Below are 56446 nucleotides of genomic sequence, written 5' to 3'. Positions count from 1 at the left end.
CGTGCTGCGCGACTGGCGGCTGTCCAATGTCTACACCATCTATCCGGTCTGGCGCCACCGCTATGCGCCGGGCGTGACGGAAAACACCGAGCACGTCTTCAGCGTCGAAGTCCCGCGCGACATCGCCATCAAGCTGGCGCCGCGCGAACACCTGAACCACGTCTGGCTGCCTTACCTGGAGGCGGCCGACCGTTGTTTCTCTTCGTCCAACGCCGAGGCTGTATTACAATTACGGAAACATTGCCCAAAATCATGATCCTCCAGGCCGCGTGTTTCCTGTGCTTTCCGGTTTTTTTGCATAAAATTGGAAGACAGGCCGCGCTTGGTGGCTTCCCAGGAGAACCACTATGAGCACCCCGACCTCGTCCAGCCCTACCACCTCGGTCAAAGATTCCGGCAACCTGATCATTGACGCCCTGCTGGGCGGCGTCAAATGGGGTGGGGCGGTCGGCAGCGGCGTCACCGTCACCTACAGCTTCCCGTTCACCACCAACAGCTCGGCGGTGTTCAGCGGCCCCGGCGGCGGCAGCTATTCCGACCTGGACGAGCCGCACGCCAGCCAGCACTACGGCTTCGATGCGACCCAGCAGGCCGCGGCGCAGACCGCGCTGCAAGCCTGGGCCAACGTCGCCAACATCAAGCCGCTGCAGACCACCGACAGCACCCTGCTGGTCGGCGACATCCGCTTTGCGTGGACCTCGGCCACGCAGGACGCCAGCGGCGGCGGCGGCGCCTGGGGCTGGGCCAACTATCCGAACAGCACCTATCCGTCCGGCGGCGACGTCTGGGTCAGCACCGACGCGGACGGCGCGCTCAGCAACAGCGACTGGTCGGTGGGTTCGTACAACTACATGTCCCTGGTCCACGAGCTGGGCCACGCGCTGGGCTTGAAGCACCCGTTTGAAGATACGCCGGTCGACCTGGCGCGCGCCAACCGCCAGTATTCGCTGATGGCCTACACCGACGCGCCCAACAGCAAGTTCGTCGACGTCACCGAGACCGCCAACTCGGCCTCGTGGAAATCCTACAACGTGGTGCCGAACTCGCCGATGCTGGACGATATCGCGGCGATGCAATACCTGTATGGCGCCAACACCACCTACCACACCGGCAACGATGTCTACACCTTCGACCCGTCCACGCCGTTCCTGAGCACCATCTGGGATGCGGGCGGCAACGACACCATTTCGGTCTCCAACTTCAGCAACGGTTCGGTGATCGATCTGCAGCAGGGCCATTACTCGTCGATCCGTATTCCATCCGACACCGGCGCCGGCATCAATTGGCAGACGCCGCCGCCGATCGGCACCTACAACGGCACCAACAACCTGGCCATCGCCTACGGTACGGTGATAGAAAACGCCACCGGCGGCAGCGGCGACGATACGCTGATCGGCAACAGCAGCGCCAACCGCCTGCAGGGCAACGGCGGCCACAACACCATCGACGGCGGCACCGGCATCGACACCGCCGTCTACACGGGCAACTTCAGCAACTACACGGTGACGGCCGGCGGCAGCGGCTACACGGTGGCGTCGCGCACCGACGCCGGCCAGAGCGACAGCCTGAGCAACATCGAACGCCTGGCCTTTGCCGACGGCACCATGTCGCTCAACCTGGCCAGCGTGGACAACGATCCGGTCCAGGCCCAGTATGTCGCGCTGGCGCAGAAGTTTTACGTGGCCTATTTCGGCCGTCCGGCCGACGCCGCCGGCCTGGGCGCGATGGTCAACCAGCTCAAGACCGCCCAGGCGCCCACCGCCACGCTGGCCTTCGTCAGCGCCTACGCCACCAACGCCACCATCAAGGCGCTGGTGGACAGCTTCGGCAACAGCACCGAATCGGCCGCGCTGTACCACGGCACCAACCACGATTTCGTCGCCGCCATCTATGCCCACCTGCTGGGCCGCACGCCGGACGGGGAAGGCTGGACCTACTGGACCAACGCGCTCGACGCCGGCCTGTCGCACGGCGTGGCGGCGCTCAACATCATGGCCGGCGCGGAAGGCAATACCACGCCGCAGGGCTTGCTGGACGGCGCGCTGGTCAACAACCGCCTGGTGATCGCCTCCAACTTCACGGCGCTGCTGGACACCCCGACCGAGCAGGCAAGCTATGCCGGTAACGCGGCCGCCGCCACCGCGCGCACGCTGCTCGACGGCGTCAACCAGAGCACCAGCATCATCGGCTACGAATCCACGGTGATCCAGACGGTGGCCTCGATGTCAGGCGGCGTCCAGGCCGGCGCCGGCGCGCAGGATGTGGTGCTGGTCGGTGTCAACGCCGACCACCACGTGGTGGCCGTGCTCTGACCGGCGCTGTGTGCGGCGGCGTACGCCGCAACCGCGGACTCAGGGTTAGAATAGCTGCATGAAAATCCGAGTCGCGACCTACAACATCCACAAGGGCGTGTCCGCCATCCGCAGCGAGCCGCGGGTGCTGGCGCTGAAGCAGGCGATCGGCCTGTTCGACGCCGATGTGGTTTTTTTGCAAGAGGTCCAGGGCAAGCATGACTTGAACGCCGCCAAGTACGGCGCCGAGCATCTGGGCCACAAGCATTGGCCGGCCGCCGCGCAGCACGAGTACTTTGCCGGCGAGTCGCGCCACGCCCACGCCGCCTATGGCATGAACGCGATCTACGACCACGGCCACCACGGCAACGCGCTGCTGAGCGCCTTCCCGATCGCCAACCAGGCCAACCACGACGTTTCCGACCATGCCTACGAACAGCGCGGCATCCTGCACTGCGTGCTGGAGACGCCGCGCGGCACCGTGCACTGCTATGTGGTGCACCTGGGCCTGTTCGAAGCGGGGCGCCGGCGCCAGACCCAGGCGCTGATCGCGGCCGTGCGCCAGTCCGCGCCGAACGGCGAGCCGGTCATCATCGCCGGCGATTTCAACGACTGGCGCAACACTCTCAGCGGCGAGCTGCGCAACGCGCTCGGCGTGGTCGAGGCCTTCGACCAGATCGGCTCGACCTCGGCGCTGGACGAGATCGTGCGCACCTTGCGCCGCAAGTCCAGCGTCAACCCGGCCCGCACCTTTCCGGCCGCGCTGCCGTTTTTCCGGCTGGACCGCATCTACGTGCGCGGCTTCAAGGTCGACGCGGCGGAGGTGATGCACGGCAGCCTGTGGGCCAAGCTGTCCGACCACGCGCCCATCGTCGCCAATCTGGAACTGGCCTGAGCGACCCATGCGTACTGTGAACTTCCTCGCCGATAACGAAGTCAGGCTGCTGCATACCGGCACCGACTTCTTTCCGGCGCTGATAGCCGCCATCGACGCGGCGCAGTACGAGGTGTATTTCGAAACCTATATCTTTGCCGCCGACGACACCGGCCAGCGGGTGCTGGCGGCGCTGAAGGGCGCGGCGCAGCGCGGCGTGCAGGTGCGGATGATTACCGACTGGTGGGGCACAGGCCGCCGGCAGATCAACGCCATGCATGCGGACCTGGCGGCCGCCGGCGTCGAGCACCGCATGTTCAATCCGTGGTTCAAGCGCGGCGTCACGCGCACCCACCGCAAGATCTGCGTGACCGACCGCGAGATCGCCTTTGTCGGCGGCATCAACATCAACGACGACATGTTCTGCGACTACGACCACAGCCGCCAGCTGTCGGCGCCGCGCTGGGATTTCGCGGTGCAGGTGCGCGGCCCGCTGGTGGCGGCGATTCAGCTGGAAGCGCAGACCCAGTGGCGCCGGCTGGGCAAGCTGGGTCTGATCAAACGCATCGGCCTGTTCCGCGACATGCGCAAGGTGAACAAGATCGCCCGCGAAAACATGGTGCAGGCCGGCTTCGTGGTGCGCGACAACTTTCGCAACCGCAGAACGATACAGCGCGCCTACATGCATGCGCTGGGCCGCGCCCGCAAGAGCGTGCTGCTGGCCAATCCGTATTTCGCGCCGGGCGCCAGGTTCCGCCACGCGCTGGCCGCCGCCGCCGAGCGCGGCGTCGAGGTGACGCTGCTGATCGGCGTCGGCGAAATCTGGCTGCAGGACGCGGTCGCGCATTCCTTCTACCCGAAGCTGCTTGCGGCCGGCGTCAAAGTGGTGGAATATCACAAGACCCAGTTGCACGCCAAGGTGGCGGTGATCGACGACGACTGGGCGACCGTGGGCTCCAGCAATGTGGACGGCTTGAGCCTGTTTTTGAACCAGGAAGCGAATGTGGTGATCAAGGATGCGGCCTTCGCGCTCAGCCTGCGCCAGCATATCGAGGCCGCCATCGCCGACGGCGTGGTGGTCGACTACGCTGATTTCGAGCACGTCGGCCGCTTCCGCCGCATCGGCTACGAGATCGCGTTCTTCGCGTACAAGATGGCGATGCGGGTTTTCGCAGTGGGGAAATACGCTTGAGCGAAAGTGTCAGACTGGATAAATGGCTGTGGGCCGCGCGCTTCTTCAAGACCCGCTCGCTGGCCACCGAGGCGGTCGATAACGGCAAGGTCAAGCTGGGCGGCGACAAGGTCAAACCGGCGCGCGCCGTGCGCATCGGCGACACGCTGGACATCGACAATGGCTCCGACCGCTGGGAGGTCGATGTGATGAATTTGTCCGACGTGCGGGCCGCCGCGCCCATCGCCCGCAACCTCTACGAAGAGACCGACGCCAGCGTCGAGCGCCGCGCCACCGTGGCCGAACAACGCAAGATGTTCCGCGAACCGAGCGCGGATTTCAAAGGGCGGCCGACCAAGCGCGACCGCCGTCTGCTGGGCAAACTCTAAGCAAGTTGCCGCCCCGTATTGCTGCGACGCAGCAATAGAACGCCACCTCTAACGGTACTGTTTGACATTTACCACCCAGTGGATAATAGTACGAGCGTTCGCAATTCTTTTCACACGGAGTAAATTTAACTGGAGCAAAATGCTCTTTTCTCCATGATTAAATTTTACTTTGGGATGCAATCTTATTAATACCTCAACTAAATTTATGCGCAAAGGTGAACTCACCCGTGCCGCAATCCTCGACGTGGCGCTGGACCTGGCCAGCCGGGATGGTCTGGAAGGCCTGACCATAGGATTGCTCGCGGATAAGATGAACATGAGTAAATCCGGCGTGTTTGCGCACTTCGGATCGCGCGAAGATTTGCAGTTGGAAGTACTCAAGCTGTACCACCATCGTTTCGAGCAGGAAGTGTTTTTCCCTAGCGTCAAAGAGCCGCGCGGCATCCAGCGGCTCAAGTCGATGTTCGCGCGCTGGGTCAAGCGGGTCAGTGTGGAAGTGGCCTCGGGCTGCATCTACATCAGCGGCGCGGTCGAGTATGACGACCGTCCGGGGCCGATCCGTGAAGAGCTGATGGCCATGGTTGGCGCCTGGCAGGGCGCGCTGCTGCGCTGCGTGCAGCAGTGCATCGAGTCCGGCGACCTGAAGGCAGATACCGACCCGCAGCAGCTGGTGTACGAGATGTATGGCCTGATCCTGGCATTGCACCACGATGCGCGCTTCCTGCGCATTCCGGGCAGCCTGGGCCGGGCGGGCATCGGCTTCGAGCGCTTGATCGAAACCTATCGCAATCCGCAATCGCCGTCCGCGGTGGTGGCGCAGCAATAAAGCCGCAGCACTAATTTAATCAATTTCGTAGTCACTACAAAAGTCATCAGGAGAAAATCATGGGTCAATACGTCGCGCCAATCCGGGATATGCAATTCGTTCTGCACGAGTTCCTGAAAGTGGAAGAAGAACTGAAATCGCTGCCGGATTATGCCGAAGTCGATGCCGACATCATCAATCAGGTGTTGGAAGAAGGCGGCAAGTTCACCGCTGAAGTGCTGTTCCCGCTGAACCACTCGGGCGACCGCGAAGGCTGCAAGCACGACGCGACCAACCACACCGTGACCACTCCAAAAGGCTTCAAGGAAGCGTACAAGCAGTACGTTGACGGCGGCTGGGCTGCGCTGGCCTGCGATCCGCAATTCGGCGGCCAGGGCCTGCCGGTCGTGCTGAACAACTCGTTCTACGAAATGCTGAACTCGGCCAACCAGGCCTGGACCATGTACCCGGGCCTGTCGCACGGCGCCTATGAGTGCCTGAAAGAACACGGCACCGACCACCAGAAGGAAGTCTACCTGCCTAAGCTGGTTTCCGGCGAGTGGACCGGCACCATGTGCCTGACCGAACCGCACTGCGGCACCGACCTGGGCATGCTGCGCTCGAAAGCGCTGCCACAGGAAGACGGCTCGTGGCTCATCACCGGCAACAAGATCTTCATCTCGGCCGGTGAACACGACATGGCTGAAAACATCCTGCACCTGGTGCTGGCCCGCGTGCCGGACGCACCGGAAGGCTCGAAAGGCATTTCGCTGTTCCTGGTGCCTAAGTTCCTGCCGAAGGCGGACGGCACCATCGGCGAACGCAACCCGATCACCTGCGGCGCCATCGAAGAAAAAATGGGCATCCACGGCAACTCGACCTGCCAGATGAATCTGGACGGCGCCCGTGGCTGGATCATCGGCCAGCCGAACAAAGGCTTGAACGCCATGTTCGTGTTCATGAACGCGGCCCGTCTGGGCGTGGGCATGCAGTCGCTGGGCCTGACCGAGATCGCTTACCAGAACGCGCTGATCTACGCCAAGGACCGCATCCAGATGCGTTCGCTGTCGGGCGTGAAAAATCCGGAAATGCCGGCCGACCCGATCATCGTCCACCCTGACGTGCGCCGCATGCTGTTGACCGGCAAGGCCTACGCCGAAGGCGCGCGCGCTTTCACTTCGTACGTGGCGCTGCAGATCGACCGCGAACTGCACCACCCAGACGAAGAAGTACGCAAGGAAGCCGCCGACGAAGTCGCGCTGCTGACCCCTATCGTCAAGGCCTTCATCACCGACAACGCCTGGATCGCCACTTCGGAAGCGATGCAAGTGTTCGGCGGCCACGGCTACATCTCCGAGTGGGGCATGGAGCAGTACGTGCGCGACGCCCGCATCAACCTGATCTACGAAGGCACCAACACCATCCAGTCGCTGGACCTGCTGGGCCGTAAGATCCTGGGCGACAACGGCGCCAAGCTGCGCAAGTTCGGCGAGAAGATCAAAGCCTTCGTGGAAGACAACGGCACCGACGAAGCGATGAGCGAATTCGTCACCCCGCTGGGCGACCTGGGCGACAAAGTCACCAAGCTGACGATGGAAATCGGCATGAAAGCCTTCCAGAACCCGGACGAAGTCGGCGCGGCATGCGTACCTTACCTGCGCGTGGTCGGCCACATGGTGTACAGCTACTTCTTCGCACAGATGGCGAAAATCGCCCTGGCCAAAGAAGACAGCGGCGACAATTTCTACAAAGCCAAGCTGGCCACGGCGCGCTTCTACTTCGCTCGCCTGCAGCCAGAAACTGCAACCTTGATTCGCCAGGCACGTTCGGGCTCCGCCAACCTGATGGCACTCGACGCCGACCTGTTCTAAGAACCTAGAGGAAACGACATGACCAATTTCATCGTTAAAAAAGTAGCCGTGCTGGGCGCCGGCGTGATGGGCGCGCAAATCGCCGCTCATTGCGTCAACGCCAAAGTGCCTGTGGTGCTGTTCGACCTGCCTGCGAAGGAAGGCCCGAAGAACGGCATCGTGCTGCGCGCCATCGAGAACCTGAAAAAACTGTCGCCTGCACCACTGGGCAATAAGGACCACGCCGCGCTGATCGAAGTAGCCAACTACGAAGACGACCTGGCCAAGCTGGCCGAGTGCGATCTGATCATCGAAGCCATCGCCGAGCGCATGGACTGGAAGCACGACCTGTACAAGAAGGTCGCTCCGCACATCGCCGCCAACGCGATCTTCGCCTCGAACACCTCGGGCCTGTCGATCACCAAGCTGTCCGAAGGCTTCGACGCCGACCTGAAATCGCGCTACTGCGGCGTGCACTTCTTCAACCCGCCGCGCTATATGCACCTGGTCGAAATCATCCCGACCGAGTTCACCAAGCCGGAAATTTCCGACCAGCTGGAAGGCTTCCTGACCACCACCCTGGGCAAGGGCGTGGTACGCGCCAAAGATACGCCTAACTTCATCGCCAACCGCGTCGGCGTGTTCGGCATCCTGGCGATCGTGCACGAAGCCGAGAAATTCGGCCTGTCCGTGGACGTGGTCGACGATCTGACCGGCGCCAAGCTGGGCCGCGCCAAGTCGGGCACCTTCCGCACCGCGGACGTGGTCGGCCTGGACACCATGGGTCATGTCATCAAGACCATGCAAGACTACCTCCCGAACGATCCGTTCGCCGCTGTCTACAAGACTCCAGCCGTGCTGGCGGGCCTGGTAGAAAAAGGCGCGCTGGGCCAAAAGTCCGGCGCGGGCTTCTACAAAAAAGTTGGTAAAGAGATCCAACGCCTGGACTTCGCCACCGGCGAATACGTCACCGGCGGCGGCAAGGCTGCCGACATCGTTGCCCGCATCTTGAAGGAAAAAGATCCGGTCAAGAAGATGAAGGCCCTGCGCGAATCGACCAACCCACAAGGCCAGTTCCTGTGGGCGATCTTCCGCGACGCTTTCCACTACATCGCGATCCACCTGGACACCGTGGCCGACAACGCGCGCGACATCGACTTCGCCATGCGCTGGGGCTTCGGCTGGAACGTCGGCCCGTTCGAAACGTGGCAAGCCGCGGGCTGGTCGCAAGTGGCCCAGTGGGTCAAGGAAGACATCGAAGCCGGCCACGCACTGTGCAACGCACCGCTGCCAGCCTGGGTATTCGAAGGTCCGGTCGCTGAAAAAGGCGGCGTCCATACTGCCGAAGGTTCGTGGTCCGCAGTCTCGAAATCGTTCGTGCCGCGCTCGTCGCTGGCCGTCTACGACCGTCAGGCATTCCGCGCACCGGTGCTGGGTTCGGGCGCCATCGATGGCCGCACCGCCGGCACCACCGTGCACGAAGACGACGACGTCCGCCTGTGGCACTCGGGCGACGACGTCCTGGTGATCTCGCTGAAAACCAAGATGCATGTTATCAGCCCGGGCGTGATCGCCGGCTTCCGCAAAGCACTGGCCGAAGCCGAGAAGAACTTCAAGGGCCTGGTGATCTGGAGCGCGGACGCAGCCGACGGCGGCGCGTTCTCGGCCGGCGCCGACCTGCAATCGGCACTGCCTGCGTTCATGCAGGGCGGCGCGAAAGCGGTCGACCCTATCATCCGCGAACTGCAAGACACCTTCATGGCGATGAAATATTCGAACGTGCCGGTGGTGGCTGCTGTTGCTGGCCTTGCGCTGGGCGGCGGTTGCGAAATGGCGCTGCACGCTTCCAAGCGCGTGGCCTCGATCGAATCGTACATCGGCCTGGTGGAAGTGGGCGTCGGCCTGATCCCTGCGGGCGGCGGCTTGAAAGAAGCGGCAGTGCGCGCGTTCAAGGAAGCCAAGGGCAACGACATCCTGCAATTCCTGAAAACCGGTTTCACCAATGCCGCTACCGCCAACGTGTCGAAGTCGGCACTGGAAGCGCAAGCCATGGGCTACCTGAAGGAAGACGACGTGATCGTGTTCAACCCTTACGAACTGCTGCACGTCGCCAAGGTTGAAGCGCGCGCCATGTTCGACAAGGGCTATCGTCCACCGCTGAAGACGCCTGTGCAAGTGACCGGCCGTTACGGCTACGGCACCATCAAGGCACAGCTGGTCAATATGCGCGACGGCGGCTTCATCTCCGCGCACGACTTCAAGCTGGGCGAGATGATCGCCGAGATCGTGTCGGGCGGCGATATCGACCAGGGTTCGTTCGTGAACGAGCAGTGGTTCCTGGACATGGAGCGCAAAGCTTTCCTGGAACTGCTGAACCATCCGAAGACCCAGGAACGCATCATGGGCATGATGCAGACCGGTAAGCCAGTCCGCAACTAATCCATAGTCGGGGAACTGCGTGTCGATCCTGAAGTTCGTATTTAGAGTTTTACTGCGCGTGAGGCCTAGCATGGTGTATGACCGTATCAAGCAACAGATGATGGATACCTTGCCCTTCGTGCGCTTGCTGGGGATCAGGATCGACGAGATCGGCAGAGGCACTTCGAAAGTGTCGATGCCGGAAGACCCGAAGCTCAATAACCACCTGGGCACGCAGCACGCCGGGGCCTTGTTCACGCTGGCCGAAACGGCCTCCGGCGCGGCCATGGCTGGCGGCTTCGCGGAGCTGATCCTGGGCTTGCGCCCGGTCGCCAAGGAATCGCGCATCCAGTACCAGAAAGTAGCCAAGGGCGCCACGCGCGCCGAAGGCCGCGTCCCTGGCGATCTGGCCGCGCTGAAGGCCGAGCTGAAAGAGCAGGGCAAGGTGGCGTTCCCGGTGGAAGTCGACATCTTCGACGCCGCCGGCACGCTGGCCGCACAGGTTCAAGTGGATTGGTATTTATCCGAGAAGCGGGCTTCCTAGTTCCGCATAGTCTTCGATCAAAAATTTTCGAAAGAACAAAATGAGCAAACAAATTCAAGACGCATACATCGTCTCTGCCACCCGCACCCCGATCGGCAAGGCGCCGCGCGGCATGTTCAACAAGACCCGCCCGGACGACCTGCTGGTGCGCGTGCTGCAATCGGCCCTGGCGCAAGCGCCTGGCCTGGACCCGGCGCTGATTACCGACGCCATCATCGGCTGCTCGTTCCCGGAAGCGGAACAGGGCTTCAACATCGCCCGTCAATCGGTGCTGCTGGCCGGCCTGCCTAAGACCATCGGCGGCGTCACCATCAACCGCTACTGCGCATCGGGCATCACCGCGCTGGCCATGGCTGCCGACCGCATCCGCGTTGGCGAAGCCGATGCGATGATCGCCGGCGGTGTTGAATCGATGTCGATGGTGCCGATGATGGGCCACCACCCATCGATGAACCTGAACATGTTCACCGACGAAAACGTCGGCATGGCCTACGGCATGGGCCTGACCGCTGAAAAAGTGGCGACCCAATGGAAAATCTCGCGCGAAGCGCAGGACGCGTTCGCTGTTGAATCGCACCGCCGCGCCATCGCCGCGCAGCAGGCCGGTTTCTTCAAGGACGAGACCACTCCGGTCGAGATCATCACCCGCACGCCTGACCTGGCTTCGGGCGAAATCAAGATCAAGACCCGCACCGTCGATACCGACGAAGGCGCACGTGCCGATTCGACCGTGGAATCGCTGTCCAAGCTGAAGCCGGTGTTTGCCGCCAAGGGTTCGGTCACTGCCGCCAACTCGTCGCAGATGTCCGACGGCGCTGGCGCGCTGCTGGTCGTGTCGGAGAAATTCCTGCGCGAGCACAACCTGACCCCGCTGGCCAAGTTCTCGTCGTTCGCCGTCAAAGGCGTGCCACCGGAAATCATGGGCATCGGTCCTAAGTTCGCGATTCCTGATGCGTGCAAAGCTGCCGGCATCACCCAGGACCAACTGGACTGGATCGAACTGAACGAAGCGTTCGCGGCACAGGCACTGGCCGTGATCGGCGATCTGGGTCTGGATCCAGCCAAGGTCAACCCAATGGGCGGCGCGATCGCTCTGGGCCACCCGCTGGGCGCGACCGGCGCGATCCGCGCTGCGACCGTGGTGCACGCACTGCGCCGCAACAACCTGAAATACGGCATGGTCACCATGTGCGTAGGCGCAGGCATGGGCGCTGCGGGCATTATCGAACGCGTGTAAGCTAAGCACGGAATCATAAGAAGGGCGCTGCGGTTCAACCACGGCGCCCTTTAATCATTTGGAGATCACATGGATATTTTGAGCAGCAAGACCAACGGCGTGCTGACGCTGGAATTCAACCGCCCTGAGCGCAAGAACGCGATTACTTCGGCGATGTACCAGAGCATGGCCGACGCCATCAACGAAGCGGAGCAGGACGCCGCCGTGCGCGCCATCCTGATCGTCGGCAAGCCGGAGATCTTCACCGCCGGTAACGACCTGGAAGACTTCATGAAGACTGCGCGTCCGGCCGACGGCTCGGGCATCGAAGAGCGTTCGGTGTACAAGTTCATGATGGCGCTGAGCGGCTCGACCAAGCCGGTGGTCGCTGCGGTGGCTGGCGCGGCGGTGGGCATCGGCACCACGCTGCTGATGCATTGCGACCTGGTCTACGCGGCCGACAACGCCAAGTTCTCGATGCCGTTCGTGCAGCTGGGTCTGTGCCCGGAGTTCGCGTCCAGCCTGCTGCTGACGCAGATCGCCGGCTACCCGCGCGCAGCCGAGAAGCTGATGCTGGGCGAAGCCTTCCTGGCGCAGGAAGCGTTGGAGATGGGCCTGGTATCGAAGATCGTGCCGGTGACCGAACTGCGCACGTTTGCAGAAGGCCAGGCCGCCAAGCTGGTCGCCTTGCCGGCCAGCTCGATCCGCGCCACCAAGCAGCTGATGAAGGCCGCCCGCAAAGGCCCGGTGACGGAAGCCATCGCCGCCGAAAACACCTTCTTCGGCGCCATGCTGGCCGCCCCGGAAGCCAAGGAAGCGTTCACCGCCTTCTTCGAAAAACGCAAGCCGGACTTCAGCAAGTTCTCATAACGCCAGCGCAACCATGCACTGACGGCCAGTTGGTATTGTGCAATGCAGGCTGTTTTTCATTTATAGCACGTGATCTCGGTAGAAAGCGGACGATGCTGCTGCGCGTATGACTGACCTTGATAGGGCTCCGTAAGATGATCGTAAGGTAACAATGTCAGGTTTTTAATAGAGTGACTTCAAGCACGGGGAAGCCCATTTGTGGCAGTACCCGCACAATGGAGACACGCATGAAGACCATCATTGATAACGCAGAGAAACAGGACGCGGCGAGCGCTGCCGAGGAAATGCAACGTGCGCTGGCGCTGGCGTTGTGTACAGACGCCTTTGCCAAGGCACCACGCATGAGCCAGCTGTTATCGTTTTTGGTGGCGGCCAAATTGTCCGGAAGCCAGGACCAGTTCAGTGAATATGCCATCGGTCTGGCGGTGTTCCGGCGCGATCCGCAGGTCTATCACCCCGCCCTGGACCCCGTGGTGCGGGTCCAGATGGGGCGGTTGCGGGAACGTCTGGCTGCAAGTTACCGCGCTCTCGGGGCGGCGGCGCGTCGCCAGATCACGATCCCGCCGGGAAGCTATGTACCCGTGCTGACCGCAGCGGTCGAAGCGCCGCCGTCTTGGCGCTGTCAGCAGCTGCAACTGGCGGCGCTGCGCAATTTGAGCGGCAGTCAGGGTAACGATACCTTTGTCTGTGGGCTGAATGAGGAACTGGGCGCGGTGCTGTTTCACATGTTCGGCGATGCAGTGCAACTGCACGGCAGCGCCCCGACTCGGCCCGGCGGCAACAATCTTGCCCAACCGGATTACTGCCTGGAAGGCAGCATCCGCATGGACCCCGAGCATGTGCGGGCCTCTGTCCGGCTGCTGGACGCGGCAGCCGGACGCATCGCCTGGCTGGGGCAATTTGACTGTCGCGGTGAGTTAGGCATACCGTTGCAGGAAGCGCTGGCCGGGGTGATCAGCCGCGGCCTGCAACGCTACCTGGTTCGAGCTTAGGGGGCACGTTGGTTTCTTGCGGATCAATCGGCACCGTGATGTCACCGTTGCGGTAATTGATGGTGAGGTCGTACTGGTGAAGGACCTGATCAGGGTCGATCGTCATGTACGACAAGTTCAATGGTCCCGCAAGCGTGCTCAAAGACGAGTTGTCGGCGCTCGTGGTAATGCTATGGATAGACCAGCCCGCCAGTGTGGTTTTATAGTCCAGCACAAACAGGCAATTAGTGGACCTGAATACCACCAAATCGCACTTGGAAATATTTTGGAAGGTTATCCAGCCGCCGTCATCCTGGGGCACAGTATAGCTATAGCTCGCGCGGGTGGACTGGCCTAAGCCGGTGAGCGAGACGGTAACGACAAATTGTGGAACGGCGGGGCTGCTTTGTTGGTTCGTCATGTTGTTCCTTATATATTCAAGATGAATTGCAGGTATGCGTAGTCCCGGTAACCTATTTCATTCAGACGCCTTGTGGCAACCTGAACGGCATCACGATTTCCGAGGCAGGTATTGGCCCGCACCCAGAGATCGAGAATTTGATAGTTCATGGTTGCCATATGTCCCGCGTCGAGCATGACATAAATTTTTTGACAAGTCTGTATTGCGGCCGCGGTATCGCCTTGTTTATTTTTTAATGTTGCGTAAACCAATAAAGCTTCGGCCAAGGTTAGCCGGCTGCTCAGGTTGGAGGGATTGTGTTCATACATCGGTGCCAGCGTGACAAGCGCGGTGTCGATTTGCCGTTCGGCGTCGCCAGTCATGCCAGCGGCCAGCAAGACGGCGGAAAAATGCGCGCGCGCGATGGCGTCACGCCGCGCCCATAGCACATTTTTCGGATCCAGCGCGGCCATCGACTGCAGGGTTTGCTGCGTCTTGGCCAGCTGCGGCAGGATGACGGTAGCCGGCGCGCGGCGGGAAATCAGCCACAGTCGTTCTTGATTCAAATTGGCCAGCTCGACCTGCCAGCCACGGTTATCGCGGTCCTGTTTCACGATGGCGGCGTACAGCTCGATGGCGAGCTCGTAGTCGAGCAGGGTGTCCGCATCCCTGCCCTTAGCCAGGTTGATCAGCCCTCGATGCTGAAATGCGAGTGCAAGGCGCCGTTTCCACATCGACTCGTCCGGATACCGTTCGGATAGCTGGCGTGCCAGCATCATCTCGTCAGCATACAACTGTTGCGCCGCCTCCAGCTGGCCCAGCGACTGTTTGGCCGATGCCAGCCAGGAGTAGCTGTCGGCCAGTTCCACGGTGACGGTGCGCGATGCCGGCATCTGCGCCAGCGCTCGTCGTTTCAACGCAATCGACGCTTCAAATTCGGGCACCGCCAGCGCAGGCATTCCGCGTGTCAGTGCCAGGCTTCCCAGACTGTTGTGCGCGTAAGACTGTTCCACCCACCATTCGGTATTGGAAGGTTCCAGCGCGTGCAGCAGGTCTGAGAAGCGCAGATAGGCGCGCCAGTCCTGTTCCGCGGCTTGCCAGTCGTTCCGGTCCCTGTGCATTTGGCCCAGCCAGTAAGCGTTGACGCCCAGGTTTTTGAGCACCTTGATGTCATTGGGCGTCGCCTGTTGTTGCCGCAGCAGGATGGCATTGGCCTGATTCAGGGCGTCGATGGCGCCAGCGGAATCGCCGCGTGAGCGGCTCACTTCGCCAAGCACTTGCAAGCCTTTGGCGCGTAGCATCAGCTCGGCCAGGCTGCGCTCCTCGGTTTGCGCACCACGCAGGTACTGCAAGGCCCGCTGGCTGACGCTTTCAAGAAAATCCAGTCGCCCTAGCGGTCTGAGTTTGTCGGTGAAGTCGCCCAGCATGAAGTCGACCAGGCTTTCGGCCTCCCTGCGGCGCAGCTCTGCCGCGCGTTTGGCCGCCATCTCGCTCAGTCCCAAGCCCGATGCAAGCATCGCCAGCGCGACGATCAGCGTCAGGACCAGGACACGCAGCCGTTCATGCCGGCGGGCTCGCCGCGCGGACAGGCGGATGCAGTCCCGTTCGTTGTCTGTCAGTGGCACGCCATTGCTGAGCTGAAGCAGTCTGGCTTCGTCCAGCAGTTTACCGCTCGGCAGCAGCAGATCGCCGGGCCGCCCCTCGTCTTGCCAGCGCCGCGCGTGCAGGGCCAGCCGGGCGCGGGCGCGCAAGGCGCCGCGGTGGGTGTCGATCCACTCGCTCATGCGTTCCCAGCGCCGCAAGATTGCCTCGTGGGGGATGCCAAATACGGGTACGCCTGCCACCAGATCGCTGACAAACAGCCGCGCGTCAATCAGCGCCGTCACCGTTTGCCGGGCCGCTTCGCTGGGCAGTGCACTCCAGGGCGCGCGCTGGCTGCTGACGTTTTCCTCATCGGTCGACAGCACAATCACCTGGGCCATGATGTGTGGCAGGCTGTCGCGCTGCGCGGCGGTCAGCGCGAGCACCAACTGTTCCGCGCGTTGACCGATGGCGCCTTCGAGCCCGCCTAACTGCTGGTAGGCGTCGAAGGTCAGTTCGCCCTGCGCGGTACGCAATTGATACAGTTGCTGCAGGCAGTATTGCAGCAGCGGCAGGGCGTCGGGACTGGCGGCCGCGTGCTGGCACAGGACGTCGTCCAGCCGGGCTTGGGTCTGCGCATCGACACCAAAGCTGAGTTTGGACGCGGCGGCCGGCCCGCGGATGATCTGGACGATGTCGCGGAAGCTGGGCGGGTCGAGGTCGAAATGGCCGCCGCGCCGTTTGGCTTCGATCAGCAGCGGATCGCGGGCGATGCTGGGATAGAAATCGTTGCGGCACGCCAGGATCAGGATGAGCGCCGGGCTGCGGGCCAGTTGCGCGAGTGTGTGCATAAAGGCGTTGCGTTCGGCCTCGCTAATTTTGGCCATGTTGAACATGGCCTCGAAACGATCGATAAACACGGCAAAGCGCAGGCCGGAGCGCTGTCCCGCCAGCGCTGCAACCAGGTCGGCGCTGACGGTTTCGCCGCCGGCGGCCAGGCGCTGCCCCAACGACATGGCGTTCTCACCGGGCAAGGCCAGCTGTCCATCCCATTCCAGATCCAGCAGCGCGCCGGCCAAGGCCGTGAACAGGTTTTGCTGGCCCTGATCGATCAGATCAAAGGTGGTGGAGGCGAGCACTGCCGCCGCACCGTCGGTGCGCGCCGCCGACAGCGCCGGCAGCAGACCTGCCTGCACCAACGAGGTTTTACCGGAGCCGCTGGGACCGAGCAGCAGCGTTAGCGCCAGGCCGTTGTCGACCTGGCTGCGGACCACGGCCGCCAGGTTGCGGGTGATCTCGGCGCGGCCGAAAAAGACCTGCGCATGGGTTTCATCAAAAGCCAGCAGGCCGCGAAATGGCGAGCCGTCACGCCAGTTGTCGGGCGTCGTGCTGGCCGTGAAGTAATCCAACGGCGCCACCGCGCGGTAGCCGCGCTTGCGGATGGTCTCGATGTAGAGCGGCGCGCCGGCGTTATCGCCCAGTATGCGGCGCAGCTGGGCGATGTTCTTGTGCACCGGACTATCGCTGTAGCTGGTGCTACCCCAGCACTGCGCCAACAATTGCTCGCTGCTGACAATCTCGCCGGCCGCCTCGCACAAGGCCAGCAACACCTCCATCGTGCGCGGCTCCATTTGACGCTTCTCGTCTCCGTGTTCGATAGCGTTCCGGGCATGCACCACCCGCCATTGGCCGAAACGAAACGGCGGTCTTATTTCAACAAACGCCAGCGACGAGGGGAAGTCAAGGTCGCGCGGTTTAGGCATCAGGTACTCGCAAGAAAATGCTTCATTTTAAACAGCCGTGCCGCGCCGTAACTTGCCGGCGTGATACCTCGCCGTTACTTGTGTTACGTCGAGACCGACTCCTACCATGGCTTCGGATCACTGCGATTGCAAACGGCCGCGAGGTCCAGTCGACGGCGCCGTGGCATGAGTTTTAACCTGCGCTGGCTGATGGACAGCGCTCATCTTGCATAAGGAAACCACCATGCTTATCGTTACTCAACAGGGTATTCTCGACGCAGCCACCAGTCCGGTCGAAGATGCCGACGTCATTATGACCGCGGCCATCGTTGGCCATGCCTATATCCGCCTCGATGCCAAAAAGAACTGCCTTTTCGATATTGAAATCGATCCCGAGACGCTGTCGACCTCGCCCAATCCCGTTCCCCGAAGCGCAGACGAAGCCGCGGCCGCCGCCAAAATGGCCTTTAACTGGGCGCAGCACGTGCGCTGCGTCGCCAAGATCAACGTAGCGCTGGCTAGCATGGGCGACAACTTCGGCCAGCCCGAAAGAGGCAAGGAAGCGATGGTGGGCGTGACTCCCGTATGCGACAAGGATGCGGGGATCGTCCGCGTGATCGGCGGGACCGGCGACTTGTCGCCCATGTCCAAGGACCGGTATACCGTCGTGTCGCCGAAGGCAACACTGCCGGGCGCTTTGCTGCTGTGGATTGCACAGCAGCCCGACGTCGGCTACCAGGGCCGCGGCGCCTATACCGGTTTCGTCCAGGTCGACGATGGCAGCAGTCAGCCTGGCCTGTTCTGCACTTGCCGCCAGCGCGCGGCGTCGCCCAGCATGCCCGTCGACAAAACGAATCCGCGCCGCTGGATGCCCAGCATGGTGAAGAGTCCCCCGGTCGACCCCAAAGCCCCCAATGGATCGCTCAAACCCAAGTGGGATCTGGGTGCCAGGATCGGCATCGGCGGTGACGAGCGCTACTGGGGCATGATCCAGGACAATGCGCTGCAATGTACGCTAAAAAAGTTGGACATGTATTTCCGGGACGAGGACAAGAGCCGTGCGCAACAGCCGCTGGCGCTCACCGACATCGTCGGCTATACGCACGGGATGATCCAGGCAATCTACAACGTACGCTGGCTCAAGAAGGGAACGCCCTATGAAATTGCGGTCGGCAAAAAGACCACCAAGCTGGCGTCCTGCTTTACCTGCGCCATTTTTATGGAGGCGAATGGTTTCCCGGCATCGGCAACCCACCTTGGGCGGGGGGAATCCTGGTGTCCACTGTATGCCGCATCCATCGAATCGAACACAACGCAGGATGTGTCGCTCAGGGAATGCAATGCCAAATGGGCCAACTATTGCAAGAGCATTATCGACGCGGGCATCGAATGCATCGCCTCGCGTCTGACCGATGCCGGACACCGGGTCAGCTACCAGAGGCTGATCGACTACGTGGCCGCGCACCAGGATGCCTTTGACTACGCCAACCTGATCCTCGACGCGGTGACGGTGCATGACAGCGAGGTCAACCGAATCGACCGCACCCTGAGCGCGTAGCAAGGCCAGCGCGCCGGGTGCGGACGGGGCAAGCATCGCCTCTGCCGCGCCGGCGGTCGCTTTCGCGGCAGCACAGCGACCAGTCCCGACACCATGAAATGGAGCATGAGATGACCTCACCATCGACGCCGGTCTTGTTTGTTGCCTTTGCTTTGTGTGCACAAATTGCCGCTGCACTGTTGGGAAGGCCTCTCAAGCCACAGCGCAACGGGGACCGCCGAGGCGCTTGCGTCAAGGTTGCACCGGCCCGTTCCTGATTCGCGCCGCGCAAACCGTCCGTGATTTCCATGGGAGCGCAGCACGGACATCACGATGCGCTTTCCGTGGGCGGCTTGGGCAGCCCCCAACAGCTGTCGACGCCCGCTTACATGTATGAGCTCGATGAAATTCGCCTGTGCCTGGAGCGCAGCGTTTGCCGCACCTGGTGGTTGACGGCCACGCTCGAATTGACCGGCCGGCCGGCGTTGCTGGTGCAGGGGGGCGCGCCCGGTCCGGCCGACGCCGGACCGCGCTCCGCGTCGGCGCGGTCCGCCAAGGACACTGCCATCTTTGCGGTGAACTTCCTGCAGCGAAAACTCGGCATCCTGACCCTGCAGCTGCTACCTCATTTCATCTTGGAACCGCAGCATCGCCATACCCTGTCAGAGCTGGCTTCACAATGCGCGCGCATAGCCCAGCGCCTGGCAAGCCAGCGTTGGATGGTCCAACGTCAACTCGGCGCCCCGTGCCTGATCGGCTCCAGCAAGGCCATGCTGACACTGGACAGGTCGATCGAGGCCAGCTGCAGCGACAACCGCCCGATATTGTTGCTTGGGACGACAGGCAACGAGGCGCTGCAAACAGCGCTGGCCATACATCTCGGCAGCAAAGCCGCCGACCATGCGTTTGTCAAAGTGGACTGTGAGAAGACGCTGGAATCGCCCAAACGCTGGCTCGCCCGCGCGCGCGGCGGAACGCTGTTCCTGTGCGGCGTCGATGGCGGTACCGAGGCCGATCAGGAACACCTGTGGCGGCAACTGAAACAGGCGCTCGGCCAGGCCGTACCTGCAGTCGAGCCGGCGGCGGGCGTCCCAGCCATCGAGCAGGACAGGGGCGGTTGCCGATTGATGATTGCGCAGAAATCGCGCAAGCGGCCGGCAGGCGAGGGCATGTGCGACTGGCTATACATCAACTTGCCGAGCCTGTCGCAGCGGCCCGACGACCTGCCCCTGCTCACCCGCGCCGTCCTCGATTACCATGGCCATGACGCGGACGATCGCGCGACCGATGCCTTGCATCACTGGTGCGCCAACTACCACTGGCCGGGCAATGCTTCGCAACTGGAATGGGCCGTGGCGCGCCTGGCGGTGCTCACGCCGAATATGCGGATCGGCGCGAGCGACATCAACCAGCATGCTCCCCGCATGTTGCGCGAAGGTCCGCTCCGGCCAGCGGACGACGACGATGCGACCGACGCCTTGGCCGACACCCCGGCGGCGGACGTGCCGGCGCCGGTCGGCGCTGCGTTTCTGCCCGGCTCGGCGCACTGGGTCCGCTGCGTGCTCGAGCAGGATGCCTCCGTGCTGGCGCGCCTTCCGGCCGGGCTGAATAGGGCGCTTCAGTACGTCGGCAGGCGTTACCATGAGCCGATGACAGCCGAACAGCTGGCGCAACAGTGCCATGTCAGCGCCTCTCACCTGCGCTTCCTGTTTCGCGACCACCTGGGCATCTCATTCAAACTCCTGCTGCAGCAGCTACGCATCGCGCACGCGAAGCGCCTTTTGCTTGAGCTTCCACCACGGCGCGTCGCCGACGTCGCGCTCAGTGTGGGCTTCAACGATTTCAGTTACTTCCATAAATGCTTTCGTGAAATAACGGGGCAAACCCCGGGGGATTGCCGCCGCAAACACAGCCTCGCGATCGGCACCCATTTTCACGACGCCTAGGTCGCTCACGCCGCTCCGCCGCAGCGCACTGCCATTCCCCATTCCGCATCCTGGACCGTGCGCGGCTGGGTTGCCGCCTCGGCGATTGCAAACAGACGAACATCATCGTCCAGCCCACTATTCCGATCGTCTGGCCCACTCGCGATTGCGCCCGCGCCGCTACCATTTGTCTGCGGGTCAACGAAAAAAACATCGATGACGCGCACTTTTGTTAACCGTCAACCGGACCAGAAAATGGTTCCACTCAGGAGGAACGAAGCATGGCTTTTCCGACCGCTGTCAATGATCAAATCACAGATTCCGTCACGCAGGCCAACACCAAGGTGTTGGGTGACGCACCTGCCATCGCGATGGGCAATTTGTACCAGGCCACTGCGCAAGCATTGGCGAACGCGGCGCACAACGCGACCAACGCGCAGCAACAAAGCTACGTGACCTCGCAGTCCGCCACCACCATGGGTGTAGCGACCCTGTATTCCCTGGACACGGCCGCCACCGGCGTGGCCACCAAGACCATCCTGACCCCGAGCGGGGGCGTACGGGGCTTGGGTACTCCTTAAGGCGTGGCTTTACGTCGGCGTCACGCCTCCTGGGGCACTTTGTTTGGCATCTTCTTTTCATTCACTTACTTAATCGGAGAATCTCATGGCATTCCCTACCGCAGTCAACGACCAAATCACGGATTCCGTCACCCAAGCCAACACCAAGGTGCTGGGCGACGCACCGGCCATCGCAATGGGCAATCTGTTCCAGGCAACCGCCCAGGCCCTGGCCAATGCCGCCCACAACGCGACCAACGCCCAGCAGCAAAGTTATGTGACCTCGCAGGCGGCCACCACCATGGGGGTGGCGACGCTGTACTCGGTCGATACCGCCACCACCGGCGTGGCCACCAAGACCATCCTGGGTTAATCCGTATTGCGCTCGCACAATCCGTGCGCACGCTCCCCGCGCCCTGGCCGTGATTGCCAGTGTGCCTTAGCCAAGAGGAATACAGAAAATGGCCTTTCCAACAGCTGTCAACAGTCAAATCACCGACTCAGTGACCCAAAGCAATCTACAAGTTCTTGGCAGCGCGCCAGCGATCGCGATGGGCAATCTGTACCAAGCCACGGCGCAGGCACTGGCCAACGCCGCGCACAACGCCACCAGCGCGCAGCAGCAAATGTACGTGGCGGCGCAGGCGGCCACGACCATGGGAGTGGCAATGCTCTATTCGCTCGACACGGCTTCCGATGCTAAAGCCGTCAAGGCGATCTTCGGGTCTTGAACGCGCTTCAACGCCGGACCCTTTATTTTGCACCTATCCACCTAAGGAGTAATCAACATGGCTTTCCCTACCTCAGTCAATAGTCAAATCACCGATTCCGTTTCACAAGTGAACACCTCGGTGCTGGGCGATTCCCCGGCAGTCGCACTGGGAAATTTGTTCGTGGCCACGGGCCAGGCGCTGTCGAACGCCGCACATAACGCCACCAACGCACAGCAGCAATCGTACGTCACCATGCAAGCGACCACCACGCAAAGCGTAGCGACCATGCTGTCGATCGACACGGCCTCCGACGGGGTGGCGACCGCCAGGGTGCTGGGTCTGCACTAAGGCGGGAGCGCTGCCGTGACGCTGCACCGTGTTGAGCGACATGACTTCATTGCGGTGCGGCGATGGCAGCGCCGTTAAGCCTGGCGCATGCGCCCGCCATGGCCATGGGTATGACCTACCTGGCCATGGCGGACAGCATGAGCTTATCGATGCAAAACGCCGTGGCGAACCAGCAACGCGGACAGGCGACCGCCGCAGCGGCCGTGTGCCAGACGCTGGTCTTAATCATCAAGTTGGGAGGAAGTTCGAAATGAATGATATCGGTACAGTGAACGACCAGGTCGTGGACAGTGTCAACAGCGTCAACACGCTGCTTGCCGGGCAGTCGCCGGCGCACGCGTTTGCCATGCTCGATACGGTCATGGCTGAAACGCTGGGCATGGCCATGTATAACGCCGTCAATCGCCAGCAAAACGCCGGCATGGTGAATTCCGCAGCCGTGACCGCGGCTTGTGCACGCATGCTTAACGCGTACCCGCCGGCGCCGGCGCCCGACCCAGCGCCGCCACCGCCGCCGCCGCCGACCGTCCATGCCTTGCCGCCCCCGACGCCCGCGCCCTCGGGTGATGCGATGGTCAAGACCGCCTTCAGCCAGGGAGGCAACGCCATCACCGTCCTGCAAGGGGCTGCCGCCTCTGCCGGCGCGGTGGCGCAAGAGGCCAATGACGACTTGCAAAGCCTGGCAAAACTGGCGGCGATGCCTCCGGCCGGCGCAAGCACGGCCACCGCCAAGGCAGCCACCGCGGCACCGGCCGCTGCAGGAACCCCTGCCGGCACGGCAGCGTCAGGCACGGTGGCGTCAGGTGCGCCGGCTCCGGTCGTCACCGCCACGCCGCAGGCCAACGCGGCGAACCCGGCGAATAACCCGACGACTCACAGTTGAATTCGGCAAGGACAGCCGATCATCCAAGCAAAGCTTAAGGAACAGTCATGGACAACATCAACGCCCAGGTCATTGACAGCATTAACCAGGTACAGCTCGCCACGATGGCGCCGCAAGTTGTCACGACCAGCGGCGCCGGCAAGGCCTATCAGTCGGTGGCGCAATCGACGGCCATCGCAGTGCAGGATTCCGCCGACGCTTTGCGCAATCTCTCGACCATCGCCACCACCGCCATCGGCGTGGCGATGTCCCAGTTGCTCGCGACTAAGGACGCCAAGTACGTCGATGTCATCGCAGCCGCGCAGCAGGTGATGACCCAGGCAAACGTGGAGTTTGGCCAGGTCGGCGCCACCGCCGCCTCAGTCATCAAGGGCTATCCCCCGGGCTGATTCCGACCACCACCAGAGTACTTCTAACCGCTCTTTGAAAGAACCTACGCCATGACTGTCATCGTTGCCGGCAAACTGATTCAAAAGAGCTCTGGCCTGTCAGAGCTCGCGCGCCAGACGCTGGCCTATATCGACGGCGGTCCGCAGTGGCTGGCCTGGGCCATGCCCAACCCCATGGTCTGCTACGACGTCGCCGATGAAACAACCCTGCTGGCCGAGGTGCAGCAGGGTCTGCATTCCTCGCCGATGGCCCTGCTGCCGGAATTGGGTTTATGGGTCAGTCCGGTAAAACTGATGACGCTCGGCAGCGCAAACTTGCGCACCCTGGGCCAGGTCGAAACGGGCGATACCAGCACCACCGTGGTACAGCAGACGCAGCGGATCCTGACGGACAACCATCTGCTCACCGCGCAGAACTTGAGCGGGGCCGGCAGCTTTTTGCAGGATCTGGGTGTCGAATCGGCCCCCGTGTTTCAGGCCCTCGATTTCAAGGACCGCATCGCCCTGTGCGCACTGGCCGCCCTGCCACTGGGCCAGGACGGCGGGAAGCCCGAACAGCTGCGCTTCGAGGCCGCCGCATTTTCCCTGGAACAGGCCCGGTCCGTACCGCAGTTTTGCGACTACTACCATATCTACCTGGCCCACTCCAAGAAGATGGACGCGCTCAACAGTGATGCGGCTACACGCGCGCAATTGGCCAGCCAGGCGGTGCAGACCTTGTTGCCGCTGGCCTTTGGTGCGATGGATTGTCCGCAGCTGCCAGATCGCCTGCCGTCGCCGGCGGAAGTGGAGACTTGTTTGCGCAACTGGCTGGCCAAGGGATACCGGATCGGTTTTTCCAGCCTGTCGCAAGCGGTCCTGCAAATGGTGACCCAGACCACCTTCAAGACGGAAACCGGCGCCGACGCGCGCCGCTTGTTTGACCTTTACCTCAGCACGGCCCAGTCGTTCATGAGTGGCAATCGCATCAAGGAAAGCCGGTTGGAACAGGACGGCGCCAGCCTGACTTTCACCCTGCAGGACGCGACGCAACAGGCACAGCTGTATGTGAATGCGGATCGCCTGCTTTCATTGCGCAAATTCGGCAGCTGGACCCCGCCTGACGCCTTGGCCGCGCTGCCCAATTCCCCATCAAGCACATCCAAACCGGAGTAAGCACCATGGACCAGTTCCCGCCCCCATCTACCGAGAGCAATCCCGCCGTCGCCGCGTCTGCGGCGCCCGGTGCCGACAGCGCCCAGGCGCCCAGCGCGACGGGCGCCATCGACTGGGCCGCAGATGCCCTGCAGGCGGCCCAGACGCAAGTGAACGCGGCAGTCGCCGCCGCAGCGGCCGCCGCCCAGGGGGCGGTAGCCGCGTCGGAACTGTCGGGCGAACACGCGGTCGCGCAAGCGCTGGCCCAGACGCAAAGCGCGCTGCAGGCGGACCTGGCGGAGCGCCAGCAGGCCATGCAGCAAGCGCTGCAGGCGCAGACCCAGGCCGTTGAGCAGGCACATACGCAGGCCGAGGCGGCCATGGCCGCAGCCAGCGCAGCGCTGGCAGGCAAGGCGGTTGCCGCCCCGTCCGCCGAATAATTCCATCCACACACGCGGCATCTGCCGCACCTTCGAAGGACGAGCGATGCCCTGGCTAACTGACCTCTTTCACGATCCGGTACTGGACCAGTCTCCGCGGGGGCCGTTCCGGGACCGGATGCTGAGCCAGATTTCGCTGCCTGGCACCCACGATTCGGGATGCTACCGCGACCAGCGGCTCTCGAACGTCTACTCCGCCACGCAGACCCAGGATATTTTTCAGCAGCTCGCCGGCGGCGTGCGCTATTTCGACCTGCGCCCATGCAAATCCGGCGACGAGTTCTGGACCTACCACGGTCCGCTGTATTGGGGCGGGCGGCTGACCGGCGCCGACGGCATCTTGCAGCAGATCAGGGCTTACCTCGACAGCCTGGCCCCCACCGATCGTGAAATTATCATTCTCAACGTATCCCACTTCAGCAAGTTTTCGGATGCCATGCATGACGAGCTCATCGACGCCATCAGGAATACTCTGGGCGACTATCTGGTGCCTTACACGCAGCAGGACATCAACATCTTCAGCTGTCCCTACTGGCAGTTGCTGTGCGACCCGGTGGCACGCGGTTTTCCACCGCCTGTTGCGAACCCTCTGGCCATGCGTTCGCGCGTCTTGGTTCTATACGATGGGGCGCTCGACACGCCACCAACGAGCTACCTCGAGCTCTGGCCTGCGGTTCCTTATCAAGGCTTTTTCCTGCTGTCGCCGAAATACCCGAACGTGCTCGTGAACCAAATCGCGCTGTTTGACCAGTATTCAAAAAGCGCGATGCTTGAAGATGGATTCGTGTACAGCGGCATGCGCGCGAACCAGCTGCACAAATTGCGCAATCGGGTCCGGTACCGGTATGCGGAGCAAACCTGGCGTGATCTTGATGATCCGAATTTCGACCCCGGGTACTGGACGGCCAATGCCGTCGGCGGCGTACCCGGAACACTGCACTTGCTGTCCTGGACGCTGACACCGCAATTTGCGGCGACAGTGACGGGCACTTGGGATCCATTGGTGGCGGCGCGGGACCAGGCCAACCCGATGCTGCTTGACGTGTTTTGCGGACCCGGCCGGGATTGGGCCGGCACTTGTTACGACGCGCTGCATGACGCGCAAATCAACATCATTTACGTCGACCACTATGCCTCGGTCCGGCATCAGAATGCCGGCTCGCCCTGGGATGGCATGGCCATGCCGGTGGCCATCGCCGCGCGCATGAATGTGGGCCCGGTCGGAGAAGGAAACACGTGGTAGCGGACCACGGGCCGGACGGGCGCGGCTACCGCAGCTGCCTTGGTTGGCGAACGATGGAACCCCGGCCCTGATTCCGATTTCTATTTATTCAACAACGCTACTGGAAAACCATGTTCAATCTTGCCTCCTTCTTCATCGGATTCAAATACAAGCTGCTTGCGATCGGCATTGCAGCGGGCCTGGCGCTGGCCTTTTACTGGTCATGGGCCAGCCGCGGAGCCGACCTCAAACAACTCCAAGGCGAAAACGCCGTCGCGCGCACATCGATTGCCGGCCTCGAAAAAACCGTAAAAGAAGAACAGGGTTCCGCCGACATCAAGGAACAGATCAACACGGAGGAAGTGGCCGAAGCACAGCAGATTGCGACGCGTCAGGACGATCTGGCAAGCCGGCGCCGGACTGCCGTGGCAAACATCGACCGGACTTTCGATGCCATGACGGCGACGCCATTGCATGCCAGCGAACGCGACAACGCAACCAGCGCCGCGATGATCGACGGCCTGTGGAGTAGCTATTGCGCCGGGCAGCCCGCAGCACCGCAATGCGTGAAAACACCATGAAGCCAGATTGCCCTATTTCGTCGGAAGGTACCGCCATGTCAACGATTAATTCGCCTGTGCTGATATTTGCCGTGTCGGCGCTATTGCTCAGCGGCTGCGCCAGCGCGCCCCCCGCTGCGCCGATCTATAAAACCGTGCTCATTGCCCCCGATGACAATCTGCTCGGCGATTGTACGGTCGGCGCACCGCCAGGCCAGGAGGCGTACAAAGCCGCGTCGATGAAGCAAAGGGAAGAGATGCTGGTTGACGTGATCGATAAAGGCTACCGCAACGCGTTTTTGTGCAATGAGCGATGGCAAAAAGTTCGCCAATGGAAGCTGCTCGAAATGAAGAATTATCAGCAAGGCGGTTAAGCCCGGCGCCGGTGGCCCATCCACGAATGACCAAGCAAACCTATCCAAAGCAAAGGAGAAAAAATGAACACACCCGCCTCTCGCCCGCTGTTTGCCTTCATGCTGCTGGGCTCTGTCCACTGCCTGGCCCAGTCGCAGGAACCGGCTCCTGTCGTTTCAGGCATCGACATCTCGCACCACCAGGGCACTTTCGATTTCAGCGACATCGCCGGAACCGGCCATCGTTTCGTCTTCGTTAAGGCCAGTGAAGGCATGTCCATGCATGACTCGCACTACCTCAAAAATATCGCCAACGCGCGCAAAGCCGGCCTGGCGGTCGGCTCCTATCACTACTACGACACCGACGCTGCCGCAGCCGACCAATTGGAGAATTTTGAAAAGATCGTTGTGGTTCGTCCCGGCGATCTGCCTCCGATCGTCGATATCGAAAAAATGAGCCAAGAATCATTGCCGCACATGAGGGCGGAGTTGCAGGTATTCCTTAATGCGCTGGAAGCGAAGTATGGTGCGCGGCCCATCATTTACTCCGGGAGGAGTTTCGCCGGTGACCATCTGAGAGAGTTCGGCCGATATAACCTGTGGCTGGCCGAATATGGCGTGTCCAAGCCAACGCTGCCGGCGGGATGGAGTGAATGGAGGTTCTGGCAATACTCGCAGGATTGTCGCGTCGGTACATTCCCCCGCGCGCTGGACTGCAACGTCTTCAACGGCACGCTGGAGCAGTTCAAGGGTTTGCTGGTGAGGCGGCCACGGCTTCACATTGCCAACCCGGCGTCAAAATGCCCATGACATAGTTCGGCACGTACTCCTTGGCGGTTCTGACAGTCAGAGCGCCACTCACCGTGAAGTTTTTACTTAAGGGATAGCACCATGGCACGCAGCGCAGATCTGATCAAAGCACTCCGGGACGTCGTCGAGCGCGACAAGAAGTCGTCCAACTCGATTATTGGGAACTTTCTCACGAAGGCGGCGCTGACCGGCGGCTGGGAATCGTGGCTGCAGGTAGAGTTCGCCGCGCAGGTTCTCGAAACAATTAAGTTTACAGCCTTCAGTCGCGAGCAAGCCTATCCGGTTGAAGCGAAGGGGGCCGGTAAGAAGTACGACTTGTGCTTCATCGGTGCCTCCGGCGGCGTGCCCATCTACGCCGAATTGAAAACTCAACGCACCAGCGCCTACCTGGCGACGCTAGACGATTTCGATGGGGACATTCTAAAGATCCAATCGTTTGACGCCGATTGGAAAAGCAACAATATGTTGTTCGCGGCCGCGATTTTGACGGCGAGAGCCGATGACGTGGTGCAGCTCGATAAATTGCGCAAGAAGGACATGACCCGTTACAGGTTTGCCCATTACGATAACGACGGCTGGACCGTTGATGACAGTAATAACTCTATTCCGCCTGCCGTAAAGGGGAAGCTGGTCATGGTTGTCTGGTGCAATACGTAAGGTTTCCAAGATCGGGCAGCGTCGGACATGCCGATGGCAAGTTTTTAGTCCGGCAGCGTGGTCACTGGCATACACAAAGACCTGGGGGAAGCGCTGGCGCGCAACTTGGGCCGGACAACGCGGAGCAGCTGACGGCGTTCATACGCCAGAAAATGGGCTGGTGAACGGATGGCGCCGGATTGTGCCGATTTCGTCATCCTTTTAGCGGCGCCACCACAAGACGGCCGCCGTTCATGCACAGGCCTACCTGCTGCGCCTGAGCGCGGACCGTTTCCTGCACAATTACCACCGCTTCGCCGGCCTGCCGACCAAGGGCGCCATCTACGGCGGCTGGGAGTCCGACACCATCGCGGGCGAGGGACTGGGCCATTACTTGTCCGCGCTGTCGCTGATGTATGCGCAGAACCTGGCTGGCGCTGGCGCGGCGGCTGTACCACACCAAGGTGCTGCTCCCCTTGACGCAAGGCCGCGACGAACTGGCCAATCTGCACGCCAACACGCAGATCCCCAAACTGATCGGCCTTGCGCGCCTGCACGAACTGACTGGCCGCCGCGGCGACGCCGACGCGGTCGACTTTTTCTGGAAGCGCGTCACGCAGCACCACAGCTATGTCATCGGCGGCAACGGCGACCGCGAATATTTCTCCGCGCCGGACAGCATCGCCGCCCACATCACCGAGCAGACCTGCGAAGCCTGCGCCAGCTACAACATGCTGAAGATGACGCGGCATCTCTACAGCTGGGCGCCCGATGCAGCTTACTTCGATCACTACGAGCGTACGCATTTGAACCACATCCTCGCGCACCAGAATCCGCGCACCGGCATGTTCACATACATGACGCCGTTGATGTCCGGTGTAGCGCGCGAATATTCCAGCGAGGACAATGACTTCTGGTGCTGCGTCTTGTCCGGCATGGAAAGCCACGCCAAGCACGGCGATTCGATTTACTGGGAGAATGGCGATACCTTGTTCGTCAATCTCTACATCCCGTCGACGCTGGAATGGAAGGCGGCTGCGGCAAGGCTGGAGCTGAACACGCGCTATCCGTACGAAGGCGACATCGAACTCAAAGTGCGCCGCCTGGCTACAGCGGTGTACTTCCATGTCTATACCGATTCGGCGTCAGACTGTACGCGCCGCCCTGACACTGTCGCGCACGCGAGACGCTCGTCCTTGCGCTCAAGCGAACTGATGCTATTCTGGATCCTTATCTTATCAATTTTATATTGCTTAAGGAGAAGACATGAAAGCTCTCGCGATTGCGCTGGCCTGTCTGGCCTGCACCGGCGCCGCTACGGCCGATACCAACGTGGCTCTGGGCGGCGGTGTGTCGCTCACCGGTTCGGGCTTCTGGGATGGCGGTAGTTGGGGACCGGGCACACCGGCGGATCCATCAACGATCACCGACGGCGCCTACCTGCCGATCAGCACCCAGTGGAACATTGGCACGGTGTTCTGGACCGGCGCCGTCGGCGCCGATTCCATCACCATCACCCTCAACCAGGCCGCCTCGGTCAACCAGCTCGCCATCCAGGCCGACAACGACAACGATTACCGCATCCAGTACCGCGACACCGCCAACGTCTGGCACGACCTGGCGGTGATGTCGCCGAACCGCTCGTGGGGCCTGGACAACGGCAGCACGATACTCGGCGCGCCGGTGGTGGCCACCGCGTTCATGATTTCCGGCGCAGCCGGCACCGGCGACGACCACTTCGCCGTGTCGGAATTCCAGGCCATGGGCAGCCTGGTGCCCGAGCCTGCCAGCTATGCCATGCTGGGCGCGGGCCTGGCCCTGGTTGGCCTGGTGGCGCGCCGCCGCCAGCGCCGCTCCTGACCGTCTACCTTCCGGCACATGTGCGTCCATGAGGGTTTCTCCAGAATGCAGGCTGGTTCAACAACGAACCGCCTCATTCAGGAGACTACATGGACAAGACCATCAGCACGCTGTGCCTCGCCTCACTGTTTGCCGCGCTGAGCGGCTGCGGCGGCGGTAGCGGCAGCAGCGCCGTTGCCGTGACACCGCCGCCGACGCCGCCGGTGGCGCCCACCGCGCCCGTCGGCGAGGCCGACACTTCCGGCGCGCGCGGCGCTTTGCTGTTCAACCCGCCGCCGCTGGCGCGCTCGCTCGATCCCGCCGGACTGGTGCAGGCATTGGGCCGCCTCGGCGAGTTCGGCACCCAGGTCTTGGCGGTGGCCGGCCAGCCCAAGTGCGGCGTCGATTTCCACCAGTTCGAATACAGCACCGTCGGCGCGGCCGGCGAGACCACCACCGCGTCCGGTTCGCTGATGGTGCCGAGCGGCAGCGACCCGGCCTGCAGCGGCAAGCGCCCGCTGCTGATGTACGGCCACGGCAGCTCGACGCAGCGCAATGTGCGCCTGGGCGACCTGACGCCGGGCGCGCCGTTTGCCGGCACCAGCGCCACCGTGGCGGCGCTGTACGCGGCGCAGGGCTACATCGTGGTCGCGCCCAACTACGCCGGCTACGACACTTCCAAGCTGAGCTACCATCCGCACCACATCGCCGACCAGCACGCCAAGGACATGATCGATGCGCTGACCGCCGCCCGCAAGGCCTTCGCCAGGCTGCCGCATCCGGTTGTCGAGAATGGCAAGCTGTTCCTCACCGGTTATTCCGAAGGCGGCTATGTGACGATGGCCACCCACCGCGCCATGCAGGCGGCCGGCATCAGCGTGACGGCTGCCGCTCCGCTGAGCGGCAACTACGCCGAGAGCGTCAGCTATGAAACCACGCTGGGCTCGCCCGAAGTGTTGCGCGGCCTGGGCCAGGTCGGCACCGAATCCATGCTCGACCTGGTGCTGCAGTTCACCGCCTGGCAAAAGGCCTACGGTAATCTGTATGCCGCGCCCACCGAGCTGTACCAGCCCGGCTATGCGGCATCGATGGAGACGCTGGCGCCGACCTTGCTGCCGGTCGGCTCGCTGGTCGGCAGCGGCAAGCTGCCGCCGCATCTGCTGGCGCGCGACATGCCGGGCTACGCCAGCCTGTCGGCGGCCGAGCAGATCAACTTCGGCACGCCGGAACAGAGCCTGCTGAAGTCGGCCTACATCTCGGCGCTGTTCAACGACATCATCAACCATCCCTGCCCGGTGACGGCGTCCACGGCGCCGCTCGATTGCAAGCCCGCGCATCCGATGCGCGCCGCCTGGTTCAAGAACGATTTGCGCACCTGGGTGCCGACCGTGCCGGTGCTGATGTGCGGCGGCCATGGCGATGACGAGGTGCCGTTCAACAACGCCACGCTGACCCAGGCCTACTTCAACGCCCACGGCGTCGCGCCCAAGCTGGTGACGGTGCTCGATGTCGATACGCCGGCGCTGGCCAACGATCCCTACGCCAGCGCCAAGTCGGTGTTTGCCGAAGCCCGGCGGCGGGTGGTCGCGTCCAACGGCGACCCGACCAGCCAGGAGAACTATCATGGCTACATGGCTTTCGCCGGCTGCAACGTGGCGGCGCGCGATTTCTTCAAGACCTTCGAGTAAGAGTTAGTCGTACAGCGTGCCGATGGCCAGCGGCGCGCTGACGGTCTGGATCTTGCCCTGCTGCGGCCAGTCGGCGAAGCGGTACAGCGCCACCTTGTAGATGCCCATCGAGCTGCCTTCGAACGGATGGGCGTCGACCAGCGGCAGCACGCCGCTGGGGCCGCCGGTCTGGGCGCGCACCTCCGGCGTGGCGCCGGCCGGATAGACGAATTTGATGCCCTGGCACTGCTTGCCGATCAGGCGCATGCGGTAGCCCGATTCGCGCTGCGCGCTGATCAGCTGTTCGCAGGCGGCGCGCAGTTCGGCCATGTCGTACACGCCGTCGGCGTGCTCGCGGATCGAATAGCGGCCGCTGAAGTAGTAGTTGCCCTTCTGCCGGTTCAGGCGCAGCACGGCGTCGTCCTGATACGCCTGCTTGAGCATGGGCAGCTCGGCGCGGCCGATGCCGTCGACCGGGATCGTGATGTCGGTCTTCTCGCCGACCAGATGCAGGCTCAGGCCGTTGAGCGGGGCGCTGGCTTCAAGCGGACGGATCTGCATGTGCGCCTGGATCAGCGGCCGGCTGCGCGTGTAGTGGGCGAAGAAGGCGGCGGCCTTGTAGGCGTGGCGGTAGCTGTTCCATTCGGAGTCGCGCTCGGCGCTGACGATCACCTTGGGGTCTTCGCCGACATCGCCGGCGGCGGCCGTCAGCGGCAGCAGCGGCAGGACTGCAATCCAGAGCGGCAATGTTTTCATCGGCGGAATCGGCGAGTTCAGGGACTGCCGATTCTAGGTCAAAGCGCGGCCTTGCGCTCATCTGCGCAGCATGGGCGTGGGGGAAATGCCACATGACTTCCGGCACTGTCGCTGGCCTTGGGGCTCGCGTATCATGGCCCGACTCATGCTCCCGCCAGGAACCTCATGCTGCACCGTTTGAAGCAAAATCTTATCGGCGTTATCGGTCTGCTGGGCTGCCTGGTCGGTGGCGCGCTGGACGGCAGCCACTTCATGATGAAGGGCATCAACGAGGACATGCCGCTGGGCCGCGCGGCCTTGTGGTGCGCCAGCTGGTTCACGCCGGCGCCGTCGGCGATCCGCGCCGGCACCGACCGCGACGACCTCACCGTTCAACTGTTCCTGATCGCCTACGCGGCGTTGATGCTGCTGTTCGCGCTGCTGTTCTGGCTGCGCACCAGCGGCGCGATGCGGCGGCTGGGCTGGCGCGGCGATGCGATGCTGCTGGTGCAGCTGCTGATCGCGCTCAGCTATCCGCATGGGCTGCTGTACCTGCTGGCCGCCGAGCTGGGCCTGGTGCTGGCGCTGCACAGCGGCTTGCGCTGGCTGGGCTTGCAGGTGCTGCTGTTGGCGCTGCTGACCTTGCTGCCCCTGCCGGGCAACGAGTCGACCCGCAGCGACGGCTGGGTCAAGACGGTGCTGCTGGACCTGGGCACGATCTCGATGTGGCAGTGCATCGCCTACGGCATCGGCTACATGGCGGCGGTGGAGCGGCGCGGCCGCATCGAACTGGCCGCCGCCAATGGCGAGCTGCGCGCCACCCAGCTGCTGCTGACTGACACCGTGCGTTCGGCCGAACGGCTGCGCATCGCGCGCGACTTGCACGATATCGTCGGCCACCACCTGACCGCGCTCAATCTGCACCTGGACCTGTCGCTGCGCCAGTCCGGCGCCGACGCGCCGCCGGCGCTGGCCACGGCGCGCTCGCTGGCGCAGGGCTTGCTGGCCGAGGTGCGCGTGGTGGTCGGCAGCGAGCGGCGCGACCAGCACATTGATCTGCGCGAGGCGCTGGCCGCGCTGTGCGCCGGCATACCGCAGCCGCGCATCGCGCTCAGCTTCGAGCCGGGGCTGGAGATCGCTTCGCCGGCCGTGGCGCATACGCTGTTCTGCTGCGCGCAGGAAGCGATCAGCAACGCGGTGCGGCACGCGGCGGCCGGCCAGCTGCACATCGCGCTGGCGCGCGCGGCCGATGGCGCGTCGGTGGTGTTGCGCATCGAGGACGACGGCTGCGGCAGCAGCGCCGAGCAGGAGGGCAATGGCTTGCGCGGCATGCGCGAACGGCTGGCGCTGCTCGGCGGCGAGCTGACGGCGGGCAACCGGCCGCAGCGCGGCTTCGGCATGGAGATCGTGCTGCCGGCTGGCGCGGGCGCGGCATGACGGCGCACGTCCCAGTGCCTATTCGTGTAGTGCTGGTCGACGACCAGATGCTGGTGCGCAGCGGCATCAGCGGCCTGCTGGCGCTGACGCCCGACATCCGCGTGGTGGCCGAGGCGGCCGACGGCGCCGCTGCGCTGGCGGTGGTGGCGGCGGCCAGGCCGGACGTGCTGCTGCTCGATATCCGCATGCCGCAGCTGTCGGGCATCGCGCTGTTGCAGCAGTCGGCCGCGCTGCTGCCGCCGACCATCCTGCTGACCACTTTCGACGACGACGAGGCGCTGCTCGACGGCATGCGCGCCGGCGCCAAAGGCTTCCTGCTCAAGGACATTTCGCTGGAACGGCTGGCCGACGGCATCCGCGCCGTGGCGGCCGGCGCCACCGTGTTCCGGCCGGCGCTGACCGAGCGCACCCGCAGCGCCTACGAGAGCAGCGCGGGCGCGCCGTCGCCGCTGCGCGACGATGGCGAGCGCCTGACCGCGCGCGAAACCGAAGTGCTGGCGCTGATGGCCGCCGGCTTCAACAACGGCGAAATCGCCACCGCGCTGGGACCGAGCGAGGGCACGATCAAGAACCACGTGTCGAGCATCCTGGCCAAGCTGGGCGTGCGCGACCGGGTGCGCGCGGTGTTGCGCGGACTGGAACTGGGACATATCTGATGAAGAAAATCTGGGCGCCGCTGGCGCTGTTGATGTGCGGCGCCGTGCAGGCCGGACCTACCCGCATGATGATGCCGGAAGATACCGAGGACATGTACTTCGGCCTGGCGGCGCTCGACCTGGTCCACGCCAGGGACAGCGGCCGCGACATGACGCTGTTGCCGACGCTGTCGGTGCAGTGGAGCAGCGGCGCCTTCCTCGACCTGAACAGCGAGGACGGGCTGGGGCTGGGCTGGCATCTGTCGGACGATCCTTCGCTGGCCTATGGCCCGCTGCTGCGCTTCAGCTCGCGGGAAGTGCGCAGCGATACGCCGGGCCAGCGCGGCGGCCTGGCCACCGAGGCCGGCCTGTTCACCTACTACCGCTACGCGCACAACATCCAGCTGGGCGCGCAGGGCATGGCCAGCAGCAACGACGGCGGCCTGGGCCTGCGCGCCCACCTGTGGGCCGAGGCGTCGACGCCGGTGGCGGCGCACCATACGCTGGCGCTGGGCGCCGGCATGGTGCTGGCCAACCAGCGCTATCTGCAAGCGTATTTCGGCGTCACGCGGGAGCAGGCCGAGGTCGAATCGCACCGTTTGTACGCGCCGCGGCCGGGCCTGTTGAGCGTGTATCTGCAACCGTCGTGGGAGTGGCAGGTGGCGAACAAGTACTACCTGAACACCTGGCTGCGCGTGAGCCGGCTGGGCGGGCAGGCCGCCGCCAGTCCGCTGGTGGGGCAGCGCAACCGCGCCATCCTCAGCACCATGCTGACCTACCACTACTGAGCTTCACTGCCGGGCTTCACATCTGGCGGAAGTGATGCAGGTAGCTGCGGCTGACCGGCAGCACTTCGTCGCCATCGCGCAGGTGCAGCTCGGCCGTTTCATTGACGCCGCGCACCACCATGCTGACGCAGCTCAGGTTGACGATGACCGAACGGTGCGTCTGCACGAAGCGCTCGGGGTCCAGCTGCTCGGCCAGTTCGCGGATGGTCTTGCGTATCAGCGCTTCACCTTCCTCCCATGCGACCTGCGTGTATTTTTCCTCGGCGCGCAGGTAGCGCACCTGTTCGACCGGGATCAGGCGCACGCTGTTGCCGACCGACGCCCGTATCCATTGCAGCCACTGGCGCGGTTGCGCGCGCTGCTGCATGCGGCCGGCCAGCTGGTCGAGCACCGCGTCCAGCGCATGGTTGGCTTGCAGCGGCAAGGCCACCTGGCGTTGCAGGCGCTGCACCGTGTCGGCCAGCCGCCCGGCGTCGATAGGCTTGACCAGATAGTCGAGCGCGCCTTGTCCGAACGCTTCCACCGCATAGTGTTCATACGCGGTGACGAACACCAGTTGCGCGCGGCGCGCCAGGGCGCGCGCGACGTCGATGCCGTTCAGGCCGGGCATGTGGATGTCGAGGAAGACGATGTCGGGGCGGCATTGCTCGAACAGCTCCAGCGCTTCCTGGCCGTTGCGCGCATCGTCGGTCAGCGCCAGGTCCGGCCACAAGGCGGCCAGGTGGCTGCGCAGGCGTTCGCGCAGCAGCGGTTCGTCGTCGGCGATCAGCGCCGTCACTGGTTTCATGGTTTTGTTCCCGGATCAAAGTGTAGTTCGACGCGCACGCCGCGCGGCGTGGCTTCGTGCAGGTCGAGCCGCGCGCTGGCGCCGTAGAAGCCTTGCAGGCGCGTGCGCAGATTGGCCAGCCCGGTGCCAGGCTGCGCCGTTTCCGACATGCCGACGCCGGTGTCGCTGACCCACAGCGTGATGCGGCCGCTGCCCGGGTCGCGTCTGCCGCCGACCTCGATGCTGCCGCCGTCCATGCTGGGATCGATGCCGTGGCGGACCGCGTTCTCGACCAGGGTCAGCAGCGCCATGGCGGGAAAGCGCAGCGTCTCTGCCTCAGCCACATCGCTGACCGAGAATTGCATCCGGTCGGGCATGCGCAGATGCATCAGCTGCAAATAGGTACGGACCAGTTGCAGCTCCGTGGCCAGCGTGGCGTCGGCGTCGCCCAGCCGTGGCATCGCCGCGCGCAGATAGGCGATCAGGTGGCGCAGCACCGGCCCGGCGTTGTCCGATCCCGACGCCACCAGCGCTTCGACATTGGCCAGCGTGTTGAACAGGAAGTGCGGCTCGATCTGTTTTTGCAGCAGGCGCAGGCGGGCGTCCAGCAGCTCGCGCTCCAGCGCGTCTTTTTCCAGCTGGGTTTGCAGACGGTCGGCGCGTTCGCGCTGCTTGCGTTCCTTGCGCATCGCCGCCAGCGAAAACAGCACGCCGAAAAAGATCGACAGGAACACCATCATGATCTGGCCGAGCAGCGTTTGCCGTTCGCCCAGGTAGGTGACGAAGTTTGCGCCCTGCGTCGCCAGCACCGTGGCCAGGGCGGCGACGGGCGCGGTCAGCACCACCGCCATCAGGCGGGCGGGAGCGATCCCCAGCCAGTGCGGCTTGAACCTGCCGGCCGCCGCATACGCCAGCAGCAGCGCCATGCCGATGAAGCCGATGCGGCCGAACACCGCGTGGTAGGGCGTGCCGCTGAGCCGATGCAGCGGCCACGACAACAGGAGTGTGAAGACCGCCACCTTGAGCGCCTGCTGCCTGGTCGGCAAGGCCGTGTCGGCGGTGTGGGGGCGGGAGGTGGCGGGCGGCATACGGCCACAATAACCGCTTCGCCGCCGCCGTTCAAGCCCTGAAAACCGTCGCCGGTCGCATGGTTGGCGGTGGCGCCGCCGCGCGGGCGCAGCGGCGGGCTATCGTCGCAGCCATTCAAACACACGGGAGGTGGTCATGACATCAGAAAACTATAGCGCTGCGGCCTTGCTGCCGCCGTTCTCCATGCAGCGCCGGGCGGCCGGCACCCTGGCCCGCGCCGTGCAGCTCTGGTTTGCCGTCACGGTCGCCGGCCAGCTGATGTTCGCGGCCTACGCCATCGTGCTGTACGGCGGCGCCGCGCTGCGCGGCGACATGGCCGGCTGGAACGCGGTCATGACGCACGGCCATGTGCCGGGCGATACGGCGGGCAATGCCGCGATAGTCGCGCATCTGCTGCTGGCGGTCGTCATCATGCTGAGCGGCGCGCTGCAACTGCTGCCGCAAGTGCGCGCCCGCGCGCCGCGCCTGCACCGCGTGAACGGCCGCCTCTACGTGGCCGGCGCCGTCATCGCCAGCGTCAGCGGCATGTACATGTTGTGGTGGCGCGGCACGGTGGGCGATTTGACGCAGCACCTCGGCACCACGCTGAACGGCTTGCTGATCCTGCTGTTTGCCGGCCTGGCCGTGCAGCGTGCGCGCACGCGCGACTTGGCCGCGCATCGCCGCTGGGCGTTGCGGCTGTTCCTGGCGGTGGGCGGCGTGTGGTTCTTCCGCGTCGGCCTGATGTTCTGGATCGCCGTGCATGGCGGGCCGTCCGGCTTCGACGCCGCAACGTTTCGCGGCCCGTTCCTGAGTTTTCTCGCCTTCGCCCAGTGCCTGCTGCCGCTGGCCGTGCTGGAGCTGTATCTGCGCTGCCGCCTGCGCGGGGCGGCGGCGCAATATGGCGTGGCGGCCCTGCTGGCCGGGCTGACCGTCGCCATGGGCGTGGGCGTCGCGGTCGCCACGGCGGGCATGTGGCTGCCGCGCATGCATTGAGCGCGGCGCCGGCTAGGATTCGCCGTAGCGGCTGCGGATTTCCGCCAGCACGCCTTGCTTCTCCAGGCGCTGGATGGCGCCGTTCAGCAGGTCGAGATCGGCCTGCGTGGTGCTGTTTTTGTTGAGCATCAGGTGCACCGGCGCCCGCAACACCATGAACGGCAGCGGCGCGATGGCCACGCCCTGTTCCCTGGCCTCGTGGCGCAGGGCGGCGGTGTCGCCGAGTATCAGTTCGGCGCGCCCGGCGTCCAGCATGCGCAAGCCCTGCTGGAAGCTGAGGAAGGTGCTCAGGTGGCCGGCCGCCAGCAGCTCCGGCTGCACGCGCGCGTAGGTCGGGCCATACCAGCCCACCTTGGGCGCCAGCAGCGACAACTTTCTCTTGAGCAAGGCTTCCAGGCTGCGCACGTCGCGGTAGTTCGCCAGGTTGGCGCTGCGGACGAAGACGCCGACCGATTCATGGCGGTAGGGCAGGCTGAAGCGCGCGTATTTGCGGCGCTCGCCGGTGTCGGAGGCGGCCAGCAGCAGGTCCAGCCCGCCCAGCTCGAACTGGCGCTGGCGGCGCGCGGTCGGCAGTTCGGGCAAGAGTTGCAGCGTGCAGCCGGCCTCCTTGAAGATCGCTTGCACCAGTTCCAGGTCCAGCCCGGACGGCGGGCCGTTGGGCTGGCTGTAGACGTAGGGCGGCCATTGCTCCAAAGCCATTTTCATCTGGCAGGCAGCGGCTGGCGCCGGCAATGCGGACGCGACGATGAACGCCATGACGGAACCGACGCAACGCGCTTGCATGGCGAAACCCTTTCTTGATCTATGGCTACAATTTGCCAGATGTGGAGAGAATGTCAAGCGTGCGCCTTGGTACAGTATAGTTGCTACACTTGTGCTTTCTGGATTCGGAATGCCTATGCCGGTGCAATTTTCCTCTGCCTTGTCCCCTGTCGAGTGCGATACCGGCTGGCGCTTTATCGGCGCCGGCACGCCCATGCGCGACCTGGTGCAGCGCCACGCATGGGAGTACACGCCGCTGGGGCCGATCGCCTCGTGGCCGGCGTCGCTGCGCACGGCGGTGGGCCTGGTCATGCACTCGGTCCATCCGATGTTCCTGTGGTGGGGCGAGCAACTGGTGCAGGTCTACAACGATGCCTATGTGCCCAGCTTCGGCCAGGGCAAGCATCCGGCCGCGCTGGGGCAGGCGGGGCGCGAGTGCTGGCCGGAGATCTGGTCCGTCATCGGTCCGCAGATCGACAGCGTGCGCAACGGTGGCGAGCCGCGGTGGTATGCCGACAACCTGGTGCCGATCGAGCGCAACGGCCGCATCGAGGATGTGTACTGGAGCTACACCTACACCCCGGTGTTCGACGAGGCCGACCGCGTGGCCGGCGTGCTGGTGGTGTGCACCGAGACCACCGCCCAGGTGCTGGCTGAACGGCGCCGCCACGCGCTGGACTTGCTGGCGCGCAGCCTGCTCAACTGCCGCGACGAGGCGCAGGTGCTCGACAGCATCGCCCATTGCGTGGCCGGCAATCCGGGCGACCTGGCCGGCGTGGCGCTGCGGCGCGGCTCCCAGGACGGCGTGGCCGAGGCGGGCGCCGGCGTGGTGGTCATCCGCGGCGCCGAGCTGCAATTGTGCGAAGACTTGATGCTGGTGTTCCAGGTGTCGCCGCGGCTGCCGATGGACCACGCCTACCGCCAGTTCCTGGAGCAGATCACGGCCGCCGTGTGCGCCACGCTGAGCCGGCTGGAGAGCGACCGCGCGCTGGCCCAGGCGATGGCCGAAAGCGAGCGCCTCAACGTCGACCTCAACCTGTCCTCGCGCATCAAGGATGAATTCCTGGCCATGCTGGGGCATGAGCTGCGCAACCCGCTGGCGCCCATCGTCACCGCGCTCAAGCTGATGAAGCTGCGCGGCGCCGACATCGCGCCGGAGCAGGCCGTGATCGAGCGCCAGGTCGAGCACCTGGTGCGGCTGGTCGACGACTTGCTCGATGTGTCGCGCATCGCCAGCGGCAAGGTCGAGCTGCGCAAGGAAACCGTGCAGCTGGCCGACGTGCTGAACCGGGCGATCGAAATGGCCAGCCCGCTGCTGGAGCAAAAGCGGCACCGCCTGCTGGTCGATGTGCCCGGCGTGCGCTGGCATGGCGATCCGGCGCGGCTGGCGCAGGTGGTGTCCAACCTGCTGAGCAACGCGGCGCGCTACACGCCGGCCGGCGGCCATATCACGCTGAGCACGCGGATCCGGCAGCAGACCGTGCAGATCCAGGTGACGGACGACGGCTCGGGCATCGCGCCGGCGCTGCTGCCCCACATCTTCGACCTGTTCGTGCAGGGCAACCGCCAGCTGGACCGCGCCAAGGGCGGGCTGGGCATCGGGCTGGCGCTGGTGCGCAACCTGGTGCAGATGCATGGCGGCGAGGTCAGCGCCTACAGCGCCGGGGAAGGGCGTGGCAGCACCTTCACCATCACGCTGCCGGACTCGCTGGTGCCCGAGGCCGAGGCCGAGGTGGCCGCCCCGTCCGCGCTGTCGCTGGCCGCCGCCGGCGCCCGCGTGCTGGTGGTGGACGACAACCAGGACGCCGCCGATTCGCTGGGCGAGCTGCTGGGCGCGCTGGGCTACCACGCCACGGTGGCCTACGATCCGGCCCAGGCCATCACCGCCGTGGCCGCCGCCGGCGCGGCCGGGGCCATGCCGCAGGTGGCCATCCTCGACATCGGCCTGCCCGGCATGGACGGCTTCGAACTGGCCTGCCACCTGCGCCAGCTGCCCGGCGGCGCGGAACTCAAGCTGGTGGCGCTGTCCGGCTATGGCCAGGAGCACGACAAGTCGCGCAGCCGCGAGGCCGGCTTCGCGGCCCATCTGGTCAAACCGGTCAATATCGCCGAGCTGCAAGCCGTGTTACCGGTGGATGCAGATGTAAAGTTATCATAAATGGTTATGTTTTTCTTAAACTAGCCATTAAAATAGCCGCGTGGAAACTTTTGCGCGGGGAACGTTGTGGAACTGGTTTATAAGAACGAAAAACCGCTATTCGGCCTGATGCTGGTGGTGTCGCTGCTGATCTGGGCCGGGCTGATGCTCGGCACCAAGGGCATGGCGCTGCTGTACCTGCTGCTGTTCGTGGTTTCCTGGTGTTTCGCCCAGTCGGCGCTGGTGTCCTGGCTGCGCGGCACGGCGGTACGCATCACGCCGCAGCAATTCCCCGACCTGCACCTGCGCATCGAAGCCTGCTGCCGGCGGCTGGCGCTGGAGGTCGAACCGGAAGCCTATCTGCTGCAGATGGGCGGCTCTTTCAACGCCTTCGCCACGCGCTTTCTCGGCAATCACATCATCGTGCTGTACTCGGACGTGGTCGACGCGCTGGAAGAGCGGCCGGACGCGATCAATTTCTACATCGGCCACGAGATCGGCCACATCAAGCGCAACCACCTGCGCTGGTCGGCGCTGCTGGCGCCGGCGTCGCTGGTGCCGCTGCTGGGCGCGGCCTATGCGCGCGCCCGCGAATACACCTGCGACCGCCACGGCTTCCACGCCTGCGACGATTTGAAAAGCGCCCAGGTCGGACTGGCCGCGCTGGCCGCCGGCGGCAAGCGCTGGCGGCAGATGAACGCTTCCGGCTACGCCGCCCAGGCGCGCGCCTCGTCGGGGTTCTGGATGTCCTTCCACGAGCTGGTGGCCGATTATCCGTGGCTGGTCAAGCGCATGGCGGTGGTGCGGGGGCTGGCCTCGGGCAACGAGGTGAGCCAGCCGGGCCGGCACGGCCTGGCCTATGTGCTGGCGCTGTGCGTGCCGCGCCTGGGCGTGGGCGGCCTCGGTTCGCTGATCGGCGTGTGCGCGCTGGTCGGCATGCTGGCCGCGGTGGCGCTGCCGGCCTACAACGATTACGCGGCGCGTGCGCGCATGGCGCAGGTGGTCGGCGTCGGCCAGGACGCGACGGCGGCGGTGGAGCGCTACTTCTACGCCAACGGCCGCGGCCCGGCCACGCTGGCGCAGGCCGGCTACGCGATGGACGACCCCAGCCACGTGGTGCAGGAAGTCTCGGTCGATCCGGGCAATGGCGTGGTGCGCGTGCTGCCGTCCGATCCCGTCTATCGCGGCAAGGCTATTGCGTTCACGCCGAGGCTGGACGAAAATAAGCGCGTTGCCTGGCAGTGCGGCAGCGAAGACATTCCCGCCCAAGTGTTGCCGGCCGACTGCCGCAACTAAACCCCTGACTGGATCCCGCCGTTGACCGCTCCCCTCGAAATCGCCGCCAACATCGTCATGACCGTATCGATCGTGCTGGCCGGCCGCAACAATGTGCATTCGTGGTGGCTGGGCGTGGTGGGCTGCGTGATGTTCGCCGCGCTGTTCTACAGCGTCAACCTGTATGCCGACGTCGCGCTGCAGCTGTTCTTCATCGTCACCTGTTTCATCGGCTGGCTGCGCTGGGTGCGCGGCGGCGACGGCGGCGCGCTGCCGATCAGCCGCGCCAGGCTGGGCGCGCTGGGCTGGATGGTCGGCGTCGGCCTGGCCGCCACCGCCGCCTACGGCCTGATGCTGCAGGCTTACACCAACGCCTACGCGCCCTTCATCGATTCGGCGGTGCTGATGTTCAGCATCGTGGCCCAGCTGCTGCTGATGGGCCGGCGCCTCGACACCTGGCCGTTCTGGCTGCTGGTCAACACCATCTCGGTGCCGCTGTACGCCAGTCGCGGCCTGCACCTGACCGCCGCGCTGTACGCGGCCTACTGGCTCAACGCGCTGGTGTCGTGGTTCTTCTGGCGGCGCCAGATGCGCGCCGCGCCAGCCCCCGCGCTGCAGAGTCAGCTTTAGATTCAATTGGCATATACAAGTAGAATTTAATTCGTTCCCTTCGCCGGCGGCGGTCTTTATAGTTCAGGCTCCAAGTATCAGCGGCCTGTAGCCATGCATCGCACCCACGTTTCCACCTCAGCCTCCTATCGCCACGTCCTGTACATGCTCTGCATGGCGCAGTGCATGTGGCGCGCGCTGTAACGCCGCTTTCACACCCCGTAGTCCCATCGAGCAAATCCGTCCGGCCCACCAGGCCGGCAGCGGCTGCGCTTTTGCACGCTTTTTCTATCGGAAAAGCAGTACCAAACCCACCAAGAGGAATCATGTTCAAACCACTCAGCATCACCCTGGCGCTGGCCGCCGCCTTCCCGCAACTGGTCCACGCCGAGGAGGCCGCCGCCGCCGCTGCCGATCCCGCGCGCGTCATCGTCACCGGCTCGAATATCCGCGTCACCGAAAAAGAGGGCGCCGCCGCCATCGAGGTGCTCAGCGCCAAGGATATCGCCGCCAGCGGCAAGACCAGCATCGCCGACGTCATCCGCTCGCTGGCCGCCAACAGCGGCAACAGCTACAACGAGCAGTACACCGGCAGCTTCTCGGCCGGCACGGCCGGCGTGTCGCTGCGCGGCATGGGGCAGAAGAACACGCTGGTGCTGGTCAACGGCAAGCGCGTCAGCCCGTATGCGACGGCGCAGGATTTGCAGGAAGTGTTTGTCGACCTGAACAGCCTGCCGATGGCGGCGGTGCAGCGCATCGAGGTGCTCAAGGATGGCGCCTCGTCGATCTATGGTTCGGACGCGGTGGCGGGGGTGCTCAACATCATCCTGTACCAGGAATTCAAGGGCACCGAGGTGACGGTGGAGGGCGGCGAGTCGACCCAGGGCACGGGCCAGACCGACAGGCGCGCGGCGCTGCAGACCGGCTTAGGCTCGCTGGCGGACGACGGCTACAGCCTGGTGTTCGCGCTCGACGCCCAGCAGCGCAGCAAGCTGCAGCAGACCGATGTGGACTGGATGCGCGGCAGCGATTTCCGCGCCCAGCAGAACGGCAGCCTGGCTTGGGTGCCGACCAACTACTACGGCACCGACGCCACCAAGCTGCTGGGCGGCGTGCAGGGGCCGCTGCAGCTGACGCCGTACGGCACGATCAGCGACGGCAAGCAGGGCCAGGTGCTGGCCTACAATCCGGCCGAGTACAAGACGCTGATCCCGGCGGTGCAGCGGGTGCACGCGTCGGTGCGCGGCAGCCTGCAACTGACGCCGGAGCTGGTGGCGTATGCCGACCTGCTGTACAGCTACTCGCGCGCCGACCAGACCTTCGGCGCGCCGCTGACGGTCAGCAGCAGCCTGCGCGCCTGGAATAACCAGACCCAGAAGCTCGACACCATAGGCGCGACGCTGCCGGTCGGCCATCCGAACAATCCGGGCACGACGCCGGTGGCGATCACCGCCACGCTGTTCGACCTGGGCCCGCGCCTGAAGGCCGACAAGGTCGACTTCTACCGCGCGCTGGGCGGCGTCAAGGGCCAGGTCGCGGGCTGGGACGTGGACGCCTCGCTGGGCCGCTCGGCCAGCACGCTGGAAGAGACGGTGCAGAACTTCGTCAACCGCTACGAGTTTGAAAAAGTGCTGGCCGACGGCAGCTACAACTTCGCCGACCAGAGCAAGAACAGCGAAGCGGTGCGCAACCGCCTGCGCCTGTCGACCCTGCGTCCGGCGCAATCGCAGCTGACCACGCTGGACTTGTCCGCCGCGCGCGATGTGCTGAACCTGCCGGCCGGCCCGCTCGGCGTCGCGCTGGGCGGCCAGTGGCGCCGCGAAGGCATGAACTCGAACACCTCGAGCGCCGTGCTGTCGGGCACCGAGCTGCGTCCGGCCATCAACATCATCAACGGCCAGCGCGATGTGTCGGCGCTGTTTGCCGAAGCCAACGCGCCGCTGACCAGCAACTTGAACCTGAACGTGGCCGGCCGCGCCGACCACTACAGCGACTTCGGCAACGCCTTCTCGCCCAAGGCCAGCCTGCGCTACGAGGCCGTGCCCGGCCTGCTGCTGCGCGGCACGGTGTCGCGCGGCTTCCGCGCGCCGTCGCTGCCGGAAATCACCAACAGCAATTCGGTCAGCTACGGCGCCGTGGTCGATCCGCGCGATCCGATCGCGCCCAAGCAGCCGCGCGGCGTCACCAATGTCACCACCGCCAACGCCGCGCTGCGGCCCGAGCGTTCGGACAACCTCAACCTCGGCTTCGTGGTCGCCCCGAGCAGCACCAGCAGCATCGGCGTCGACTACTACCGCATCAAGACGCGCGGCGTGATCGGCACCGACAACAGCGACACCATCATCGCCGCCAACCGTCCCGGCCAGGTGGTGCGCGACGCCGACGGCCGCATCAGCACGCTGTACCTGCAGTACCGCAACCAGGGCGATCGCGTGGTGTCCGGCGTCGACTTCGACCTGCGCCAGAGCTACACCAGCGCCGCCTACGGCAAGCTGGACCTGCGCGCGCAGCTGAGCCGCCTGTTCCGCTACGCGGCGCCGCTGTCGGAAGGCGAGCCGCTGACCAATGGCGCCGGCAACAATTACCACGGTTCGCTGCCGGGCTGGCGCGGCGCCAGCCACGCCACCTGGGAGATCGGCAGCTGGAGCAGCACGCTGAGCTGGAACTACACCAGCGGCTACGAGCAGACCGCGCAGGCCGCGCGCGTGGGCGAGCACGTGTCGTCCAACGCCACCTACGACCTGAGCGTGTCGCGCAAGCTGGGCACGGCCACCACGCTGACGCTGGGCGTGCAAAACCTGACCGACAAGCGGCCGTCGTGGGATTCGTCGACGTCCTTCTTCGACTTTACCCAGGCCGATCCGCGCGGGCGCTTCGCCTCGCTCAAGCTCAACACCAAGTTCTAAGCCCTTGCTCAACAGCTGAAATGAAGGGGTGACATTCACCGTCACCCGTTCTATCATGATATTTCCATAAGGAATTACCCGAGGAGATACCATGCAATGGTTTTACGACTTGAGAATCGGCAAAAAGCTGATCGTGGCGTTTGGCGTCGTGATCGCGCTGACCTGTCTGCTGGGCGTGTTTTCGCTGGCCCAGCTGGTCAAGGTCAACCAGGCATCGACCGACATCGCCACCAACTGGATGCCGGCGGTGCGCTACCTGGGGCAGATCCAGGCCTCGCTGTCGCGCTACCGCATTTCCGAGGCCACCCACATCCTGCTCAGCGAAGAGGCGGACATGGCGGCCACCGACAAGTCGATGGCCACGCGCCTGGAAACCTTGCGCAAACAGCAAGCGTCATATGCGACGCTGGTCTCCGAGCCGGAAGAAAAGCGCATCTACGCCGAGCTGCAGAAATCGCTGGACGATTATCTGGCCAGCAGCAGCAAGCTGGCCGCGCTGTCGCGCGAAGGCAAGAAGGACGATGCGCGCACGCTGTTCCGCGGCGCTTCCAACAAGCTGTTCCGGCAGGCCAACGAGCAGCTCGATGCGCTGGTCAAGATCAACGATGACGGCAGCGCCGCTGCCGACCAGTCCGCGAGCGATATCTTCTCGCTGTCGCGCAAGATGATTATCGGCACGCTGATCGTGCTGATCGTGCTCAGCATGGTGCTGGCGACGGTGGTGGCGCGCATCGTCGCCGGGCCGCTGGAAGAAGCGGTGGGCGTGGCGCGCCGCGTGGCCGAGGGCGATCTGACGGCCCACATCGTCAGCCACGGCAAGGATGAAACGGGCCAGCTGATGCACTCGCTCAAGGCCATGAACGACAGCCTGCTGCGGGTGGTCGGCGAAGTGCGCGGCGGCACCGACACCATCGCCACGGCGTCGGCGGAAATCGCCAGCGGCAACCTGGACCTGTCGGCCCGCACCGAGGGCCAGGCCAGCTCGCTGGAGCAAACCGCGTCGGCGATGGAAGAGTTGACCTCGACCGTCAAGCAGAACGCCGACAACGCGCGCCAGGCCAACCAGCTGGCGCAATCGGCCTCCAGCACGGCGGCCGACGGCGGCAAGGTGGTGGGCGAGGTGATCGCCACCATGGAATCGATCAGCGCGTCGTCGCGCAAGATTGTCGATATCATCAGCGTGATCGACGGCATCGCTTTCCAGACCAATATCCTGGCGCTGAACGCGGCGGTCGAGGCGGCGCGCGCCGGCGAGCAGGGGCGCGGTTTCGCCGTGGTCGCTTCCGAAGTGCGCAACCTGGCCCAGCGCTCGGCGGCGGCGGCCAAGGAAATCAAGGGCTTGATCGACGATTCGGTGGTGCAGGTCGACAGCGGCACGGCGCTGGTGCAGCAGGCCGGCAGCACGATGGCCGAGGTGGTGTCCAGCGTGCGCCGCGTCAGCGACGTGGTGGCGGAAATCTCCGCCGCCAGCAGCGAGCAGAGCACCGGCATCGAGGAAGTCAACAAGGCCATCGTGCAGATGGACGAGGTGACGCAGCAGAACGCCGCGCTGGTCGAACAGGCCGCCGCCGCCGCCGGTTCGCTGCAGGAGCAGGCCGCCAACCTGGCCAGCGTGGTCAGCGTGTTCCGCCTGCGCTGAGCGACCGCGCCGGACGCTACACCGCCGCCGGCGTCAGTCGAGCGGCGTTTTTTTTTGCTGGATGGTCTGGCGGAAGGCGCTGGGCGTGACCCCCATGCGCTCGCGGAAGGCGGTGGCGAAGTTGCCGGCGTTGTTGAAGCCGATCAGCAGGGCGATGTCCTGCACGTCGATGTCGGTATCCTTGAGCAGCTCTTCGCCGCGCCGGATGCGGGTTTCGCGGATGAAGGCGAACACCGTCATGCCGGTCTGCTCGCGGAACACCTGCGACAGTTTTTCGCGGTAGGTGCCGACGCTGCGGGCGATCTCGGCCAGGCCGGGCAGCGAGGCCAGGTTGTCGACGATCAGGCGCTTGGCGGCGTTGACGATGACGGCGTCGGGATCGCTGTCGGCCGCCGTGGCGCGCGCCTGGGCGGCGTCGCCGTGCGCCGGCGCCGCGCGCGGCTGGGCGGCGCGGCGCGCCAGGTTCAGGTGCACCTGGATGCGCGCCGCCAGCTCGCCCGGCGAAAACGGCTTGGCGACGAAATCCACGCCGCCGATCGACAGCCCCATGATGCGCTCCTCGTCGGCGTCGGCGCCGCTGAGGAAGATGATGGGGATGTCCTGGGTGACGGGATTGGCCTTGAGCAGGCGGCACGCGGTATAGCCGTCCATATTCGGCATGCGCACGTCGAGCAGGATCAGGTCGGGATGCTGGGCCAGCGCCAACTGGTAGCCTTGCAGGCCGTTGAAGGCCACCGAGACCTTATAAGGCAGCTCGCTGAGCAGATCGACCAGCACGCGCTGTTCGAACGCGGAGTCGTCCACGATCAGGATCTTGCGTGTTTGTGTGTCGCTGGCAGTTTGCATGGGCCCACCTTTGATACCCGGTTGATAAGGTTTTATCACACCCTGTTGCGTATTATGCCTATCTTTTGAAATTTTTTAATAGATTTCTCCGCCAGCAAAACCTCTGTCACATTGCGCAAAAGCACGATTTTTTTCCTTCGATAATAATGGACACATCAGTTGGCGAACGGCAATAAACCAAAGCCAGCGAGTAGAACCCAAGCCTGTTTCGACCGTGCCCAGATACAGCCGGTCCGGCGCCCCCGGCGCCACAGTATGCAACTCCCAATCAGTGAGTTGAGCTACAAAAAATCTTTTTCCAATTTTTTATATCTCGACTTCTGGAGTTTGCCATGACCACCACCAAACGCGCTGTCCAATTCGCCGTCGCCTTCGCCGCCACCACCCTGTTCGCCGCCGTCGCCGACGCCGCCGTCTACAGCAACGGCAGCAAGACCAGCACCTTCGACGTCACGCTGACCATCATCGCCGACTGCACCATCGCCGCCAACAACCTGAACTTCGGTTCCTCGCAGGGCGTGCTGGCGACCGCCGTCACCGCCAACACCACGCTGAGCGTGACCTGCACCAACACCACGCCGTACAACCTGGGCCTGAGCGCCGGCACCGGCACCGGCTCCAGCGGCACCACGCGCTACATGAGCGGCACCGGCGGCAACACCAGCACCATCGGCTTCAACCTGTTCCAGACCGCCGGCGCCACCGTCTGGGGCAACACCCAGGGCACCAACACCCAGAGCGGCACCGGCACCGGCAGCGCCCAGACCATCACCGTCTACGGCCAGATCCCGGTGCAGACCACGCCGCAGCCCGACACCTACAAATCGACCATCACCGCCACCGTGTATTTCTGATCCGGCCTCAGCACAGCCCGATCTTCGCCACCTGAGTGTGGCATAGCTACAACTCCCGAGCCGCGAGTTGCGTTACCCAACCATGGGATACTGCCGCCGCGCGCCAGCAGGCGCCGGGCAGCCACCGTTTTACCCGGAGTTTCATCATGCGCCCTACCGCGAAACACCTCGCCGCCCTGCTGTCGCTCGGCCTGCTCGCACCGCACCTGGCCGGCGCCGCCGTCTACAGCAACGGCAGCCGCACCATCACCTTCGATGCGCAAGTGACCATCATCGCCGACTGCACCATCGCCGCCAACAACCTGGACTTCGGCTCTTCGCAGGGCGTGCTGGCGACCGCCGTCACCGCCAACACCACGCTGAGCGTGACCTGCACCAACACCACGCCGTACAACGTCGGCCTCAGCGCCGGCACCGGCGCCGGCTCCAGCGGCACCACGCGCTACCTGAGCGGCACCGGCGGCAATAGCAGCACCATCGCCTTCAACCTGTTCCAGACCGCCGGCGCCACGCTGTGGGGCAACACCCAGGGCACCGACACCAAGAGCGGCACCGGCACCGGCGCCGCGCAATCGCTGACGGTCTACGGCCAGATCCCGGTGCAGGCCACGCCGCAGCCGGACGCCTACAAATCGACCATCACGGCGACGGTTTATTTCTGAGCCGCTTGCAAGGTTGTTGCAAATTTTGCCTATCCTGAAAATATTTTTAATAGATTTCTACGCAATCAAAACCGCCGTCGCTTGTGGCAAAAGCACATGTTTCTTAGATCGATAATAATGAAATCGACTGTTGAATGAAGGCAATGTGCGTACTGGACCGCAGGGGCGTGATGAATAGATTGACGCGTTGTACCGGCTGGATCTTGGGCGGTTTCCTGCTGTGGACCGGTGCGGCGGCGCACGCGGCGAACCTGCAGATCTCGCCGGTGATGATCACCTTGCGCGCCGGCCAGGGCGCGACCGGTATTTCCATGCAGAACCTCAGCGAGAGCCCGGTGTATGGCCAGGTCAGGGTATTCCTGTGGGAACAGAAGGATGGCGACGATGTGCTGACGCCGACCCAGGAGGTCGTGCCCAGCCCGCCCATCATCCAGATCGCGCCCAAGAGCAGCCAGGTGATCCGGCTGGTGCGGCGCAGCGAGCAGCTGCCTACCCGCGAGCTGAGCTACCGCATCCTGATCGATGAAATCCCGCGCGAAGACAAGGCGGCCGGCAGCGGCGTCGACATCCGGCTGCGCTATTCGGTGCCGATGTTCGTGCTGCCGCCCGACGAGCGCGGCGCGCCGGCGCTGGCCTGGAGCGTGTTCCGCAAGGACGACGCCTGGATGCTGCGCGTACGCAACAGCGGCAGCCAGCGGGCGCAGATCGGCGCGCTGGAATTGAGCAACGCGGCCGGCAAGCAGTTCGTGCTGGCGCAGGGCTTGTTCGGTTATGTGCTGTCGGGCCAGCTGCGCGAGTGGCGCCTGCCGACCCCGGGCGACGCCGACCTGAACGGCAAGCTGGCGATCAAGGCCAACATCAATATGCAGGCGCAGACGGCAGTGACGGTGGACAAAGTGGACTGAACGCGCCGGCCAGGTGGCCGGCGCAGTACTGGAGATTTCCGATCTGAACCAAGGTCCCGATATGACTGGCGCGCGGCGTCTGGCAGGGTGGCTGGCGGGCCTGGCTTGGCTGGCGTGCGCGGCCGTGAGCGAGGCGCGGGCGCAGACCGCCGGCGGCGCGTCCGAGGACGTGGTGGCCCGCCTGCCGGCGGCGGCAACTGATGAGCTTTTTCTGGAGGTGAGTGTGAACGGCGAAGCAAGCGGACTGATATTGCGCTTTACCCGCGGCAAGGCCGGCCTGCGCAGCACGGTGCAGAATCTGCGCGACCTCAATCTCGATCCGGCGCTGTTCGGCTTGCAGGGACAGGAGGAATTCGACCTCGACGCGGTGCCGGGCCTGAGCTACGAGTACGACGCCGGCCTGCAGCGTATCGCCCTGCGCGTCAGCGACGCGCTGCGCACGCCGGTCGCGCTGAGCGCGCGCAGCGCGCCGCGCGCGGCGCCGGCGCAGGTGTCGCCCGGCTACGTGCTGAACTACGATCTGTACACCCAGCTGGGCGCCGCGCGCAGCGCCTCGCTGCTGGGCGAGCTGCGCTACTTTTCATCGCGCGGCGTGTTCAGCAGCAATGGCGTGTGGAACACCGGCCAGGGCCAGAACCAGTTCATCCGCTTCGACACCTACTGGAGCCACGCCGACCCGGACACGCTGGAAACCTGGCAGGTCGGCGACTTGATTTCGTCCTCGCTGAGCTGGAGCCGCTCGCTGCGCATGGCCGGCGTGCAATGGCGCAAGAGCTTCGATCTGCGGCCCGACCTGCTGACCTATCCGGTCGCCTCGCTCAACGGTTCGGCCGTGGTGCCGAGCGCGGTCAGCCTGTTCATCAACGGCGTGCGCCAGGTCGAGATGGCGGTGCCGCCCGGTCCCTTCGTCATCAACCAGGTGGCCGGCATCAACGGCGCCGGCCAGGCCACGCTGGTGACGCGCGACGCCGCCGGCCGCGCCGTCGCCACCGTGCTGCCGCTGTACGTCGACACCCGCATGCTGGCCACCGGCCTGAGCGACTACTCGCTGGAGCTGGGCGCGCTGCGCCGCAACTACGGCCGCGATTCCTTCGGCTATGCGCGCACGCCGTCGGCCAGCGGCGCGCTGCGCTACGGCGTCAACGACAGCCTGACGCTGGAGACGCACGGCGAGGCCGGCCAGGGCCTGGTCAACGGCGGCGCCGGCGCGCTGTGGAAGCTGGGCCGGGCCGGCGTGGTCAGCGCCTCGCTGTCCGGCAGCAGCGGCCGCGCCACCGCCGTGCAGGGCGTGCTGGCGCCGGCCGCGCCGGGCGGCAACATCAGCATCGGCACGGTCTACACCGTCAGCGGACGCGGCGGCCAGGCTTCGCTCGGCTACCAGTATTTGAGCCGCTGGTTCAGCATCGATACGCTGCGGCTGCGCGCGAGCGCCGGCTACAGCGACCTCGGCACGGCGAGCGGCAGCCTGTCGCCGCTGGGCAGCGACCGCGTCACGCTCAACCTGGCGCTGCCGCTGGGACAGAGCGTGGGCGTCAGCTATGTCGCCGCGCGCGCGCCGCTGACGCCGACCGCGCGCATCGTCTCGGCCTCGTATTCGGCCGCGATCGGGCAGGGCCTGTACTTCAGCGCCAGCGCCTACCGCGACCTCAACGACAGCAAGGTGCGCGGCCTGTTCTTCAACCTCAGCATGACCTTCGGCGGGCGCATCGCCGCCAACGCCAGCCGCAGCCGCCAGGGCGCGGTGCGCGCCACCACCTACACCATGGCGCGCGCGCCGGACTACGGCGGCGGCTTCGGCTGGGGCTTGCAGCAGACCGGCAGCGGCGACGCGTCGGTGCGCCAGGCGCAGGGCCAGTACCTGGGCGCCTACGGCCAGCTCAGCGCCTTCACGCTGGACGCCGGGGGCAAGCGCAACAGCGCGCTCGACCTGGCCGGGGCGCTGGTGCTGATGGACGGTTCGGTGCACGCGGCGCGCCAGGTCGGCGCCGGCTTCGCGCTGGTGTCCACCGACGGCGTGGCCGGCGTGCCGGTGCTGCAGGCCAACCGCCAGATCGGCCGCACCGACCGCAGCGGCCATCTGCTGGTGCCCAACCTGAATCCCTATCTGTCCAACCCGCTGACCATCGACACGTCCGGCCTGCCGCTCGATGCGCACATCGGCACCACCTCGCTCGACGTGGTGCCGGCGCGGCTGTCGGGCGTGCTGGCGCATTTCCCGGTGGAGAAATACGCCGCCGCCAGCGTGCTGCTGCAGACGGCCGACGGCAAGCCGGTCGCCACCGGCACCGGGGTGCTGCATGTGGAAAGCGGCGGCCGCACCGTGGTCGGCTTCGACGGCGTGGCTTTCATCGACCGCCTGCAGGACGATAACCATTTGCTGATCGGCGAGGGCGCGCAGGCTTGCTCGGTGCAGTTCGCCTACCTGCCCGATCCGCTGCGCGCGCTGCCCACGCTGGGGCCGCTGGTCTGCAAGGCGGTGCACTGATGCGCGCCGTCCGCCTGATGGGTTGCCTGGCGCCGCTGCTGGGGCTGCTCATGCTGCTGGCCGCCGGCCAGGCGCGCGCCGACACCTGCACCGCCAGCATGACCGACGTGCTGTTCACGCCGGTCAGCCCGATCGCCGGCGTCAACGTCACCACCACCGGCACCGCCACCGTCACCTGCACCTGGACCGGGCTGCTGGCCACGCCGCCCTACCTGGTGCTGTTCCCCAACGTGACGGTGTGCCTGTTCCTGGGCAACGGCACCAATTCGGCCAACACCACGCCGCGCCAGCTCAAGTACGGCACCCAGACGCTGAACTACAACCTGTACACCGACGCCAGCTACACGGCGGCGAAGATCTGGGGCGCGCCGACGGTGGCGGCCACGCCCACGCCCATCATCCTGACCATGACCAAGGGCGGTTCGGCCGGCTCGCTGACGCAGACGGTGACGGTGTACGGCCAGCTGACGGCGGACGCGTCGCTGTCGGCCGCCAAGACCGCCGGCACCGGCTCGGCCATGTACACCTCGGATTTCGGCGCCGGCAGCGCGGCGATGCAGTATTCCTTCGTGCTGGGCGGGCTGGCCGCCTGCTTGGCCGGGCCGGTGTCGGCGCTGCCGTTCCAGGCGCGCGCCGAGGTCATCAACGATTGCACCATCAGCGCCGGCACGCTGGCTTTCCCCAGCGGCAGCTTGCTCAGCAATCCGGTGCGCGCCACCTCGGCGATCTCGGTGGCCTGCAGTCCCAACGCCGCCTACCAGATTTCGCTCAACGGCGGCAGCGTGACCGGCGTGGTGACGGGGCGCAAGATGCAAAACCTGGCCAGCGCCAGCAACAAGGTGTCGTACCAGCTGTCGAACACGCTGGACGGGACGGTGTGGGGCGATGGTTCGGGGGGCACGGTGATGGTGACGGGAACCGGCGACGGCAGCACGCAGTCGGTCACGGTGTACGGGCTGGTGCCGTTGCAGAGCGCGGTGCCGCCGGGGTCTTACAAGGATACGGTGACGGCGTTGGTGGCGTTCTGAAGCGGAACGCCGCGGCGGGCGCCGCTTAGAAGTAGATGGTCCAGTCCTGGGCGCCGGTTTCGGTGCGCAGCGGCGCGGCGTTGACGGCGGCTGCCGGTGCGGTGGCGGCGGCTGGCGCGGCGGTTTTGTCGGCGCTGCGGTTGACCTGGTAAGGCGTGTTGAGCTGGCAGGAGACGGCGGGACGCTGGGCGGTGGCGACGGCGGCCGATTGCACGTTGCACGATTCGGTCACGATGAAGCTGACCTGCATGGTGCTGGTGGCGATTTTGCTACCGGCGTGCGCCAGCAGCGGTGCGCTGAGCAGAACGAGGGCAAGGGCTTTAGACAAAGTTTTCATCTTTTACACACGTTTTTGAGGTGCGCGGCTATCACTGCGATGGCCACAACCGGTATCTGGGGGGATTCAGACCGGTTCCTGTGGTAGCCATCAGGTATCGCGGCATGAATCTACAGGAAGAATTTTACCCCGTAAAAACATGCGCTCGACTGGACACATTTTACAGGGAAATTGACACATGGAAATAAAGTGATTTTTGGAGAGTTTTCAGCCCGCTTTTTTGGCCTATTTTTGAGGCTGGGAAGGCGGCGGAAAAATCGAGTTTTTCATAGGGGAAATACCCAAAAATTGTGCCTGAAAAAGGTGGAGCAAGCGGAGCGTGAAAATACACACATTGTCACACCGGAGACGTCACCTAAAAAAGTCACAAATTCTTTCCTCTAACTTGCAAGTAACTCTGTTTTCGCCGTGCTGTGTTTGCTGGTTTTTTGTTTGCTAACCCTGGAACCGAGGAGTCAAAAATGAAACATACCGACTTTGGCCGCATGCCTTGCCCGATCGCCCGCAGCCTGGGCAAAGTAGGGGAGTGGTGGAGTATCCTGATCCTGCGCGACGCTTTTTATGGTCTGTCGCGCTTCGATGAGTTTGAAAAGAGCCTGAAGATCGCCCCGAATATGCTGACCCGCCGCCTGGCCGGGCTGGTCGAAGGGGGCTTGATGGAGCGCCGTCAGTACAGCGCCCGTCCGCCGCGCTATGAATATGTGCTGACCAAGTCCGGCCGCGCCTTCAAACCGGTGCTGCTGGCCTTCATCGCCTGGGGCAATGACCATCTGGCACCGGAAGGCGCCAGCCTGCTGGTGGTCAGCCGCGAAACCGGCAAGCCGGCCGACCAGGTGCTGGTGGACGCCAACAGCGGCCTGGCCATCAACGACGAGGACTATATGTTCGCGCCGGGGCCCGCCGCCAGCGACGTCATGCGCTCGCGCCTGATCGAAATCAGCAAACACGCCTAGTCGGCGTGCATCACTTCGCCGGTTCCAGCTGGGCGTAGACGGCATTGGCCACGGTGGCCAGCGCCGCCTGGTCCAGGCTGCCGGACAGGGCGTAGCCGAATTGCCCGTCTATCCAGTAAAACACGCCCACCTGGCCTTCCTGCGCAAAGCGGAAGCCGGTTTCCCTGCCGTGGGCTTGTTCGGTCGACACGTACAGCGTCAGGCGCGCGCCGCCGGCGTCGCGGTACATGAATTGCGCTACCGGCCCGCTGTGGCCGGGCAGCAGTCGCCCCCCCTCCAGCGCATAGCCCAGCGCCGCCAGCTGCGGCGGCTTCAATGGCGCCCCCAGCCGCTTCGACAGCCAGGCCACCAGGTGGGCTTGCTGGTCGGCGCCCACTTCGACCGGGTGCCGCACTTCCGGCGCATAGACCGCGTGCGCCAGCGCGGCGCGGCGCGGCAGGGCGGCGGCGTCGGCGCGCAGCGCGGCCTCGGCCTCGGCCGGAGGG

Annotated in this window: 55 protein-coding genes and 1 pseudogene (1 of these 56 cut by a window edge); 47 read left to right on the top strand and 9 right to left on the bottom strand. The window is 64.5% G+C overall.

Translation table 11 applies throughout. The annotated features are described in order from the left end of the window. From nudB to GEV02_RS25025, 12 genes are all read left to right on the top strand, one after another. A protein-coding gene (nudB, locus tag GEV02_RS25080; RefSeq protein ID WP_152840663.1) for a dihydroneopterin triphosphate diphosphatase crosses the window boundary here: on the top strand, positions 1 to 256 show its 3' portion. It extends 203 nt beyond the left edge of the window; 256 of the gene's 459 nt are visible here — the last part of the coding sequence; its start codon lies off the left edge, out of view; it ends in the stop codon at positions 254 to 256. A gap of 91 nt (positions 257 to 347) precedes the next feature. Continuing rightward, on the top strand, positions 348 to 2312 hold the full coding sequence (locus tag GEV02_RS25075; protein ID WP_152840662.1) for a M10 family metallopeptidase C-terminal domain-containing protein: 1965 nt from the start codon (positions 348 to 350) through the stop codon (positions 2310 to 2312). A 58-nt stretch (positions 2313 to 2370) separates the two neighbouring features. After that, positions 2371 to 3186 carry an endonuclease/exonuclease/phosphatase family protein gene (locus GEV02_RS25070; protein WP_152840661.1) on the top strand — a complete coding sequence of 272 codons (816 nt, stop codon included), beginning with the start codon at positions 2371 to 2373 and terminating at the stop codon, positions 3184 to 3186. A 7-nt stretch (positions 3187 to 3193) separates the two neighbouring features. Further along, entirely contained in the window at positions 3194 to 4357 is a 1164-nt protein-coding gene (clsB, locus tag GEV02_RS25065; RefSeq protein WP_152840660.1) for a cardiolipin synthase ClsB, read from the top strand. Further along, positions 4354 to 4725, top strand: coding sequence for an RNA-binding S4 domain-containing protein (locus tag GEV02_RS25060; RefSeq protein WP_008444559.1), 372 nt, complete (start codon positions 4354 to 4356; stop codon positions 4723 to 4725). Before clsB ends, GEV02_RS25060 begins: the two co-directional genes overlap by 4 nt. 205 nt (positions 4726 to 4930) lie before the next feature. Continuing rightward, on the top strand, positions 4931 to 5551 hold the full coding sequence (locus tag GEV02_RS25055) for a TetR/AcrR family transcriptional regulator (RefSeq protein ID WP_152840659.1): 621 nt from the start codon (positions 4931 to 4933) through the stop codon (positions 5549 to 5551). A 59-nt stretch (positions 5552 to 5610) separates the two neighbouring features. Further along, positions 5611 to 7401, top strand: coding sequence for an acyl-CoA dehydrogenase C-terminal domain-containing protein (locus GEV02_RS25050; RefSeq protein WP_152840658.1), 1791 nt, complete (start codon positions 5611 to 5613; stop codon positions 7399 to 7401). An 18-nt stretch (positions 7402 to 7419) separates the two neighbouring features. Further along, positions 7420 to 9819 carry a 3-hydroxyacyl-CoA dehydrogenase/enoyl-CoA hydratase family protein gene (locus GEV02_RS25045; protein WP_152809461.1) on the top strand — a complete coding sequence of 800 codons (2400 nt, stop codon included), beginning with the start codon at positions 7420 to 7422 and terminating at the stop codon, positions 9817 to 9819. 70 nt (positions 9820 to 9889) lie between these two features. Then, positions 9890 to 10342, top strand: coding sequence for a PaaI family thioesterase (locus GEV02_RS25040; RefSeq protein ID WP_152840657.1), 453 nt, complete (start codon positions 9890 to 9892; stop codon positions 10340 to 10342). 40 nt (positions 10343 to 10382) lie between these two features. Then, the gene (locus GEV02_RS25035; protein WP_008444564.1) at positions 10383 to 11579 is read left to right on the top strand and encodes an acetyl-CoA C-acyltransferase; all 1197 of its coding nucleotides are present in this window, start codon (positions 10383 to 10385) and stop codon (positions 11577 to 11579) included. 69 nt (positions 11580 to 11648) lie between these two features. Further along, positions 11649 to 12428: an enoyl-CoA hydratase gene (locus GEV02_RS25030; RefSeq protein ID WP_152840656.1), complete on the top strand. Its 780-nt coding sequence runs from the start codon at positions 11649 to 11651 to the stop codon at positions 12426 to 12428. A 227-nt stretch (positions 12429 to 12655) separates the two neighbouring features. Continuing rightward, the gene (locus GEV02_RS25025; protein WP_152840655.1) at positions 12656 to 13420 is read left to right on the top strand and encodes a hypothetical protein; all 765 of its coding nucleotides are present in this window, start codon (positions 12656 to 12658) and stop codon (positions 13418 to 13420) included. On the opposite strand, the gene GEV02_RS25020 is transcribed toward GEV02_RS25025, so the two are convergent. Both GEV02_RS25020 and GEV02_RS25015 read right to left on the bottom strand, forming a co-directional pair. Beyond that, positions 13383 to 13820: a hypothetical protein gene (locus GEV02_RS25020; protein ID WP_152840654.1), complete on the bottom strand. Its 438-nt coding sequence runs from the start codon at positions 13818 to 13820 to the stop codon at positions 13383 to 13385. The two genes, GEV02_RS25025 and GEV02_RS25020, sit on opposite strands and share 38 nt — an antisense overlap. A gap of 8 nt (positions 13821 to 13828) precedes the next feature. Then, a complete protein-coding gene (locus GEV02_RS25015) occupies positions 13829 to 17143 on the bottom strand; it encodes an nSTAND1 domain-containing NTPase (RefSeq protein ID WP_235922938.1) in 3315 nt (1104 codons plus the stop codon). A 223-nt stretch (positions 17144 to 17366) separates the two neighbouring features. On the opposite strand from GEV02_RS25015, the gene GEV02_RS25010 reads away from it, so the two are divergent. The 20 genes and pseudogenes from GEV02_RS25010 to GEV02_RS24920 all read left to right on the top strand — a co-directional run bounded on the left by GEV02_RS25010 (position 17367) and on the right by GEV02_RS24920 (position 32159). Next, the gene (locus GEV02_RS25010) at positions 17367 to 18680 is read left to right on the top strand and encodes a hypothetical protein (RefSeq protein WP_152840653.1); all 1314 of its coding nucleotides are present in this window, start codon (positions 17367 to 17369) and stop codon (positions 18678 to 18680) included. A gap of 287 nt (positions 18681 to 18967) precedes the next feature. Further along, positions 18968 to 20605: an AraC family transcriptional regulator gene (locus GEV02_RS25005; protein ID WP_152840652.1), complete on the top strand. Its 1638-nt coding sequence runs from the start codon at positions 18968 to 18970 to the stop codon at positions 20603 to 20605. Positions 20606 to 20865: 260 nt separating this feature from the next. Further along, on the top strand, positions 20866 to 21165 hold the full coding sequence (locus GEV02_RS25000; protein ID WP_152840651.1) for a RebB family R body protein: 300 nt from the start codon (positions 20866 to 20868) through the stop codon (positions 21163 to 21165). A gap of 85 nt (positions 21166 to 21250) precedes the next feature. Further along, a complete protein-coding gene (locus GEV02_RS24995; RefSeq protein WP_152840650.1) occupies positions 21251 to 21517 on the top strand; it encodes a RebB family R body protein in 267 nt (88 codons plus the stop codon). An 88-nt stretch (positions 21518 to 21605) separates the two neighbouring features. Next, positions 21606 to 21875 (top strand): RebB family R body protein, encoded by a 270-nt coding sequence (locus tag GEV02_RS24990; protein ID WP_152840649.1) that lies wholly within the window; start codon positions 21606 to 21608, stop codon positions 21873 to 21875. A 57-nt stretch (positions 21876 to 21932) separates the two neighbouring features. Next, the gene (locus GEV02_RS24985) at positions 21933 to 22205 is read left to right on the top strand and encodes a RebB family R body protein (protein ID WP_152840648.1); all 273 of its coding nucleotides are present in this window, start codon (positions 21933 to 21935) and stop codon (positions 22203 to 22205) included. 62 nt (positions 22206 to 22267) lie between these two features. Beyond that, positions 22268 to 22459, top strand: a complete 192-nt coding sequence (locus tag GEV02_RS24980) for a RebB family R body protein (RefSeq protein ID WP_152840647.1) — start codon at positions 22268 to 22270, stop codon at positions 22457 to 22459. After that, complete coding sequence (locus tag GEV02_RS24975; protein ID WP_152840646.1) at positions 22456 to 23088, top strand: RebB family R body protein; 633 nt, start codon at positions 22456 to 22458, stop codon at positions 23086 to 23088. The genes GEV02_RS24980 and GEV02_RS24975 overlap by 4 nt, the downstream gene beginning before the upstream one ends. 47 nt (positions 23089 to 23135) lie before the next feature. After that, positions 23136 to 23477, top strand: a complete 342-nt coding sequence (locus GEV02_RS24970) for a hypothetical protein (RefSeq protein WP_152840645.1) — start codon at positions 23136 to 23138, stop codon at positions 23475 to 23477. A 51-nt stretch (positions 23478 to 23528) separates the two neighbouring features. After that, a complete protein-coding gene (locus GEV02_RS24965) occupies positions 23529 to 24632 on the top strand; it encodes a hypothetical protein (protein ID WP_152840644.1) in 1104 nt (367 codons plus the stop codon). A 5-nt stretch (positions 24633 to 24637) separates the two neighbouring features. Next, the gene (locus GEV02_RS24960; protein ID WP_152840643.1) at positions 24638 to 25051 is read left to right on the top strand and encodes a hypothetical protein; all 414 of its coding nucleotides are present in this window, start codon (positions 24638 to 24640) and stop codon (positions 25049 to 25051) included. 46 nt (positions 25052 to 25097) lie between these two features. After that, positions 25098 to 26294 (top strand): PI-PLC domain-containing protein, encoded by a 1197-nt coding sequence (locus tag GEV02_RS24955; protein ID WP_152840642.1) that lies wholly within the window; start codon positions 25098 to 25100, stop codon positions 26292 to 26294. Between the two features lie 110 nt (positions 26295 to 26404). Further along, the gene (locus GEV02_RS24950; RefSeq protein WP_152840641.1) at positions 26405 to 26854 is read left to right on the top strand and encodes a hypothetical protein; all 450 of its coding nucleotides are present in this window, start codon (positions 26405 to 26407) and stop codon (positions 26852 to 26854) included. Next, entirely contained in the window at positions 26851 to 27207 is a 357-nt protein-coding gene (locus GEV02_RS24945; RefSeq protein ID WP_174999328.1) for a hypothetical protein, read from the top strand. The genes GEV02_RS24950 and GEV02_RS24945 overlap by 4 nt, the downstream gene beginning before the upstream one ends. 63 nt (positions 27208 to 27270) lie before the next feature. Continuing rightward, positions 27271 to 27996 carry a glycoside hydrolase family 25 protein gene (locus tag GEV02_RS24940; RefSeq protein ID WP_152840639.1) on the top strand — a complete coding sequence of 242 codons (726 nt, stop codon included), beginning with the start codon at positions 27271 to 27273 and terminating at the stop codon, positions 27994 to 27996. A gap of 81 nt (positions 27997 to 28077) precedes the next feature. Continuing rightward, the gene (locus GEV02_RS24935) at positions 28078 to 28653 is read left to right on the top strand and encodes a hypothetical protein (RefSeq protein WP_152840638.1); all 576 of its coding nucleotides are present in this window, start codon (positions 28078 to 28080) and stop codon (positions 28651 to 28653) included. A 247-nt stretch (positions 28654 to 28900) separates the two neighbouring features. After that, positions 28901 to 28999 (top strand): annotated as a pseudogene (locus GEV02_RS33475) (hypothetical protein); the annotation flags it as partial. 49 nt (positions 29000 to 29048) lie between these two features. Further along, positions 29049 to 30020, top strand: a complete 972-nt coding sequence (locus GEV02_RS24930) for a beta-L-arabinofuranosidase domain-containing protein (protein ID WP_235922937.1) — start codon at positions 29049 to 29051, stop codon at positions 30018 to 30020. Next, complete coding sequence (locus GEV02_RS24925; RefSeq protein ID WP_328595916.1) at positions 29965 to 30492, top strand: PEP-CTERM sorting domain-containing protein; 528 nt, start codon at positions 29965 to 29967, stop codon at positions 30490 to 30492. The genes GEV02_RS24930 and GEV02_RS24925 overlap by 56 nt, the downstream gene beginning before the upstream one ends. Before the next feature lie 89 nt (positions 30493 to 30581). Further along, a complete protein-coding gene (locus tag GEV02_RS24920) occupies positions 30582 to 32159 on the top strand; it encodes an alpha/beta hydrolase family protein (RefSeq protein ID WP_152840636.1) in 1578 nt (525 codons plus the stop codon). 3 nt (positions 32160 to 32162) lie between these two features. On the opposite strand, the gene GEV02_RS24915 is transcribed toward GEV02_RS24920, so the two are convergent. Continuing rightward, positions 32163 to 32894 carry a hypothetical protein gene (locus tag GEV02_RS24915; RefSeq protein ID WP_152840635.1) on the bottom strand — a complete coding sequence of 244 codons (732 nt, stop codon included), beginning with the start codon at positions 32892 to 32894 and terminating at the stop codon, positions 32163 to 32165. 177 nt (positions 32895 to 33071) lie between these two features. On the opposite strand from GEV02_RS24915, the gene GEV02_RS24910 reads away from it, so the two are divergent. Genes GEV02_RS24910 through GEV02_RS24900 form a run of 3 tightly spaced genes read left to right on the top strand, consistent with a single transcriptional unit; the run spans position 33072 to position 35733 of the window. Beyond that, positions 33072 to 34310, top strand: coding sequence for a sensor histidine kinase (locus tag GEV02_RS24910; protein ID WP_235922936.1), 1239 nt, complete (start codon positions 33072 to 33074; stop codon positions 34308 to 34310). Between the two features lie 14 nt (positions 34311 to 34324). Next, the gene (locus GEV02_RS24905; RefSeq protein ID WP_328595914.1) at positions 34325 to 34966 is read left to right on the top strand and encodes a response regulator transcription factor; all 642 of its coding nucleotides are present in this window, start codon (positions 34325 to 34327) and stop codon (positions 34964 to 34966) included. Further along, positions 34966 to 35733: a MipA/OmpV family protein gene (locus GEV02_RS24900; protein ID WP_152840632.1), complete on the top strand. Its 768-nt coding sequence runs from the start codon at positions 34966 to 34968 to the stop codon at positions 35731 to 35733. The genes GEV02_RS24905 and GEV02_RS24900 overlap by 1 nt, the downstream gene beginning before the upstream one ends. Before the next feature lie 16 nt (positions 35734 to 35749). Here GEV02_RS24900 and GEV02_RS24895 read toward each other — a convergent pair whose 3' ends face one another. Further along, positions 35750 to 36520, bottom strand: a complete 771-nt coding sequence (locus GEV02_RS24895; protein WP_152840631.1) for a LytR/AlgR family response regulator transcription factor — start codon at positions 36518 to 36520, stop codon at positions 35750 to 35752. Then, a complete protein-coding gene (locus GEV02_RS24890) occupies positions 36517 to 37587 on the bottom strand; it encodes a sensor histidine kinase (RefSeq protein WP_152840630.1) in 1071 nt (356 codons plus the stop codon). The genes GEV02_RS24895 and GEV02_RS24890 overlap by 4 nt, the downstream gene beginning before the upstream one ends. A 136-nt stretch (positions 37588 to 37723) precedes the next feature. Here GEV02_RS24890 and GEV02_RS24885 point away from each other — a divergent pair, with 136 nt between their 5' ends. Beyond that, the gene (locus tag GEV02_RS24885; protein WP_152840629.1) at positions 37724 to 38563 is read left to right on the top strand and encodes a DUF2306 domain-containing protein; all 840 of its coding nucleotides are present in this window, start codon (positions 37724 to 37726) and stop codon (positions 38561 to 38563) included. Positions 38564 to 38575: 12 nt separating this feature from the next. Here GEV02_RS24885 and GEV02_RS24880 read toward each other — a convergent pair whose 3' ends face one another. Continuing rightward, on the bottom strand, positions 38576 to 39346 hold the full coding sequence (locus GEV02_RS24880) for a substrate-binding periplasmic protein (RefSeq protein WP_152840628.1): 771 nt from the start codon (positions 39344 to 39346) through the stop codon (positions 38576 to 38578). 115 nt (positions 39347 to 39461) lie between these two features. Here GEV02_RS24880 and GEV02_RS24875 point away from each other — a divergent pair, with 115 nt between their 5' ends. The 5 genes from GEV02_RS24875 to GEV02_RS24855 all read left to right on the top strand — a co-directional run bounded on the left by GEV02_RS24875 (position 39462) and on the right by GEV02_RS24855 (position 47891). Next, positions 39462 to 41483, top strand: a complete 2022-nt coding sequence (locus tag GEV02_RS24875) for a hybrid sensor histidine kinase/response regulator (RefSeq protein WP_152840627.1) — start codon at positions 39462 to 39464, stop codon at positions 41481 to 41483. Between the two features lie 66 nt (positions 41484 to 41549). Then, positions 41550 to 42758 (top strand): M48 family metallopeptidase, encoded by a 1209-nt coding sequence (locus GEV02_RS24870; protein ID WP_328595913.1) that lies wholly within the window; start codon positions 41550 to 41552, stop codon positions 42756 to 42758. Positions 42759 to 42779: 21 nt separating this feature from the next. Continuing rightward, on the top strand, positions 42780 to 43367 hold the full coding sequence (pnuC, locus tag GEV02_RS24865; protein ID WP_152840626.1) for a nicotinamide riboside transporter PnuC: 588 nt from the start codon (positions 42780 to 42782) through the stop codon (positions 43365 to 43367). Positions 43368 to 43672: 305 nt separating this feature from the next. Beyond that, complete coding sequence (locus GEV02_RS24860; RefSeq protein WP_152840625.1) at positions 43673 to 46252, top strand: TonB-dependent receptor; 2580 nt, start codon at positions 43673 to 43675, stop codon at positions 46250 to 46252. A 91-nt stretch (positions 46253 to 46343) separates the two neighbouring features. Then, the gene (locus GEV02_RS24855) at positions 46344 to 47891 is read left to right on the top strand and encodes a methyl-accepting chemotaxis protein (RefSeq protein WP_152840624.1); all 1548 of its coding nucleotides are present in this window, start codon (positions 46344 to 46346) and stop codon (positions 47889 to 47891) included. Between the two features lie 33 nt (positions 47892 to 47924). Here GEV02_RS24855 and GEV02_RS24850 read toward each other — a convergent pair whose 3' ends face one another. After that, the gene (locus tag GEV02_RS24850) at positions 47925 to 48737 is read right to left on the bottom strand and encodes a response regulator transcription factor (protein WP_152840623.1); all 813 of its coding nucleotides are present in this window, start codon (positions 48735 to 48737) and stop codon (positions 47925 to 47927) included. Positions 48738 to 49069: 332 nt separating this feature from the next. Here GEV02_RS24850 and GEV02_RS24845 point away from each other — a divergent pair, with 332 nt between their 5' ends. The 5 genes from GEV02_RS24845 (at position 49070) to GEV02_RS24825 (ending at position 54671) form a co-directional block, all read left to right on the top strand. Beyond that, positions 49070 to 49591: a Csu type fimbrial protein gene (locus tag GEV02_RS24845; protein WP_152840622.1), complete on the top strand. Its 522-nt coding sequence runs from the start codon at positions 49070 to 49072 to the stop codon at positions 49589 to 49591. 146 nt (positions 49592 to 49737) lie between these two features. Further along, the gene (locus tag GEV02_RS24840) at positions 49738 to 50253 is read left to right on the top strand and encodes a Csu type fimbrial protein (RefSeq protein WP_152840621.1); all 516 of its coding nucleotides are present in this window, start codon (positions 49738 to 49740) and stop codon (positions 50251 to 50253) included. 170 nt (positions 50254 to 50423) lie between these two features. After that, a complete protein-coding gene (locus tag GEV02_RS24835; protein WP_152840620.1) occupies positions 50424 to 51158 on the top strand; it encodes a fimbrial biogenesis chaperone in 735 nt (244 codons plus the stop codon). A gap of 61 nt (positions 51159 to 51219) precedes the next feature. Beyond that, positions 51220 to 53643 carry a fimbria/pilus outer membrane usher protein gene (locus tag GEV02_RS24830; protein WP_152840619.1) on the top strand — a complete coding sequence of 808 codons (2424 nt, stop codon included), beginning with the start codon at positions 51220 to 51222 and terminating at the stop codon, positions 53641 to 53643. Next, the gene (locus tag GEV02_RS24825; protein WP_152840618.1) at positions 53643 to 54671 is read left to right on the top strand and encodes a Csu type fimbrial protein; all 1029 of its coding nucleotides are present in this window, start codon (positions 53643 to 53645) and stop codon (positions 54669 to 54671) included. The genes GEV02_RS24830 and GEV02_RS24825 overlap by 1 nt, the downstream gene beginning before the upstream one ends. 25 nt (positions 54672 to 54696) lie before the next feature. Here GEV02_RS24825 and GEV02_RS24820 read toward each other — a convergent pair whose 3' ends face one another. Beyond that, the gene (locus tag GEV02_RS24820; RefSeq protein WP_152840617.1) at positions 54697 to 54999 is read right to left on the bottom strand and encodes a hypothetical protein; all 303 of its coding nucleotides are present in this window, start codon (positions 54997 to 54999) and stop codon (positions 54697 to 54699) included. Positions 55000 to 55469: 470 nt separating this feature from the next. On the opposite strand from GEV02_RS24820, the gene GEV02_RS24815 reads away from it, so the two are divergent. Beyond that, the gene (locus tag GEV02_RS24815; RefSeq protein WP_008444611.1) at positions 55470 to 55961 is read left to right on the top strand and encodes a winged helix-turn-helix transcriptional regulator; all 492 of its coding nucleotides are present in this window, start codon (positions 55470 to 55472) and stop codon (positions 55959 to 55961) included. 10 nt (positions 55962 to 55971) lie between these two features. Here GEV02_RS24815 and GEV02_RS24810 read toward each other — a convergent pair. Continuing rightward, positions 55972 to 56446, bottom strand: a 475-nt coding sequence (locus tag GEV02_RS24810; protein WP_174999324.1) for an anti-sigma factor family protein, incomplete at its 5' end; no start/stop codon positions are given.

Source organism: Rugamonas aquatica (genome assembly GCF_009380215.1).
Lineage (GTDB): Bacteria > Pseudomonadota > Gammaproteobacteria > Burkholderiales > Burkholderiaceae_D > Rugamonas > Rugamonas aquatica_B.
The sequence above is the reverse complement of the archived record's forward strand: the minus strand, read 5'-3'. Positions and strand labels throughout refer to the sequence as shown.

What these genes read in the sequence shown, in the direction of transcription:
- GEV02_RS25075 (WP_152840662.1), top strand. Translation starts at nt 348, where the DNA reads ATGAGCACCCCGACCTCGTCCAGCCCTACCACCTCGGTCAAAGATTCC.
- GEV02_RS25070 (WP_152840661.1), top strand. Translation starts at nt 2,371, where the DNA reads ATGAAAATCCGAGTCGCGACCTACAACATCCACAAGGGCGTGTCCGCC.
- clsB (WP_152840660.1), top strand. Translation starts at nt 3,194, where the DNA reads ATGCGTACTGTGAACTTCCTCGCCGATAACGAAGTCAGGCTGCTGCAT.
- GEV02_RS25055 (WP_152840659.1), top strand. Translation starts at nt 4,931, where the DNA reads ATGCGCAAAGGTGAACTCACCCGTGCCGCAATCCTCGACGTGGCGCTG.
- GEV02_RS25050 (WP_152840658.1), top strand. Translation starts at nt 5,611, where the DNA reads ATGGGTCAATACGTCGCGCCAATCCGGGATATGCAATTCGTTCTGCAC.
- GEV02_RS25045 (WP_152809461.1), top strand. Translation starts at nt 7,420, where the DNA reads ATGACCAATTTCATCGTTAAAAAAGTAGCCGTGCTGGGCGCCGGCGTG.
- GEV02_RS25040 (WP_152840657.1), top strand. Translation starts at nt 9,890, where the DNA reads ATGGTGTATGACCGTATCAAGCAACAGATGATGGATACCTTGCCCTTC.
- GEV02_RS25035 (WP_008444564.1), top strand. Translation starts at nt 10,383, where the DNA reads ATGAGCAAACAAATTCAAGACGCATACATCGTCTCTGCCACCCGCACC.
- GEV02_RS25030 (WP_152840656.1), top strand. Translation starts at nt 11,649, where the DNA reads ATGGATATTTTGAGCAGCAAGACCAACGGCGTGCTGACGCTGGAATTC.
- GEV02_RS25025 (WP_152840655.1), top strand. Translation starts at nt 12,656, where the DNA reads ATGAAGACCATCATTGATAACGCAGAGAAACAGGACGCGGCGAGCGCT.
- GEV02_RS25020 (WP_152840654.1), bottom strand. Translation starts at nt 13,820, where the DNA reads ATGACGAACCAACAAAGCAGCCCCGCCGTTCCACAATTTGTCGTTACC.
- GEV02_RS25015 (WP_235922938.1), bottom strand. Translation starts at nt 17,143, where the DNA reads ATGCCTAAACCGCGCGACCTTGACTTCCCCTCGTCGCTGGCGTTTGTT.
- GEV02_RS25010 (WP_152840653.1), top strand. Translation starts at nt 17,367, where the DNA reads ATGCTTATCGTTACTCAACAGGGTATTCTCGACGCAGCCACCAGTCCG.
- GEV02_RS25005 (WP_152840652.1), top strand. Translation starts at nt 18,968, where the DNA reads ATGGGAGCGCAGCACGGACATCACGATGCGCTTTCCGTGGGCGGCTTG.
- GEV02_RS25000 (WP_152840651.1), top strand. Translation starts at nt 20,866, where the DNA reads ATGGCTTTTCCGACCGCTGTCAATGATCAAATCACAGATTCCGTCACG.
- GEV02_RS24995 (WP_152840650.1), top strand. Translation starts at nt 21,251, where the DNA reads ATGGCATTCCCTACCGCAGTCAACGACCAAATCACGGATTCCGTCACC.
- GEV02_RS24990 (WP_152840649.1), top strand. Translation starts at nt 21,606, where the DNA reads ATGGCCTTTCCAACAGCTGTCAACAGTCAAATCACCGACTCAGTGACC.
- GEV02_RS24985 (WP_152840648.1), top strand. Translation starts at nt 21,933, where the DNA reads ATGGCTTTCCCTACCTCAGTCAATAGTCAAATCACCGATTCCGTTTCA.
- GEV02_RS24980 (WP_152840647.1), top strand. Translation starts at nt 22,268, where the DNA reads ATGGCAGCGCCGTTAAGCCTGGCGCATGCGCCCGCCATGGCCATGGGT.
- GEV02_RS24975 (WP_152840646.1), top strand. Translation starts at nt 22,456, where the DNA reads ATGAATGATATCGGTACAGTGAACGACCAGGTCGTGGACAGTGTCAAC.
- GEV02_RS24970 (WP_152840645.1), top strand. Translation starts at nt 23,136, where the DNA reads ATGGACAACATCAACGCCCAGGTCATTGACAGCATTAACCAGGTACAG.
- GEV02_RS24965 (WP_152840644.1), top strand. Translation starts at nt 23,529, where the DNA reads ATGACTGTCATCGTTGCCGGCAAACTGATTCAAAAGAGCTCTGGCCTG.
- GEV02_RS24960 (WP_152840643.1), top strand. Translation starts at nt 24,638, where the DNA reads ATGGACCAGTTCCCGCCCCCATCTACCGAGAGCAATCCCGCCGTCGCC.
- GEV02_RS24955 (WP_152840642.1), top strand. Translation starts at nt 25,098, where the DNA reads ATGCCCTGGCTAACTGACCTCTTTCACGATCCGGTACTGGACCAGTCT.
- GEV02_RS24950 (WP_152840641.1), top strand. Translation starts at nt 26,405, where the DNA reads ATGTTCAATCTTGCCTCCTTCTTCATCGGATTCAAATACAAGCTGCTT.
- GEV02_RS24945 (WP_174999328.1), top strand. Translation starts at nt 26,851, where the DNA reads ATGAAGCCAGATTGCCCTATTTCGTCGGAAGGTACCGCCATGTCAACG.
- GEV02_RS24940 (WP_152840639.1), top strand. Translation starts at nt 27,271, where the DNA reads ATGAACACACCCGCCTCTCGCCCGCTGTTTGCCTTCATGCTGCTGGGC.
- GEV02_RS24935 (WP_152840638.1), top strand. Translation starts at nt 28,078, where the DNA reads ATGGCACGCAGCGCAGATCTGATCAAAGCACTCCGGGACGTCGTCGAG.
- GEV02_RS24930 (WP_235922937.1), top strand. Translation starts at nt 29,049, where the DNA reads ATGCGCAGAACCTGGCTGGCGCTGGCGCGGCGGCTGTACCACACCAAG.
- GEV02_RS24920 (WP_152840636.1), top strand. Translation starts at nt 30,582, where the DNA reads ATGGACAAGACCATCAGCACGCTGTGCCTCGCCTCACTGTTTGCCGCG.
- GEV02_RS24915 (WP_152840635.1), bottom strand. Translation starts at nt 32,894, where the DNA reads ATGAAAACATTGCCGCTCTGGATTGCAGTCCTGCCGCTGCTGCCGCTG.
- GEV02_RS24900 (WP_152840632.1), top strand. Translation starts at nt 34,966, where the DNA reads ATGAAGAAAATCTGGGCGCCGCTGGCGCTGTTGATGTGCGGCGCCGTG.
- GEV02_RS24895 (WP_152840631.1), bottom strand. Translation starts at nt 36,520, where the DNA reads ATGAAACCAGTGACGGCGCTGATCGCCGACGACGAACCGCTGCTGCGC.
- GEV02_RS24890 (WP_152840630.1), bottom strand. Translation starts at nt 37,587, where the DNA reads ATGCCGCCCGCCACCTCCCGCCCCCACACCGCCGACACGGCCTTGCCG.
- GEV02_RS24885 (WP_152840629.1), top strand. Translation starts at nt 37,724, where the DNA reads ATGACATCAGAAAACTATAGCGCTGCGGCCTTGCTGCCGCCGTTCTCC.
- GEV02_RS24880 (WP_152840628.1), bottom strand. Translation starts at nt 39,346, where the DNA reads ATGCAAGCGCGTTGCGTCGGTTCCGTCATGGCGTTCATCGTCGCGTCC.
- GEV02_RS24875 (WP_152840627.1), top strand. Translation starts at nt 39,462, where the DNA reads ATGCCGGTGCAATTTTCCTCTGCCTTGTCCCCTGTCGAGTGCGATACC.
- GEV02_RS24860 (WP_152840625.1), top strand. Translation starts at nt 43,673, where the DNA reads ATGTTCAAACCACTCAGCATCACCCTGGCGCTGGCCGCCGCCTTCCCG.
- GEV02_RS24855 (WP_152840624.1), top strand. Translation starts at nt 46,344, where the DNA reads ATGCAATGGTTTTACGACTTGAGAATCGGCAAAAAGCTGATCGTGGCG.
- GEV02_RS24850 (WP_152840623.1), bottom strand. Translation starts at nt 48,737, where the DNA reads ATGCAAACTGCCAGCGACACACAAACACGCAAGATCCTGATCGTGGAC.
- GEV02_RS24845 (WP_152840622.1), top strand. Translation starts at nt 49,070, where the DNA reads ATGACCACCACCAAACGCGCTGTCCAATTCGCCGTCGCCTTCGCCGCC.
- GEV02_RS24840 (WP_152840621.1), top strand. Translation starts at nt 49,738, where the DNA reads ATGCGCCCTACCGCGAAACACCTCGCCGCCCTGCTGTCGCTCGGCCTG.
- GEV02_RS24835 (WP_152840620.1), top strand. Translation starts at nt 50,424, where the DNA reads ATGAATAGATTGACGCGTTGTACCGGCTGGATCTTGGGCGGTTTCCTG.
- GEV02_RS24830 (WP_152840619.1), top strand. Translation starts at nt 51,220, where the DNA reads ATGACTGGCGCGCGGCGTCTGGCAGGGTGGCTGGCGGGCCTGGCTTGG.
- GEV02_RS24825 (WP_152840618.1), top strand. Translation starts at nt 53,643, where the DNA reads ATGCGCGCCGTCCGCCTGATGGGTTGCCTGGCGCCGCTGCTGGGGCTG.
- GEV02_RS24815 (WP_008444611.1), top strand. Translation starts at nt 55,470, where the DNA reads ATGAAACATACCGACTTTGGCCGCATGCCTTGCCCGATCGCCCGCAGC.